Raw genomic sequence first — 47,205 nt, forward strand, 5'->3', positions numbered from 1 at the left:
GCCATCGTGCCGCCCAGCCACTGGCGTTGCTGCGGAGTGGGATGGGTGGCGATGTCTTGCGGGAGGTTTGGCGGGGTGGGGTGGGGCGGGGTGCTGGAGGCCGGGGGTTGGGGGATTTGGGGGAAGCAGAGATTTCTTCGGGGAGGATGTCGAGGAACCGGCCGCGGCTCCGATCCATGGGTGACGTGCGGCCGCCGAGGGCCGCCCCGACACCGCGTGCGGCCCCGACAAGCCGCACCAGAACGAGGAGACACCGTGAAGTACATGCTGCTGATCTTCAACCGGCCGGGGTTCGTCGAGGAGCTGACCGAGCAGGAGCGGCAGGAGCTGTTCGGCGAGGTCGACGAGATCATGAAGGAGATCACCGAGCGCGGCGAGCTGGTCGTGACCGAGGCGCTCGCCGACCCGTCGACCACCAAGGTCGTGCGGGAGAAGGACGGGCTGCCCGCGGTGACCGACGGCCCGTTCGTGGAGGCGAAGGAGCACCTCGCCGGGTACCTCACCGTCGACTGCGAGAGCCTGGAGCGGGCCGTGGAGATCGCTTCGCGCTGGCCGGACGTCCGGTTCGGCGGGCGGATGGAGGTCCGTCCCGTCATGCACCACGCGGGGAGCGAGATGTGACGGTGCCCGTCGCGGTCGAGGACCTGCTGCGCGAGCTCGCGCCGCAGGTCCTCGGGACCCTCGTCCGCCGGCACGGCGTGTTCGACCAGTGCGAGGACGCCGTCCAGGAGGCGCTGCTCGCCGCGGCCGTCCAGTGGCCGGACGAGGGCGTCCCGCAGAACCCGCGCGGCTGGCTGCTGACCGTCGCGACGCGCCGGCTCACCGACCAGTGGCGCAGCGAGCGCGCGCGCCGCGACCGGGAGGCCGCCGTGGCGCTGCGCGAGGTGCCGGCCGGCGAGGACGGCCCCGGCGAGGACCGGCCCGGCGACCGCGACGACACGCTCACCCTGCTGTTCCTCTGCTGCCATCCCGCGCTGACGCCGTCCTCGCAGGTCGCGCTCACCCTCCGCGCGGTCGGCGGGCTGACGACCGCGCAGATCGGGCGGGCGTTCCTGGTGCCGGAGGCGACGATGGCGCAGCGGATCAGCAGGGCCAAGCAGCGGATCAAGGCGACCGGCGCCCGGTTCGCGCCGCCGCCCCCGGCCGAGCGCGACGACCGCCTCCGCGCGGTCCTGCAGGTCCTGTACCTGATCTTCAACGAGGGGTACACCGCGTCCAGCGGCCCGGACCTGCAGCGCGCCGACCTGACCGCGGAGGCGATCCGGCTGGCGAGGGCCGTGCACCGGCTGCTGCCCGGCGACGGGGAGGTCACCGGCCTGCTCGCCCTGATGCTGCTGACCGACGCGCGCCGGCCCGCCCGCACCGGCGCCAACGGCCTGCTCGTCCCGCTGTCCGAGCAGGACAGGACGCGCTGGGACGCCGAGGCCATCGCCGAGGGCACCCGGCTGATCACCGACGCCCTCACCTGGTCGCCGCCCGGCCCGTACCAGGTGCAGGCCGCGATCGCCGCCGTCCACGCGGAGGCGGCGCGGCCCGAGGACACCGACTGGCCGCAGATCCTCGCCCTGTACCGGCTGCTGTCGCACCTGGCGCCGAACCCGATGGTCACGCTGAACGAGGCCGTCGCGCTCGCGATGGCGCACGGCCCGCGCGCCGGCCTGGACCTGCTGGCGACCCTGGACGGCGACGAGCGGCTGTCCGAGCACCACCGGCTCGCGGCCGTCCGCGCCCACCTGCTGGAGCAGGCGGGCGACGTCGACGCCGCCCGCGACGCCTACCGCGCCGCCGCCCGGGGGACCACCAGCCTCCCCGAGCAGCGCTATCTCGAAGCCCGCATCGCACGACTCGACGGAGAAGACCACGATGGAAACGACGACGCGAACCCTTGACGTCCCCGGCGCCTCCTTGCACTACGAGGTGCGCGGGTCCGGGCCCGTCCTGCTGCTGATCTGCGGCGGGATCTACGACGCGGCGGGCTACGCCGGCCTCGCCGGCCTGCTCGCCGACCGGTACACGGTCGTCACCTACGACCGGCGCGGCAACTCCCGCAGCCCGCTCACCGGCCCGCCCGAGCGCCAGGAGATCGCCGTCCACGCCGACGACGCGTCCCGGCTGCTCGGCGAGGTGGCGGACGGTCCCGCCTACGTGTTCGGCAACAGCTCCGGCGCGCAGATCGCGCTCGAACTGGCGGCGCGGCATCCGGAGCAGGTCCGCGCGCTCGTCGCCCACGAGCCGCCGCTGCTGAGGCTGCTGCCGGACGCCGACCACTGGGAGTCGGTCATCGCGGACGTCGAGCGCGCCTACGAGGACGGCGGCGTGGGCCCGGCGATGGGCGTCTTCGGCGCCGCCATGGGCATGTCCGGCGGCGACGAGCCCGAGAGCGCAGGCGAGCCCGGGAGCGCAGGTGAGTCCGGGAGCGCAGGCGAGTCCGGGAGCGAGGGAGAGCCCGGGGACGCGGGGGAGGCCGAGAGCGCCGGGGAGGCCGCGGGGTCCTCGGAGGCCGCCGAGGCGCCGGGCCCCGAGATGCTGGAGATGTTCGCGCGGTTCGAGAAGAACACCGACTTCTTCGCCGGCTACGAGGTGCCCGGCTTCGGGCGCCACGTCCTCGACGTCGCGGCGCTGCGCGAGTCCCCGGTCCGGATCACGGTCGCCGTCGGCGCGGAGTCCGCCGGCGAGCCGCCGCACCGGGCCGGCCTCGCCCTGGCCGAGCGCCTCGGGAAGCCCGCCGAGACCTACCCCGGCGACCACGGCGGCTTCGGCGCCGAGGCCCCCGCCTTCGCGGACCGCCTCGCCAAGGCCTTCACCTCCTGAATGCGGGAGAGCGCCCCCGGCCCCCTCCAGGCCGGTTCGGAGGGGGCCGGCAGTTCGGGGCGCGGGTGTGCGAGAGTCCGCGCGGGCCGGGGCGGATCCAATAGCCTGTGATTGTGAGTCTGCGCCTTTACGACACCGGTACCCGTAGCGTCCGCACGTTCGAGCCCCTGGAAGAGGGCCGCGTGGGGATGTACGTGTGTGGTGCGACGCCGCAGGCTTCTCCCCACATCGGTCATCTGCGGTCCGGCGTGATCTACGACGTGCTGCTGCGCTGGCTGCGCGCGTCCGGCTACGAGGTGACGTTCGCGCGCAACGTCACCGACGTCGACGACAAGATCATCGCGGTGGCGGCGGAGCGGGGCGTGCCGTGGTTCGCGGTCGCCGAGGGCAACCAGCGGGTCTTCACGCAGGGCTACGACCTGCTCGGCTGCCTGCCGCCGACGATCGAGCCGCGCGCCACCGGGCACGTCCCGGAGATGATCGTGCTGATCCGGCGGCTGATCGAGAAGGGGCACGCCTACACGGCGGCCGGCGACGTGTACTTCGACGTGAAGTCGTGGGCCGACCACTACGGCGAGCTGTCGAACCAGCGGCTGGAGAACATGCGGCCGACCGGCGACACCCCGAACGAGGACGCCAAGCGCGACCCCCGCGACTTCGCCCTGTGGAAGGGCGCGAAGCCCGGCGAGCCCGCCTGGGAGACGCCGTGGGGCGACGGGCGGCCCGGCTGGCACCTGGAATGCTCGGCGATGGCGACCAAGTACCTCGGGCCCGTCTTCGACATCCACGGCGGCGGCGTCGACCTGATCTTTCCGCACCACGAGAACGAGATCGCCCAGTCGCGCGCGGCGGGCGACGGGTTCGCGCGCTACTGGCTGCACAACGGGCTGCTGACGGTGGACGGCGAGAAGATGAGCAAGTCCGTCGGGAACGTGGTGCTGCTGCCCGACCTGCTCGGGAAGGCGCGTCCGGCGGAGATCCGCTACTACCTGGCCTCCGCGCACTACCGGTCGCTGATGGACTACACCGACGCCGCGCTGGCCGAGGCGGTGTCGGCCTACCAGCGCATCGAGGGGTTCGTGACGCGGGCGAGCGAGGTCGTCGGCGCGGGCGAGCCGGCGGGTTCGGTGCCGGAGGCGTTCGCGGCGGCGATGAACGACGACCTCGGCGTCCCGCAGGCGCTCGCGACGCTGCACGAGACCGTCCGCGAGGGCAACAGCGCGCTGGCGGCCGGGGACGAGGACGCGGTCCGCAGGGACCTGGCGTCCGTCCGGGCGATGGCCGGGGTGCTGGGCCTCGACCCGCTGTCGGAGCAGTGGACGCAGGGCGGCGGCGACGATCTGCGTCCCGTCGTGGACGCCCTGGTCGCGGTGGCCCTGGAGCAGCGGCAGGCGGCGCGGGCCCGCAAGGACTACGCGTCCGCCGACGCGATCCGCGACGGCCTCGCCGACGCCGGCATCGTCGTCGAGGACACCCCGCACGGCGCCCGCTGGGAGCTCAAGCGCGACTGACCGCGCCGAACCCCCGTGGGCGGGCGCTCATGGCGGGCGCCGGTTCGCTCCGGCGGGCGCCGCGCACTGGCCGCGGCGGATAAAATTGGACGTTCGCGGGCGTCCGCATGTGCGCGCCCCGGAGATCTCAGCCGCCCGACAAGCCGCGAGGGCGAGCACGCAATCGTCGCGAGGGGCGTACCGAACAATGGCCAAGCGCAAGGGCAAGGGTCCCACCCCCAAGGCCGAGGACCGGCACTGGCACGGCAAGCGCCAGAAGGCGCGGGCCGTCAAGAACGCCAAGCGGACCGGCACCCAGACCATGGGCCCGGGCGCGCGCGCGGCGCGGGCCGCTGAGGGCCGCCCGGCCGCGACGGGACGCCCCGCCGGGGCGCGCCGCGCGAACGGCGAGGTCCCCGAGCTGGTCACCGGCCGGAACCCGGTCGTGGAGGCGCTGCGCGCCGGGGTGCCCGGCAGCACGCTGTACGTGTCGTCGGGCACGGACGAGCGGGTCCGCGAGTCGATCCAGCTCGCCGCCGACCGCGGCATCCCGCTGCTGGAGACCGGCAAGAACGAGCTGGACCGGCTGACCGACGGGGCCGTCCACCAGGGCATCGCGCTACAGGTCAGGCCGTACCGGTACGCGCACCCGGACGACCTGCTCACCGGGACGGCGCCGCTGATCGTCGCGGTCGACGGGATCACCGACCCGCGCAACCTCGGCGCGATCGTCCGGTCCGCGGCGGCGTTCGGCGCCACCGGCGTGGTGGTGCCGGAGCGGCGCGCCGCGGGGGTGAACGCGGGCGCGTGGAAGTCGTCCGCGGGGACGCTCGCGACGATCCCGGTCGCGCAGGCGACGAACCTGGCGCGGCAGCTGAAGGCGTACCAGAAGGCCGGCTGCTTCGTCGCCGGGCTCGACGCGCGCGGCGGCGTGACCGTCGCCGACATGGAGATCGCGGCCGGGCCGTTCGTGCTGGTCGTGGGCTCGGAGGGCAAGGGGCTCGGGCGGCTCGTCGCCGACACCTGCGACATGCTCGTCACGATCCCGATGCCGGGCAAGGCCGAGTCGCTGAACGCCGGGGTGGCCGCCGGGATCGCCCTGTACGAGGTCAGCCGCCTGCGCTCCTGACGGCCGGCGGCCCCTGACGGGCCGCGTTCCTGACGGGCTGCGTTCCTGACGGGCTGCGTTCCTGACGGGCCCCGTTCCTGGGGCCCTGCGTTCCTGGGGCCCTGCGCTCAGCGGGGCGCGGTGGGTCGCGGCGGTCAGGGGGCGCTGTTGCCGGGGCGTTCCTTGAGCATGGCCGTGTACTGGGCGCGGTCGTTGCTGCGCGGTCGGGCGCCGGAGGCCCGCTAGGGACACGTTGCGTCCCCTACCGGCAGCGCAAGGTCACGGCCGCGGCATTGTGACGCGGATCGCTCTCTTTTCGTAAATAATCTCAACGTTCAGAGGATTGACGGTGAGGTAAGCCACGCGCCGCCCTCTCGACGTTGAGACAGACCAAGGAAGGGTGATCCCGATGACCGCCATCGCGGCCCCCCGATCCCTCCGCGACCGCTACGCCGCCGACCTCGGCCTCGCGGCGCTCGCGCCCGCGAGCTGGGGCACCACCTACGTCGTCACCACCACGCTGCTCCCCGACGGCCGACCGCTGCTCGCCGCCACGATGCGCGCCCTGCCCGCCGGGCTGGTGCTCCTCGCCGCCAACCGCCGCCTCCCGAAGGGGTCCTGGTGGTGGAAGTCCGCCGTCCTCGGCGTCCTCAACTTCGGCGCCTTCTTCCCGCTGATCTTCTTCGCCGCCTACCGGCTGCCCGGCGGCGTCGCCGCCACCATCGGATCCGTCCAGCCCCTGGTCGTCGCGGTGCTGTCGCTGCTCGTCCTGCACGCCCGCCCCGCCCGCGCCGTGCTGTACTCGGCGATCGCCGGCACCGGCGGCGTCGCGCTGCTCACCCTCACCGGCGACGCCCGCCTCGACCCGGTCGGCATCGGCGCCATGCTCACCGCCACCTCGCTGATGGCCACGGCGATCGTGCTCGCCAAGAAGTGGGGACGGCCCGAGTCCCCGATCGTCATGACGGGCTGGCAGCTCACCGTCGGCGGCCTCGTCCTCGCCCCGTTCACCCTCGCGTTCGAAGGCGTCCCCGCGTCGCTTACCGGCCAGAACGTCCTCGGCTTCCTCTACCTCGGCATCGTCGGGACCGCCGTCGCGTACGCCCTCTGGTTCCGTGGCATCGACCGGCTGCCGCCCACCTCGGTCTCCCTGCTCGGCCTCACCAACCCGATGGTCGCGACCCTCGCCGGGCTGCTGATCCTCGGCCAGACCCTCACCGCCTGGCAGATCGTCGGGTTCACCGTCGCGCTCGGCGCCCTCGTCGCCGGCCAGGCCCTCAACCGCCGGTCATGAACCGCCGCCCTGCAGCACGCCGAGGCGCCGCCGCTCCAGGAACGCGATCTCGACCTCGTCCTGTGTGCGCGCGAGCGCCTCACCGTAGGCCTTGGCGGCCTCCGCGTCCCGCCCCGACCGCCGCAGCAGATCCGCACGGATCGCATGGAACAGGTAGTAGCGGTCGAGGTCGAGGGCCTCGACCAGCGGAAGCGCCGCGTCCACCCCCTCCACCTCCGCCACCGCGACCGCCCGGTTCAACGCCACCACCGGACTCGGCGCCACCGCCATGAGCTGGTCGTACAGCGCGAGCACCTGCCGCCAGTCCGTCGGCGGACGGCTGTGCACCGCGTTGATCGCCGCCTGAACCTGGTACGGCCCCGGACGGTTCCGCCGCAGGCACCACCGCACCAGCTCCCGCCCCTCCTCCGCCATCGCCCCGTCCCAGAGCCCCGGATCCTGATCCGCGAGCAGCACCAGCTCACCGCCCCGCACCCGCGCCGCCCGCCGCGACTCCACCAGCAGCATCAACCCGAGCAGCCCCCGCACCTCCGGCTCGTCCGGCAGCAGCTCCAGCAGCACCCGGCCCAGCCGGATCGCCTCCGCCGCCGTCGCCTCCCGCCGGTACCCCTCGTTGAACACCAGGTAGACCACCGCGAGGACCCCCGCCAGCCGCCCCGGCAGCTCCTCCGCCTCCGGCACCCGGTACGGGACCCGCGCCTCCCGGATCCGCGCCTTCGCCCGCACCAGCCGCTGCGCCATCGTCCTCTCCGGCACCAGGAACGCCCGCGCGATCTCCGCCGTCGACAGCCCGCCCACCATCCGCAACGTCAACGCCACCCGCGCCGCCATCCCCAGCACCGGATGGCAGCACGTGAACAGCAGCCGCAACCGGTCGTCCCCGACGGCCGGCTCCGGTTTCGCCTCCGCCGGACCGCTCAGCAGCACCGCCTGCGCGTGCTTCCCCGCCCGCGCGCCCTCCCGCCGCAGCCGGTCGATCGCCCGGTTCCGCGCCGTCGTGATGATCCACCCCGCCGGGCTCGGCGGCGGCCCGTCCACCGGCCACCGCCGCACCGCCTCGGCGAACGCGTCCTGCACGGCCTCCTCCGCGACGTCCAGATCCCCGAACGCCCGGACCAGCACCGCCACCGCGCGGCCGTGCTCCTCCCGGAACGCCCGCTCGACGTCGTCAGCACTCACCCTGGAAGGGTCGCACCTCCACCGGCAGCCCCGTCACCCGCGAGTACCGCCCGGCCCACCACAGCGCCTCGTCCTGGGTCTCCATCTTGACGATCGTGAACCCGCCGACGTGCTCCTTGCTCTCGGTGTATGGCCCGTCCGTCGCGATCACGTCATCGCCCTCGACCCGCACCACCGCGCTGTCGCCCGGCTCGTGCAGCGGGCACCCGAACACCCACGCCTCCGACAGCTCCAGCTCCCGCCGGATCTCCCCGAGCTGCTCCATCACCTTCTCCAGCTCCTCCGGCGGCGGCTTCTCGCCCACGGGCTGGATGATGTTGAACACGTACCGCTTCATGCGTCCTCCTGTTTCCGATAGGTCGCGATGACGACCCCGGTCGTCGTCGTGACGGCGTCCACCAGCCGCAGGTTCTCCGAGAACCCCGCGAACAATCGCCGCCCCGTCCCCAGCACCACCGGATGGGTCTGCAGCAGGTACTCGTCCACCAGCCCCAGCCGCGCCAGCGACCCCACGAGCTCCCCGCTGCCGAGCACCGTCAGCCCCACCTCCCGCTCCTTGATCCCCGCCGCCGCGGCGACGTCGTCCACGAGCACCGAGTTCTGCCACGGCAGCGGCTCCCGCAGCGTCCGCGACACGACGTACTTGCGCGTCCGGTTCAGCACCTCGGTGTACGGGTTGTCCTTCCGCGCGGGCCACACGGCGCGGAAGTCCTCGTACGTCCGCCGGCCGAGCAGGATCGCCCCGTCCCCGCCCATCCGCTTGCCCATCTCGGACGCCATGACCTCGTCATTCCCGGGAATCCCCCAACCACCGTGCGGGAACCCGTCCCGTTCGTCCTCGTCCGCCCGCGCCGGCGCCTGCATCACCCCGTCGAGCGTCACGTGCTCCACTACGGTCAACTTCCCCACGAGCCGATCTCCTCACCTTCGGGCCGGCCCACCGCCGCCCCCTCGCCCCCTACACGAAGACCGTCCCCCCATATCGACACCGGCACCGCGGATTCTTCAGCCACCTCCACGCGCCCGCTGGACGAGCATCGGCACCAGCCGCTCCCTCCACGTAGGCAGATGGACGGACCCGCTGGACATCCCGCCGTGCGCGAACTCCTCCCGGTACACGTGCTCCTCACGCGCCGTCCTCAGATCCACGCCCACCACGACGCGAAAAGCATCGAGCAGCAAGCCCTCGACCTCGCTCGCCTCGGCCGGCACAGGCGTCCCCCGCAGACGTTCCTGAAGTGCCCGCCACACATACGGATCTCCCCGAAGCCCCCACCGCTCCGGCTGTACCTCGAACAACTCATCCATCATCACGCCCCCATACTCCCGCCGCGGGTGGTCCCGGTGGGCGGGGAGCGGAACTCATCCCGGTGGCATCGCTCGGGCTTCGTCGCGGGCTTGGACGTGGAGGAACGCCTCGGCGAGAGCGGTCACGTGGCGGCGCTTCCAGACGAGGACGTGCGGCCGGTGGACCACAAGCCGGGTCAGGCGGATCGTCGCGAGGAAGGCACCGGCGCGAGCGACGGCGGTCTCCGGGAGCAGCGCGATGCGCGGCTGTGACGGAGCAGGTCGGTGAGGGTGTTGAGGTCGTTGGTCTCCGCCTGGATCCGAGGCGTGAAGCCAACCTCGGCGCAGGCGGCCTCCAAGGCCGCGCGCAACTCGGTCCCCTGGGTGAGCGTGAGAAAAGGCATCAGCGAGTGCGGCGGGAGGAGATTGGGCGAGCGGATGGTCTGCGGCCACGGCCAGCACGAGCGGTTCGGCGGCAAGCGACCAGGAACCGATTAACCCCAGCACTGCACATCTGTAGACCCAAAGGCGAGAACGCCTCTGTGGCCGGATAAAGACAGATGTCCCGGCGGACGTGAACGGGCTGCGGATGGCGGGCGTCTCAGGTGCGCGTCACTCGAATTCTGCGCTGGGAGGCCTGAAGCGTGTATCCGCCACCGCCCCGGACGCCGGCCCCGCCGCCGCATCAGCCGCACCACATTCCCACTGGTGGTGTCATCGTGCTTGTCGCCCTGGCCTTGGTCGTCGGCATCGGAATCGGTGCGGGTGCCAAAGGATCGGGTGACGACCCGCCGGCGACTTCCGCCGCAGCGCCGATGCCGATCCCCTCCACGGTGACGGTGACGATCACCGAGTACGAGGACGCCGTTCTCCCCTCCAAGGCGCCCGCGAAAGCGAAGCCCCGACCGAAGCCGCACCCGACGAAAGAGGCGCCGGCCGCACCGAAGACCGACCCGCGTTTCGCAACCTGCGCAGCGGCGAAAGCGCACGGATACGGCCCGTACGTTGAGGGCGTGGACCCCGAGTACTCCTGGTACATCGACCGCGACGGCGACGGCACCGTCTGCGAATAGCGGGTCAGCGCCGCTTTCGCGGAAAACGGCCGCTCCGGCCGACCAGTGCGGTAATCGCGCGCGGCTCGATGCCGATTCGCCGCCCTCTACGGCCGGGTCAGGGTGGCCATCACGCGATCCGGTTCCCAGTGGGCGCGGAACGAGGTGATCAGGCCCTCCTCATCCACCGTGTAGACGGTCAGGCAGTCGATCGTCATGGTGGTCCCGCCGTCCAGCGTCACGGTGATGGTGACGACGTTGGCGCAGGCGGGGCCGTTGGCGAACGAGTCGCTCACCCGGAAGTGGTACTCGCGCACCCGGGCGATGTTCTCGTCCCAGAACCGCTCGATCCCGTCCGGCCCGCGGTGCCCCTTGCCCTCCGGATCGAGCATCGAGGGGCCGACGGGGTCCTCGATGACGGCGTCCGGGCCGAACAGGGCGAGCCACTCCTGCTTGCGCCCGGCGGCGGCCGCGTCCATCGCCGCGCGCACGGCCCGGCGTGCGGGGTGGTCGCCGTCCGGCGCGTCCCAGGTGACTGCGGTCATGGTGGAAACTGTAACGTGTTCTCGTTTCCGGTCAACGGCCTCCCCGTCCGGGGCGGCACCTTGATCCCCCTCCCGTGAGCGGAAGGGGGCTCTGAAAGTGGGAGCCGGCGAGGGGACTTGAACCCCTAACCTTCTGTTTACAAGACAGATGCTCTGCCAATTGAGCTACGCCGGCGGGCTCGTCCCGCATCGTAGTCGACCGCGGCGGGGGTTCGCGCGGGGGTTTCGGGGCGGCGGCGCAGGTGATTCGCGGTGGTGAGCGGGCACAGGGCGTACGTGAACATTACGGGGATCATCACCGCGATCGTCATCGGCGCGATCATCGGGGCGCTGGGGCGGTTGCTGCTGCCGGGACGGCAGCCCATCGGGATCGTGCTGACCGTGCTGATCGGGATCGTCGCGGCGATCGTGGGGACCGCGATCGCGCAGAAGGCCGGCGTCGCCACGACGTCCGGGATCGACTGGATCGAGCTGGTCTTCCAGGTCGGGCTGGCCGTGATCGGGGTCGCGGCCGTCGCGGCGTGGCGGCGGAACCGGCGGCGTACGAGATGAGCTAGCGGGAGCCCAGGGCCTTCGTGGTCTTGGGGGTGGGGGCGCCGCCGGGGCGGCGTTCCGGGGTGGGGCTGAGGAAGCCCTTCTTGCGGGCCAGGTGCACCCAGTTCGCGGCGGCGCGCCAGGGGGCGCCGCAGGCGTCGGCGAGCATGTGGACGGGGTTGGGGTAGCCGAGGTCGACGTAGGCGCAGTAGACGGCCGCGACGAGGGCGAAGAACTCGTCGGGGCGGCCCTTGCGGCCCGGACGGGGCGCCGCCTCGACCATGCGGCGGATCTCGCGGGCCTCGGCGACGGGGAGCGCGGTGGTGCGGGCGGCGTGCAGGACGTCGCTGGTCAGCTCCGGGAGCGGGACGGCCCGGAGGGTGCCGGTGGTGAGGCCGCGGGAGACGAGGCGGGGGTCCGCGTCGGGGTGCGGGCGGATCGTCATCTCGGTGGGGCCGCCGGTCGCCGGGGCGGGCCAGCGGAGGGTGATCTCCCAGGCGCCCACGCGGATGCGCCGCTCGACCGTCATGCCGACATACTGTCAAACATTCGCGCAATTGCGCAATTGTTGTGACGTGCGAGACTGGGGCGGTGAGCGGGAGCGGGGGAAGATGAGCGACGACCTGGCGCTGTCGCCGGCGCTGCTCCAGGAGGCGGCGGGCCGGTTCGGGATGCTGGCGGCCACGACGCGGCTGCACATCGTGTGGGTGCTGACGCACGGGGAGCGGGACGTCAGCTCGCTGGCCGACGAGGTGGACGGGACGGTGGCGGCGGTCAGCCAGCACCTGGCGAAGCTGAAGCTGGCCGGGCTGGTGCGGGCGCGCAGGGAGGGCCGGCACCAGTTCTACGTGGTCGACGATCCGCACGTGGCGGCGATCGTCCGGCAGATGGTCGCGCATCTGCGGGGTGACGCCGGACGCGCCCGTGGTCTGGGCGCCTGACCCGCCCGTCGCGGCGCCGCCCGGTCCGGACGGTGCGGCGACCGCCGGCGCGGAGGGGCTGCGGGAGTGCGCGGTGCAGCCGCCGCTGGCGGTGCTGCGGCGGTGGGAGACCTCGCCGAAGGGCCTGGACGAGGCGGAGGCGCAGGACCGGCTGCTGCGGTTCGAGGACGGGCCGCGGCGCCGGGCGCGGCGGCTGGGCGGGGCGGTCGCGGCGCCGTTCGCGGTGGTGCTGGCCTTCCTCGCGGTCGTGTCGGCGCTGACGGGGGACGTGCGGGGCGCGATCCTGATCTGCGCGCTGGCGGTGTTCAGCGGGGCGATGCGGTACCGGCAGGAGGCGCGGTCGGGGCGCGCGGCGGCGGCGCTGCGGACGATGGTGACGACGACGGCGACGGTGCTGCGGCGGGCGCGGCCGGGGGCGGAGCCGGTGGCCAGGGAGGTGCCGGTCGACCAGGTCGTGCCGGGCGACGTGGTGCTGCTGGGCCCGGGCGACGTGGTGCCGGCGGACCTGCGGCTGCTCAACTCGGTGGACCTGGAGATCAACCAGGCGATGCTGACCGGGGAGTCGCTGCCGGCGGGCAAGCACGCGGCGTGGACGGACGCGCCGGAGGGCCGTCCGGGCGACCTGTTCGACCATCCGCGGCTGTGCTTCATGGGGACCACGGTGGTCAGCGGCACCGGCACGGCGGTGGCGGTCGCGACCGGCGCGCGGACGTACTTCGGGGCGGCGAACCGGGAGCGGCCGGGGCGCGGGACGGAGACGGCGTTCGACCGGGGCGTGCGGGTGGTGTCGTGGACGCTGGTCGCGGCGATGCTGGCGGCGCTGCCCGCGGTTGTGGCGGTCGCGGGGGTGCTGCGCGGCGACTGGTACCACGCGCTGCTGCTGGCGATCGCGGTGGCGGTCGCGGCGACGCCGGAGATGCTGCCGCTGGTGGTGACGGCGCTCCTGGTGCGGGGCGCGAAGGGGCTGGCGGGCCGGCAGGTGATCGTCAAGCGGCTGCCGGCGGTGCACGACCTCGGCGCGATGGACACGCTGTGCGTGGACAAGACGGGCACGCTGACCGAGGAGCACGTGGCGCCGGCGTGCCATCTCGATCCGTTCGGCCGGACGGATCCGGAGGTGCTGCGGTGGGCGCGGGTGAACGCGCTGTGGTCGGTGGAGCTGGCGGGGCGGCTCGTCGGGGACGCGATCGACGAGGCGCTGCTGCAGGACGCGGGGAACCTGGGCGGGCCGTCCGGCGTGGCCGCGATCCCGTTCGACTACGCGCGTCGGCGCGCGACCGTCCTGCTCGAAGGCGGGCGGCTGGTGGTGAAGGGGGCGGTCGAGGACGTCCTGAACCTGTGCACGGCCGCCGGTGACCGGGTCCTGGACGCGGAGGAGCGCGCGCGGCTGCTGCGGCTGGACGACCGGTGGGCGGCGGACGGGGTGCGGCTGCTCGCGGTGGCGGTGGGGACGCGGACGCGCCGCGGCCCGCTGACCCCGGCGGACGAGCAGGACCTGACGCTGGCGGGGTTCGTCGGCTTCCGGGACCGGCTGGATCCGGCGGCGCCGGCGGCGGTGCGGGGGCTGCGGCGGCGCGGCGTCGCGCTGGTGATGATCACGGGCGACCATCCGCTGGTGGCGCGGCGGATCTGCCGGGACGCGGGGATCGCGGTGTCGGGGGTGGTGCTCGGCCGCGAGGCGGTCGACCTGGACGACGCGGAGCTGGCGCGGCTGGCCGGCGCGGGGACGCTGTTCGCGCGGGTGGGGCCGCCGCAGAAGGCGCGGATCGTGCGGGCGCTGCAGCAGGCGGGCCGGACGGTCGGGTATCTCGGCGACGGGGTGAACGACGCGCCGGCGCTGCGGGCGGCGGACGTCGGGATCACCGTGCGGGGCGCGGCGGACCTGGCCCGGGAGTCGGCGGACGTGGTCCTGGTCCGCCCGGATCTGGGCCTGCTGGAGCAGGCGATCGTGGCGGGCCGCCGGACGTTCGCGAACACGGTGAAGTACGTGAAGATCGCGCTGACGTCGAACGTGGGGAACGTGGTGTCGCTGCTGGCGGCGAGCGCGATGCTGCCGTTCCTGCCGATGCTGCCGCTGCAGGTGCTGGTGCAGAACGTCTGCTTCGACCTGTCGCAGCTGGCGCTGGTGCGCGACCGGGTGGACGAGGCGCAGATCCGGAGCCCGCGGACGTTCGACGTCCGGGACCTGGCGCGGTTCGTGGCGTGCCTCGGGCCGGTCGGGGCGCTGTTCGACCTGGCGGCGCTGGCGCTGTTCTGGTGGCTGCTGGACGCGCACGGCGGCGCGGCGGGGCGGGAGCTGCTGCGGTCCGGCTGGTTCGCGGAGAACCTGGTCGCGCAGGGCCTGGCGATGCTGCTGCTGCGCCGGCGGGGCCGGGACGGGCCGCGGGCGGGGCGGACGATCGTCGCGACCGCCGCGGCGCTCGGGCTGTCGGGGCTGCTGCTGCCGTTCACGCCGCTCGGCGGGGTGCTGCGGCTGGAGCCGCTGCCGTTCGAGGCGGTCCCGATCCTGGCGGGCGTGATGACCGGGTACGTCCTCGCGACGGTCGCGGCGCGGCACGTCTACCAGCGCGTTTTCGGTAAATGGCTCTGACGGCCTTGTAAGCGGCGGGTCCCTGCGGTCAGCTGGAACGCGGGAGGCGACGATGACCGAAGGGAAGGGCACGGCGGGGCCTTCGGGCCTGGAGGCGGCGCGCTGGTGGGCGCGGATGATGCGCGACCCGATGGACGCCTACGGGGCGCTGTTCCGCCGGTACGGGGACGCGGTGCGGCTCCCGCGCGACCGGCGGCGGGCGCTGTTCCTGCTGTCGCGGCCGGAGCACGCCGAGCACGTCCTCGTCGCGAAGCAGGACAACTACGTCAAGGCGTTCACGTACCGGCCGCTGCGGGTGTTCCTCGGCGACGGGCTGCTGACGAGCGAGGGCGAGACGTGGCGGCGGCACCGGCGGCTCGTGCAGCCGGTCTTCGCGCAGCGCCATCTCGCCGCGTTCGCGCCGGGGATGGCCGGGGTCGCGGCGCGGGCGGTCGTGCGGTGGCCGGACGGCGTGACGCTCGACGCCGCCGCGCACATGCGCCGGGTGACGCTGGACATCGTCGGGCGGGTGCTGTTCGGCAGCGACCTCGCGGCCGAGTCGGACGCGACCGGGCGGGCGCTCGCGGACCTGCAGCGCAGCGCCGTGATCGGCCTCGGCGCGACGTTCCTCGGCGACGCGGGGCTGCGGCGGGCGTTCCGGCTGGTGCCGGGCGCGCAGCGGGCGGGCGCGCAGCTCGACGGGATGGTCCTGCGGGTGATCGAGGAGCGCCGCGCGGCGGGTCCCGGCGGCGAGCCGGACCTGCTGGACCTGCTGATGCGGGACGGCGACCCGCCGCTGTCGGACGCGGAGCTGCGCGACGAGGTGCTGACGCTGCTGCTCGCCGGGCACGAGACGACCGCGGCGGCGCTGACCTGGACGCTGATCCTGCTGTCGCGGTATCCGGCGGCGCGCGACCGGCTGGAGGCGGAGGTCGACGACGTCCTCGGCGGCCGCGTTCCCAGCGCCGACGACCTGGACACTGCCGACCTGGACGCGGCCGACCTGGACGCGGCCGATCTGGACCGGTTGCCGTGGACGCGGGCCGTCCTGTCGGAGTCGATGCGGCTCTGCCCGCCCGCGTGGACGATCGAGCGGGACGCGGTCGCCGACGACGACGTCGCGGGCGCGGAGGTGACGGCGGGTTCGACGGTGGCGATCTCGCCCTACCTGCTGCACCGGAACCCGGACCTGTGGCCGGATCCGGAGGGGTTCCGGCCGGAGCGGTTCCTCGGCGAGCAGGACCGCCCGCGCCACGCGTACCTGCCGTTCGGCGGCGGCCGGCGGATCTGCGTCGGGGCGGGCTTCGCGATGATGGAGGCGGTGCTCGTGCTGGCCCTGATCAGCCGGTCCGTGCGGCTGGACCTGGCGCCGGGCGTCGCCGTCCCGTCGCGGGCGGAGGTGACGCTGCGGCCGGCGCGCCCCGTGCCGATGCGGGTGTCGCGGAGGTGACCCCTCGGGCACGCTAACTGGACGGTAAATCGAAAAGGGGTCTTGGCAAAAGGCGGCGGCGCCTCTACATTCCGGGAGCGGCGGTAAGCGGGTGCTTGCCGCGTCCACCCCGGGAGGCCCCTGTGAAGAGCCCGTTCACCCGACGTCCGGCGCGCGCGGCCCGGGGCGGCCTGGCCGCCGCCGCGCTCGCGTCGCTGCTCGGCACCGCCGCCGTCGCGGCGCCCGCCCAGGCCCAGGCCCAGGCCGCGGACAAGTACCCGGTCGGCGACGTCGGCACGTCCCTGGTGAACTTCTTCAACAGCCCCGGCGCGGTCGCCGGCGCCAACGACTGGAACTGCAAGCCGAGCGCCGAGCACCCGACCCCGGTCGTCCTCGTCCACGCCACGTTCGTGAACCTCGGCACCAACTGGAGCGTGCTGTCGCCGATGCTGGCGAACGAGGGCTACTGCGTCTTCGGCTTCAACTACGGCATGACGCAGCTGTCGTTCGACCGGATCGGCGGGCTCGGGGACATCGCCGAATCCGCGAAGACCCTCGACGCGTTCGTCGACAAGGTCCTCGCCGCGACCGGCGCGCAGAAGGTCGACCTCGTCGGGCACTCCCAGGGCGGCATGATGCCGAACTACTACATCAAGCGGCTCGGCGGCGCGGCCAAGGTCCGCACGTTCGTCGCGCTGGCGCCCAGCAACCACGGGACGACCATCGACGGCGTCCTCGACCTCGGCAAGGCGCTCAACCTGCTCGGCTTCGCCAACCAGACGCTCACCGAGGCGGGCGCGCCCGGGCTCGTCCAGCAGGAGCAGGGCTCGGACTTCCAGAACGCCCTGTTCGGCGACGGCGACACCGTCCCCGGGCCCCGGTACGTCGTCATCGAGACCAAGAACGACATCGTCGTCACCCCGTACACGAACGCGTGGCTGAAGGGGGACGGGGTCACGAACATCCTCGTCCAGGACCAGTGCCCGGACGACTATGTCGGCCATGTCGGGATGTTCAACGACAGCCCGGTCCTGCAGGACGTCCTCAACCAGCTCGGGGCGAACACCCCCGGCTTCAAGCCGGTGTGCGAGGGCTACGGCCTGCCGCTGTAGCCGGTCACTCCGGCTTCCGCGGCCTCGGCGCCGGGATGTGGAAAAGGTCGGCGAGCCTGCGGACCGCCGCGGTGTCCCCGGACACCGCGGCGCTGCCGTCCTCGATCGCCGCGCCCAGCGACGACCGGCCCGACGCCATCGCGATCAGCACGTCCTCGCTCATCGCGACGGACGCGTCGGGCCGCTGCGCCGGGCCGTGCACCATCTGGACCGACCCGTCGTCGACGGCCGCGTGGAACACCTCGTCCTCCACGCGGAACTCGTACACCAGGTGCAGCCCGGCCGACGCCTCCGGCACGAAGCACGCCTCCATGCCGAGCACCGCCCATCCCGGATGGAACGTCTCGCCCTCGCGCCGCTCGCCGAGCGCCCACCGCATGCCCCAGCGCGCCAGCGCCAGCACCGCCGGGCCCAGCTCCTCGCCCGCCTCGGTCAGCGCGTACGCGGAGGTCCGGGCGGGCGGCGGCAGCGTGACCTTCCGCGCGAGCCCCTCCCGTTCGAGGTGCTTCAGCCGCGCCGCGAGCAGCCCGGTGCCGAGCCCGCGCAGGCTCGCCTGCAGGTCGCCGAAGCGTTTCGGCCCGGTCAGCAGCTCGCGGATCAGCAGCAGCGTCCAGCGCTCGCCGACGAGGTCGAGGGTCCGCGCCGTCGCGCAGTACTGGTTGTAGGTCCGCTGCTCCACCGCATCACTCTAAGCGCCCGCCCCGAGGATCAGCCGGGCCAGGGCGCCGGGCCGGGTGAGCATCACGTCGTGCGGGCCGTCGATCGGGACCGCCGGGTATCCGATGGCCTTGGCGCACTGCTCGAACGGGTACGCGCTCGGCCGGCACAGGATCGCGGTGCCCGGGATCCGGTCGACGGCGCCGGTGAGGCGGGTCGGCTCCTCGAACGTGCGAGCCGGCTGCGGACGCAGCCGCTCGGCGAGCCACGCCGCGTCGTCGGGGTCGTCGATGCCGACGGCGGCGGGCGGCGGGGCCGCGATCAGCCCGTCCGACGTGCGGTCCCGCAGCGCCTGGACGAACGGGGCGGGCGCGAGGTCGTACAGGCTCGTCCCGTCGGCCCCGGCCCAGCCGTCGACCAGGACCAGGCGGCGGACGCGGTCCGGCCGGCGGTCGGCGGCCTCCCGGACGACCAGCCCCGCATAGCTGTGCCCGACCAGCACGACGTCGCCGTCCTCGACGCCGTCGAGCGCCGCGACGACCTGGTCCGCGTGGTCGTGGAGGCCGACGTCCCCCTCGCCAAGTGCCGGGGCGAGGGTGCGCGCACCGGCGTCGTGCAGGAACGGGACGACCCGGTCCCAGGCCCAGGGGCCGTGCCAGGCGCCGGCGACGAGGACGAACGTGGTCATGAGCGGACCTCCGCGGAAACGAGGGGACGGACGCGACCGGCGAACTCCTCCAGGGCGGCATCGTGGTCGCCGGTCGCGAAACGGACCACGATGTGGCGGGCGCCCGCCGCGACGTACGCGTTCAACCAGGCGGCGGCGTCCTCGGGCGTGCCGGCGAACATCGCCTGGATGGAGGCGATGAACTCCAGCGGCGCGTTGTAGTAGCGCTCGATGCTCGTACGGAGCCTCTCCCGCGCGCGCTCGGGGTCGTCGTCCAGGCAGAACGTCGCGTACAGGGCAGGGGTGACCGGGCGCTGAGCCGTCTCCCGGATCGTCGCGGCCTCCTTCGCGTAGACGCCGTGCTCGGGCGGGTACGGCAGCCAGCCGTCCGCGACGCGGGCGACCCGGCGCAGCGCGGGCCCGCCGCCGGCGAGCCAGACCGGCGGGCCTCCGGGACGGGCCGGCGGCGGCGCGATGCTCACGTCCTCGAACGCGAAGTGCTCGCCCTTGAACGAGACGGCCTCGCCGGTCCAGAGCAGCCGCATCGCCTCGATCGACTCCTCCAGCCTGCGGCCCCGGGTCGCGAAGTCGACGCCGAGCGCGGTGAACTGCGCGCGGGTGGCGTCGGTCGGGAAGCCCGCGCCCATCCCCGCGATCACCCGTCCGCCGCTGAGCCGGTCGAGGGTGCCGAGCTGGTGCGCGAGCAGGATCGGGTGCCGCAGTGCGGGCAGCAGCACCGCGGTGCCGAGCTCCACGCGGCGCGTGGCCTGCGCCACGGCCGCCAGGACGAGCAGCGGGTCCGCGCGCTGCCGGGTGATGGGGCTGTCGCCCGCCCAGACCGAGTCGTAGCCGAGCGTTTCGGCGCGCACCGCGTACTCGACGAGGCGGTGCGGCGCGTGCTCGCCCGACACCGTCTGGTCGCGCGTCGGCAGCAGGTAGCCGAACCGTGTCTCCGGCATGGATCACCTCCGGTGGTCGTTCCGGTGGTGATCTTACGATCAACGCTTCTTGTTTTTGAAGTAGTTGGTTCGAATTCAGGAAGTTCGATGGCTCCGGGCGCGCACCAGCGGGAGGAACAGGTCGTCCACGATCTCGGCCAGCACCTCGTCCGGCACCGGGCGGTCCGTGAGCAGCATCTCGTGCCGGACGAGGTCGGCCGGCATCTTCGCGAGCCGCGGGGTCACCGCGCCCGGCGCGACCTCGCCGCGGTCGGCGGCGCGGCGCAGGATGACCGACATCGCGTCCGGGATCACCTCGAACGTGTCCGGATCGAGCGCGTGCGCCTCCGCCATCAGGCCGTGGACCAGGTCGGGCCCGAACTCGCCGAACCGCCGCGCCATGTACCGCAGGACCGCCAGGACGTCCCCGCGCAGGCTCCCGGTGTCGGGCACGTCGTCCGCGATGGAGGAGTACCGGTACCGCAGCGCCGCCAGGACGAGGTCGGGCCGGCTGGCCCACCGGCGGTAGATGACCTGCTTGCCGGTCCGCGCGCGCGCCGCGACGTTCTCGATGGTCAGGCCCGCGTAGCCGGACGCGTCGAGCTCGTCCCAGGTCGCGTCCAGGATCGCCGTCTCCAGCGCCTCTCCGCGCCGCCGCGCCTTCGCCTCGCCGGTCACGCCCGCTCCTCCTGAGAGACCTTTAAGAGACCTTGCGTCTCTTGTTCTGGCCAGCCTACACTCCGGGCCGTTAGAGACGCACCGTCTCTTCATGGAGGCCCGCATGACCACCGGCACCCGCGCCGCGCCCGAACGGCTCGACCCCGCCCTGCTCAAGCTCGCCGGGATCCTCGTCACCGGCGCCCTCGCCCCGCTGCTCGACAGCACGATCGTCAACGTCGCGATCGGACGGCTCGGCCGCGACCTGCACGCGCCGGTCGCCGAGATCCAGTGGACGATCACCGCCTACCTGCTGGCCCTCGCCATGGCGATCCCGCTCACCGGCTGGGCCGAGGGCCGCTTCGGCGCCCGCCGCGTCTGGCTGCTCTCCCTCGGCCTGTTCCTGCTCGGCTCGGTGCTGTGCGGGCTCGCCTGGAACGTCGGCTCGTTGATCGCCTTCCGGGTCGTGCAGGGCGCTGGCGGCGGCCTGATGATGCCGGTCATGCAGACGCTGCTGATGCGCGCCGCCGGCGGCCGGCAGATCGGCCGGCTGATGGCCGCGATCAGCATGCCCGCGCTGGTCGGGCCCATCCTCGGCCCCGTCGTCGGCGGCCTCGTCGCCGGCCACGCCGGCTGGCGGTGGATCTTCTACGTCAACGTGCCGGTCTGCCTCGCCGCGCTCCTCCTCGCCTGGCGCGGCCTCCCGCGCACCCCGCCGCGCGGCGGCACCCGGCCCGACGTCACCGGCATGCTCCTCCTGTCGCCCGCGCTCGCCTTGGTCATCTACGGGCTCTCGCAGGCGAACCGCGGATTCGGGCGCCCGTCCGTGCTCGTTCCTCTCGGCGCCGGAGCCCTTCTGCTCGCCGCGTTCACCGTCCACGCCCTGCGCACGCCGTCCGAACCCGCGATCGACCTGCGGCTGTTCCGCCGCCGCAGGTTCGCCGCGTCCGCGGCCCTGCTGTTCCTCTCGGGTCTCTCGTTGTTCGGCGCGATGCTCCTGCTTCCGCTCTACTACCAGCAGGTCCGCGGGCACAGCGTGGTCGTCGCCGGCCTCCTGCTCGCCCCGCAGGGACTCGGCAGCCTGCTCGTCCGCACCCGCCTCGGCGCCCTCACCGACCGGATCGGGCCCCGCCCCATCGTCCTCACCGGCCTCGCCCTGACCGTCCTCGGCACGCTCGCCTACGCCGAGGCCGGGCCGCACACCGGCGAATGGCTGCTCGGCGCGTCCCTGGTCGTCCGCGGGGCCGGGCTCGGCGGCGTCACCCTCGCCGTCATGACCGCCGCCTACCAGGGCCTCGGCCCGGACGAGATCCCGCACGCCAGCAGCGCCACGCGCATCATCGTGCAGGTCGGAGGCTCGTTCGGCGCCGCCGTCCTCGCCGTCGTCCTGCAGCACCAGACGTCCGGCGGCGCCGCGCCGTCCACCGCGTACGCGCACGCCTTCTGGTGGTCCCTCGCCTTCACCGCCCTCGCGTTCCCGCCGGCCCTCCTGCTTGGCCGGACCGGGCCAGGACCCGTTTCTGGCTAAGTGGGCACTGTGGCGGGTGAATCTTTGATCTCATAGAGCAGCGAAATCAGTACATAGAGTCACGTCGGGTCTAGGGGGGACTATGGTCGGGGACTCGAAGGTGTCGCGGGACGGGATCGGAAGGCGGGGGAGGACCGGCCCTCCCGGCCGCTACGCGCCGCTCGCGGAAGACCCGGAATTCGTGCAGCTCAGGAAGAGGTTCCTGGTGGCCGCCGCGGGCGTCACGGCCGTCTTCTCCGGGTGGTACGGGGCGTACGTCGCGCTGTCGGCGTTCGCGCGGGGGTTCATGGCGCGGCCGGTCGCCGGGCACGTCAACGTGGCGCTGCTGCTCGGGCTGCTGCAGTTCGCGTCGACGTTCCTGCTGGCGTGGGCCTACGTCGCGTACGCGCGGCGGCGGCTGGACCCGCTCGCCGAGGACCTGCGGTCCCGGGACGCCGGAGACGGGGTGACCCGCTGATGCCCGCGCTCGACGGACGGGCCCTGACGTGCACGCTGTTCGTGGCCTTCGTCCTCATCACCCTCGGCATCACGGTGTGGGCGCGCGCCAACACCAGCGGCGCCGACGACTTCTACGCGGGCGGGCGGACGTTCAACGGCGCGCAGAACGGGATCGCGCTGGCCGGCGACTACATGTCGGCGGCGTCGTTCCTCGGCATCGCGGGCCTCATCGCCCTGTCCGGATACGACGGGTTCCTCTACTCGATCGGCTTCCTGGTGGCGTGGCTGCTGACCCTGCTGCTGGTCGAGCTGATGCGCAACGCCGGACGGTTCACCATGGCGGACGTGCTGGCGCACCGGGTGCGGCGGCAGCCGCCGGTGCGCCGCGCCGCGGTCGTGTCGACCGTGACCGTCTCGGTGTTCTACCTGCTCGCGCAGATGGTCGGGGCGGGCGCGCTGGTGTCGCTGCTGCTCGGCATCCACCGCGGCCGGGAGTTCCTCGGCATGTCCGCCGGCGCCGCCCGGACCGCCACGATCGTCGTGGTCGGCGCGCTGATGATCTGCTACGTGATGTTCGGCGGGATGAAGGCGACCACCTGGGTGCAGATCATCAAGGCGGTGCTGCTGATGGCGGGGGCGCTGGTGCTGACCGGGCTGGTGCTCGCCCGGTTCGGCTTCGACCTCGGCTCGATGCTCGGGTCCGCCGCGCACGCCAGCGGGAAGGGCGAGGCGTTCCTGCGCCCCGGCCTGCGGTACGGCAAGGACGTGCCCGGCGACGCCTACCAGACGATCGTCAACAAGCTCGACTTCATCAGCCTGGCGATCGCGCTGCTGCTCGGCACGGCCGGCCTGCCGCACATCGTCACCCGCTTCTTCGCCGTCCCCGACGCGAAGGCCGCGCGGACGTCGGTGTCCTGGGCGATCGGCCTCGTCGGCGTGTTCTACCTGATGACGCTGGCGCTCGGGTTCGGCGCGGCGGCGCTCGTCGGGCGGAACGCGATCGTCGCGCAGGACCCGTCCGGCAACACCGCCGCGCCGCAGCTCGCGCAGGAGCTCGGCCGCCACCTCGGCGGGCGGGTCGGCGGCGACATCCTCCTCGCGTTCATCGGCGCGGTGGCGTTCGCGACGATCCTCGCCGTGGTGTCCGGGCTGGTGCTGGCCTCGTCGACGTCGCTCGCGCACGACTACTTCGGGCAGGTGCTGATGCTCGGCCGGCCGCGCGAGTCGCAGGAGGTCGCGGTCGCGCGGTTCGCCTCGTTCCTGGTCGGCTCGCTGGCGATCGTGCTCGCGGTGGTCGCGCGGAACCTGAACGTGGCGTTCCTCGTGGCGCTGGCGTTCGCGATCGCGGCGGCGTCGAACCTCCCGGCGATCGTGCTGACGCTGTTCTGGCGGCGGTTCAACTCGGCCGGGGTGACCGCGGGGATCTACGGCGGGCTGATCAGCTCGCTGGTGCTGGTGTTCTTCTCGCCGGTCGTGTCGGGGAAGGTCGACCCGGTCACCGGCGAGAACCAGGCGCTGTTCCCCAAGGGCGTCGACTTCCACCTGTTCCCGCTGGAGAACCCCGGCATCGTGTCGATCCCGATCGGGTTCGCGTGCGCCGTCGCGGGGACGTTCCTCGGCCGGGAGAAGGCCGACCGGGCGCTGTACGACGACATGTCGGTGCGGGCGCTGACGGGTGCCGGCTCGCACTGAGCCGGGCGCCCGCCGCGCCCGCCGCCGAGGTGCCGGCGACGCGCCGGCGCGGGCGGGCTACCATTCCGTTCGGACCCCGGTTACCCGCCGGTAAGGGACGGCTGGTGGCGGCTCCGGGACGCGCGGTGACGCGCCGTCCCGGACCGTCCCCGAATGTGCCGCGCGCCCCGGCGCCCGGCACATCGCGTGGCAGAATGTCAGATCGCGCCGTGGACCACGGCGGACGGCCGAGGGGAGGTGCGGCGGCGTGTCCCATGCCGGTCGGCGCCGTGCCCCGCGCGACCGTCCGGCCGTGCGCCTGCGCTCCGCACTCCGCCCCGGCATCGCGGCCCTGCGCCCGCGCATCGCCCGGCTGCGCCCGACGGCGCGGGCCGGCGCCCGGACCACCGCGGCGCTCACCGTGCTCACCCTCGCCGCCGCGGTGGCCGTCCCCGCGGCGCTCGTCCGCGACGAGGCCGACAGCGCGCCGCGTTCCGTGCGCGGCGCCGCCGCCGGCGCGGCCATGCGCACCGCGACCGATCAGATCCGCGCCCGCGAATGGCACCTGACCGTGCTCCGCGCCCAGAAGGCCTGGCACTACTCCAAGGGCGCCAACGTCACGGTCGCCGTCCTCGACACCGGCGTCGACAAGGGCCACCCCGACCTCACCGGCCGCGTCGTCACCGGCCCCGACCTGACCAGCGGCGCGCGCAGTCCCGGCAGCCGCTACTGGGGCCTGCACGGGACGTCCATGGCCAGCATCATCGCCGGTCACGGCCACGGGCCCGGCCTCGCCCAGGGCATGCTCGGCGTCGCGCCGCAGAGCAGGATCCTGTCCGTCCGGGTGACGCTGGAGAACAACGACCCGCTGCGCAAGACCGACACCTCGGCCACCACCGGCGCCCGCGACGCCGTCGCGCAGGGCATCCGGTACGCGGTCGACCACGGCGCCGGCATCATCAACATGTCCCTCGGCGGCGGCCGCCAGTCCTACAACGGCAACCCCGCCCAGGAGAACGCGATCAAGTACGCGCTGAGCAAGGGCGTCGTGCTGATCGCGTCGGCCGGCAACGACGGCTCCGGCGCCGACCGCAAGAACTTCCCCGCCGCCTACCCCGGCGTGATCGCGGTCGGCGCGCTCGACCGCAAGCTGCACCTGTGGAAGGACAGCAACCGCAACTCGCACGCGAGCGTGTGCGCGCCCGGCGTCGACATCGTCAGCGCCGACGCCAGCAACGGCTACGTCGTCGGGACGGGCACCAGCGCCTCGTCCGCGATGGTCGCCGGGGTCGCCGCGCTGATCCGCTCCCGCTACCCCAAGCTCAGCCCGGACGAGGTCCGGCAGGCACTGATCAAGGGCTCGCCCGCCCGGCGCGGGCACCCGACCGGCTCGGCGACCTGCGCGGGGTCGGTCGACGCCGTCCGCGCGCTCGTCGCCGCGAACACGCTGAACAAGACGTCGAAGGGGCCGGTCGAGGCGGCGCCGGCGCCGTCCGCCACGCCGTCCCCCGCCGCCGACTCCCCGGCCGCGGACTCCGGCGTGCTGCTCCCGCTGGTGCTCGGCGGCGGCGGCGTGCTGGTGATCGTCGGGCTGGTCCTCGGCTGGCGGCAGCGGCGCCGCCCCGGCGACGAGGACGGCGCCCTGCCGATCGGCGACGAGCCGTTCGGCGACGGCGAGCCGGACGACGACGACCCGACGCCCGGCTACCGGCTGCCCGGCGCGCCGCCCGCCGAGCCCGCCGCGAGGCCGTCGCCGGGGGCCGTCCCGCCGGGCGCGCCGGGCGCGGTGCCGCCGATCGCCCCCGTCCACACCGCGCCGTTCCAGAGCTCGCATCCCTACACCGGTCCCGGCCTGCCGCCGCCCGCCGGTGACCCGGAGACCGTGGCGGGGCGGCCCGTCCCGGAACCGGTGGCCGAGGCCGAGCCGTACGTCCCGGAGCACGCGCTTCCCCCGGACCAGTGGGACGAGTCGCCCTGGGAGACCGGCGCGCCGCCGGAAGGTGGCACCCCGCCCGGGCCGCGGCAGCCTCCCGTCATGGCGAGCGAGCTGCGCCCGTTCGTGCCGGGCGAGTTCCCGGTCGGCGAGTTCCCCGTCGGCGGGCCGAACGGGGCGCTCCCAGGCCCCGTCGAGGGGTTCTCCCCGAACGGGCGGCACCTGCGCGAGGACCGTCCCGCGAACGGCCACGACCACGGCGCCGGACGCCACGCCGCCAACGGCCACAACGGGCACGACCCGCGCAACGGGCACGACTTCACGAACGGCCGGGACGCGATGAACGGCACCGGCGCGGGCGGCTCGGGCGGCTCGGGCGGCTCGGCGGCGAACGGGTCGGGCGCCGCCGCGCCCGACGACGACGCGCCCGGCCTCGACGACGAGGAATGGGAGCGGTTCCGGCGCAGCGCCCTCGAAGGATCCGGCCTGCCCGAACCCGAGTTCCCCGCCGCCCCGCAGGACCCCGCCCCGCAGGATCTCACCCCGCCCGATCCGCTGCCGCCCGCGGCGCCGCCGTCCTCCGCCGTACCTCCGGTGGACGCCGTACCTCCGGTGGACGACGCCGGCGGCTTCCCGGCGCCCCCGCCCGTCCCGCCGTCCCCGCCCGCACCGCCGGGACCGCCCGGCGGCCCGGCGGACGACGACGCCCGCGGCCACCAGGCGCGCCGCCCCTACTCCTCCAACGAGGACGACGACTACCGTCCGCCCTGGTGGTGACCAGCGCCCCGGGCAGGGCCGGGGCCGTACTCCGGCGGGCGTAGCGCAGGAGCCTCCCGCCGTCCGATTCGCACCCCCGAACCCGTCGCGCAGCATCGAACCATCCGCTCACAGGAAGGTCGATGACCATGTTGACGACGCTCGCGACGCACCCCGGCCCGTGGCACGACGGCGGCGGCGCCCCCGGCTACTGGCCCATCTTCCCGATCATGTTCGGGCTGTTCTGGCTCGCCGTGCTCGGCACCGGCTTCTACCTGGTCCGGCGCCGGATGTCGGCGGCGGGCGCGGCCGCCGCGGCCGCGTCCGACCCGATGGCGAAGGCGCAGGCGCTGCTCGCCGAGCGGTTCGCCCGCGGCGAGATCGACGAGGACGAGTACCTGATGCGCCAGTCCACGCTCCGCAACGGCGGCTGACCCGCCGTGAACACGCGGTCGCTCGCGGCGGGTCGCCGCCGTCCGGCCCGCCGGGACGGCGACTCGCCGCGAGCCGAGCCGGCGGAGCGCCGGGCTACTCCAGGCCGGCCTCTTCGAAGATCTTGTCGATGCCGTCCGGGTCCATCGGGTCGCGGGCGGCGGCGTCGGCGAAGCGGGTGAGCAGCCGGGCGAACTCGGCGCGCTCGGCGTCCGTCCAGTCGTTCATCAGCCCGTGGTAGTAGGCGCGGCGGTAGCGGTCGGCGACCTGCTTGACGCGGCGGCCGGCGTCGGTCAGCCCGAGGTTGGCGCGGCGCGCGTCGACGGGGGAGGGGCGCCGGGACACCAGGCCCGCGTCGATCGCGTGCCCGACGAGTCGGCTCGCGGTGGACGGGTCGATCTCCAGCCGGTCCGCGACGGCGCCGACGGTGATCTCGCAGCTCACCTCCGCGTCGCCGGGCGCGTCGCCGCAGCCCGCGTCCGGCCCGGCGCCGCGCTCGGCGGCGGGCTCGGCCGGCGGCTCGTCGGTGAGCGCGGCGACGGCGTTCACCACCATCAGGTTGGAGATCTGCAGCGGCCGCCCGCCGGACGGGCCGGCGGTCCGCGCGCGGATCCGCTTCATCATGTCGGGCTTGATCCAGACCCGGCGCAGGTGGAACAGCGCGGCGCCGATGGCGGCGAGGACGGGGTCCGGCCGGTCGCCGTTCACCGGGCGCCTCGGACCGTTGTCCAGCCTGCGGTCTCGTGGCGGGGCGTGTCCGTCGCCATGCAAGGGTCTCCCGTTCAATTTCCTGTCACCGCGGGACAGCGGACGGTGCGCCTTCAACTCTAACGGCTGTACGGTGCATATGTTCTTTATGCGCCCTTTATCCCAGCCGTTCGGGCCGAATCCGGGACTGCGGCGACCGATGTGCCCGCCGTGGGCGGTGGGACGCGGGACAATGGAGATCCCCAGGTGAACGGGGATGTGGTGCACCGGACGACCGGCGCGCGTTCCGCCGGAACCGCCGGACGATGTCGGCCCGGACGCGTAGCATGGCACCGGCCGAACCCGGACGACCCGGGATCAGTGACCACAGAGGGGACCTGATGCGAGCGGCGAACGCCCCCGGCGACGTCCCCGGCGACGTCCCTCCCCAGGACGGCGGCACGGACGACGGCTCAGCCCTGAAACGCGTGACCGACCAGCCCACCGACCCATCCGAGACCGGCGAGGACGGCGTCGAGGACGCCGCCGCCTTCCCGGCCGACCGGCTCTCCGAGCGCGACCGCCGCATCCTGTCCTTCGAGCGGCAGTGGTGGAAGTACGCCGGAGCCAAGGAGCAGGCCATCCGCGAGCACTTCGACATGTCGGCGACACGGTACTACCAGCTCCTGAACATCCTCATCGACCGGCCCGAGGCGCTGGAGTGCGACCCGATGCTGGTCAAGCGGCTGCGCCGGCTGCGGTCGCAGCGGCAGCGGCAGCGCGCCGCGCGGCGGCTCGGCATCCGGCCCTGAGTCGACCACCATAGGTCGGCGTGAACTCTCCCCGCTCTGTGACGGCCGTCGGCGCCGACGGCCTGGACGCGATCCGTACCGACCCCTCCCGGGCCGTGCTCGGCTTCGACTTCGACGGCACCCTCGCGCCGATCGTGGACGACCCCGCCGCGGCCCGGGCCCACCCGGGGGCCGCGCCGGCGCTGGCCCGGCTGGCCCCGCGGGTGGGCGCGCTCGCGATCATCACCGGCCGGCCCGCTCGCGTGGCCGTGGAGTACGGCGGCTTCGAGGGCGTCGACGGGCTCGTCGTGCTCGGCCAGTACGGGCTGGAACGCTGGGAGTCCGGCGTGCTCACCGAGCCGGACCCGCCGCCCGGCATCGCCGAGGCGCGCGCGAAGCTGCCCGGCGTGCTGGAGGCGGCGGGCGCGCCGCCCGGGACGTTCGTCGAGGACAAGGCGCACGCGCTCGTCGTGCACACGCGGCGCTGCGCCGAGCCGCAGGTCTCGCTCGACCGGCTGCGCAGCATCATCGCGGCGCTCGCCGAGCGCACCGGGCTCGCCGTCGAGCCCGGCCGGTACGTGCTGGAGCTGCGTCCACCGGGCGTGGACAAGGGGCGGGCGCTGCGCTCGCTCGCCGACGCGTTCGCCGAGAAGCGGGGCGGCCCCCCGTCCGCGGTGCTGTTCGCCGGCGACGACCTCGGCGACCTGGCGGCGTTCGACGCGGTGGACGCGCTGCGCGCGGAGGGCGTTCCGGGCGTCGCGGTGTGCAGCGGTTCCAACGAGGTGACCGAGCTCGCCGACCGCGCCGACCTGGTCGTGGACGGTCCCGACGGGGTCGTCGAGCTGCTCGGGACGCTGCTCGACGGCTGATTCCACGTCGGAGTGACAAGTGCCGTAACCAGATTTGTCGCATCTCGCGTGACTCTTGTGGCACCCGTGGACCAGGCGTCTAATTGCGCCAAAATATGGTGGATTGCGGTATGTGTGGTCATCGGGCGGCCACGCGAGGGACACGGGAGGTTGGGACGGTGGACACGGATCCGGGCATCCCGCGCCGTCCAGGCGACATCAGGAACACGCCCCCGCGCGGTTTCCCCTCCCCGGCGGCGACCCCGGCGCAGGGCACGCCGGTGCATCCGGGAGCCTCACCGGCGGGGCCCGGCGGCGCGCCGATCCCGCCCGGCGCCCCGGCGCGTCCGATCATGCACGCCCCGGCGCCCGCCGGGCCGCCGTACGCCGGCCCCGGCGGGGCGCCTGGTACCGGCACGCCGCCGCACGCGTGGGGCCCGGTCCCCGAGCCGCGCGCGCACACGGGCCCGCAGGCCGCCGTGCCCGGTTCGCACACCGGCCCCCAAGTCGCAGTGCCGCGCGCGCAGACCGGCCCCCAGGCGGCTGTGCCGCGCCACCAGACGGGTCCGCAGGCCGCGGTGCCTGGAGCGCACACCGGCCCCCAAACGGTGGTGCCGCGTGCGCAGACCGGGCCACAGGCTGCCGTGCCGCGCCATCAGACGGGCCCGCAGGCCGCCGTGCCCGGTTCGCACACCGGCCCCCAAGCCGCGGTGCCGCGCGCGCAGACCGGCCCGCAGGCGGCTGTGCCGCGCCAGCAGACCGGTCCGCAGGGCGCCGTGCCTGGGGCGCACACCGGACCGCAGGCAGCCGTGCCTCGCCACCAGACCGGCCCGCAGCACGCCGTTCCGGGTTCGCAGACGGGGCCGCAGGGCGCCGTGCCACATGTGCGGGGCGGGGCGCAGGGGCCGGGTCGGCAGCCTGTCGCGCAGGGCGACATGGCCTGGTCCGGGGTTCCGGCGGCGCAGGACGACTTCGCGGCGCGCGACGTCCCGAGGCGCGGCGAGCCGGCCGAGGACGCGTCCGCCGCCGGTCCGATGGGCTCGCGGGAGACGAGCGGCGTCCAGGTGCGGCTCGGGTCGCGGGCTCTCGACCGGCAGGAGCGCAACCGCAAGCGCGGCGGGCGCCGCGGCGGCCTCATCGCGGGCGGTGTGCTCGTGCTGGCGGCGGCGGTCGCGGCGGGGCTGGTGCTGTTGCCGCGCTCCGGCGACGACAAGGCCGGCGGCGGCGAGGGGCCGGCGCCCAACTCGGCCGAGCAGCGGCCGACCGGCGGCCAGGGGAAGATGCCGCGCACCGGGACGCCCATCGAGGTCGGCACGGCCGACGGGTCGAAGTACCGGCTCGCGGCGGTCGGCGGCGGCGTCAGCGACGACGGCGTGGTGACGACCTTCCAGTCGTCGCCGCCGTCCGGGACGTCGTTCGCCTACATCGAGTACGTGCTGACGAACCTGACCGACCACAAGGTGCTGCTGGACTTCCCGGGCGACATCTTCCTCAAGCGCGCGCTCGTCACGAAGGCGGCGCAGGGGCGGTGCATGCCGCAGGCGGGCGTCCCGGAGGACATGTGCACGCCGCCGACGCAGAGCCAGGTCGTGCGGCGGCTCGCGGGCGGCGACCTCATCCCCGGGGACGGCGGCGACAAGTACATGTCGCCGGGCGCGTCCTACCTGGTCCGCGCGACGGTGGACGTGCCGGTCGCGCGGCGGCTGACGAAGGCGGACATGGGCCTGTACGTGTGGAAGCAGCTGTACATGGCCGACCAGCTCGCCAAGCAGGTGCCGTTCCCCAGCGGCGGAAAGTAGCCGGAGCCGCAGACACGCGAACGCCGTGACCGTCCGGGCTGTCCGGACGGTCACGGCGTCGTCGGCCGATGGCTTGCCTGGGGGCGCGCGGCCGCGGGGTTAGAGCACCCTCGGGCGCGGACCCTTGAGGGTGGCTACTCGGCCTCGGGGTCATCGGCGAGGATCCCGTAGATGCGGCGGCGGGCGTCGTTGATGACGTCCAGCGCGCGCGCCTTCTGGGCGTCGCTGCCGACTGCCATGACCTGTTTCATGGCGCCGAGGAGCTGGCCGAACGCCTCCCGCTCGCGCAGGACGTTCGCGCCCGCGGCCTCGGTGACCTCGTCCCAGGGGGCGGTGGTCTGCGCCGCCGCCTGCTCGCGGCCGGTGTCGGTGAGGGAGAACAGCCGCTTGCCGCCCTCCTCCTGGCTGGTGACCAGGCCCTCGTCCTCGAGCATCTGCAGGGTCGGGTAGACCGAGCCGGGGCTCGGCCGCCAGACGCCGCCGGTGCGCTCGTCGAGTTCCTGGATCATCTCGTAGCCGTGCATCGCCCGCTCGGCGAGCAGGGCGAGCAGCGCGGCCCGTACGTTGCCGCGGCGGGTGCGCCGGCCGCGCCCGCGGCCGTGGTGGCCGGGACCGAAACCGGGGCCGCCCGGGCCGAATCCCGGGCCGCCGGGGCCCCACGGGCCGAACGGATCGCCGCGCCGCGCGCGCCCTTCGGGTCCGCCGGGGCCGCGCCTTCTCATCGTGTGTCCATGCATCGCTGTCTCCTTAGGGTTGAGCCGATCACACGGTTGTGATCGGTTGCGATGCATTAACGATATATCGGAATCGCTCGCGATGCAACACCCGGCTCCGGCGGCGGCCCTCAGCGCAGGCGGGGCAGGAGTTCGGCGACCTTCTCGAGCTGCTCGTCGATCGCTCCGAGACCGGTCGTGCCGAGCCGCAGCACGAGATGCCGGGCGCCCGCCGCCGTGTACTCCGCGAGCCGCGCCGCGACCTCGTCGGCGCCGCCCGCGGCCACGGCCTGGATCTTCCGCACCTCGTCCAGCGGCAGCCCGTAGTTGGACGTGGCGAACCGCTCCAGCGTCCGCTGCCGGGCGCCGGGGTCGTCCTCGATGAGCACGGACGCGAAGAGAGCCGGAGTCACGGCATCGGGCGCCCGCCCGTGCTCTTCCGCGGCGTGCTGGACGTCCGCCAAGGCGGCCTTGTAGTCCGCAGGGTCGGGTGGGTAGGGGAGCCACCCGTCGTACAGGCGTCCGGTACGGGACAGAGCGGTCGGCGTGATGCCGGCCAACCAGATCGGCGGGCCGTCCTTGCGGAACGGTGACGTCATGGTGGGCAGATCGTCGAAGTGGAGCAGTTCACCGTGGAACGCCTTGCTCTCGGGCTCGTGCCACAGCTGCCGCCATAGCGCGACCGTCTCGTCCAGCCGTGCGAAGCGCTTCTCCCAGGGGACCTGGGACGCGGCGTACATCGGCTTGCCGAAACGACCCGGGAAGCCCGCACCGACCGTCACCGTAAGGCGCCCTTGTGACAGCAGGTCGATGGACGCGAGCGTCTGGGCCACCTGTACGGGACGGCGGAGCACCGGCATAAGAGCCGCCGTCCCGAGCGTGACGCGCTCCGTCACGGACGCGGCGGCGGCCAGCATGCTCAGCGCCTCTATACGCGACTCGGTGATGCCGTCGTTGACCCACAGGGAATCGAACCCGAGACGTTCGGCACGCGCGGCGAAACCGATGAGGTCGCGCGGATCCGCCCCGCCCCACTGGGCCTTGCCTATGGGGATGAGGACGCCGATACGGATGTCGTTGCTGTTCATAGGCCGCATCCTGCGAAGCCCACCGAGCGGCGGCAATTCCCCGCAGGGAATGGCGCGGACGTCGATGCCGCGGCTACAACTGCTCCTGTGAGCTTCCCTCAGGCGCTACGCGAGCGCCGCCGCCACCGCCGTCTCAGCCAGCTCGAACTCGCCTTGCGCGCCGGGACGACGCAGCGGCACGTCAGCTTCCTGGAGAGCGGCCGCTCCGAACCGGGACGGGCCATGGTCGTCCGGCTGGCGGAATCGCTCGAACTCCCGCTGCGCGACCGCAACGACCTGCTCACCGCCGCCGGCTACGCGCCCGTCTACCCGCGGACGTCCCTGGACGACGCCGCCCTCGCCCCCATCCGCACGGCGATCGAGCACGTCCTCGCCGCGCACATGCCGTACCCGGCGATCGTCATCGACCGGCACGGCGACCTCGTCACCGCCAACGCCGCGTTCGGCGTGCTCACCGAGGGCATGGCGCCGGAGCTGCTCGAACCGCCCGTCAACGCGTACCGGATCGCCCTGCACCCGGACGGCCTCGCGCCGCGCGTCGCCAACTTCGCGGACTGGGCGCGGCACGTCCTGGACGGCCTGCGCAACGCGGTCGACCGCGACCCCGACGACCGCCTCGCCGCCCTGCACGGCGAACTGACCGGGTACGTCGGCCCGCGCACCGGCCCGCCCGGCGCGCTCGGCTTCGCCGTCCCGCTGGAGCTGCGGACCCCGGACGGCGAGCTGCGGCTCATGACGACGATGACCACGTTCGCGACCGCCACCGACGTCACCGTCGCCGAGCTGCGGCTGGAGGCGTTCCTCCCGGTGGACGAGGCGTCCGCGGCGATCCTGGCGAAGCGCGCCGCCCGCCGGCCCGGTGACGGTCCGCTCGCCGCCGGGCCTTTCGCGGTCAGGGGCCGGTGACCTTCAGGTTGTCCAGGATGTCCTTGGTCGCGTTGCGGTTGTCGGTCTCCTTGACCCGGATCCACAGCCCGAACTTGCCCGCCTTGTCCTTGAGGCCGACCTCGGTGACCGACGGCGTTCCGCTCTTGCAGGCGGTGAACCGCGTGATCGTCCCGGTCAGCGCCCCGTCCGGGCTGGTGTAGTTCTCCGGCGCGCCCTTGGTGCACTGCGGGTGCACGGACGCGGTCGGCGGCGGCAGGTGGCCCGGCTGCACGTCGGTGGTCAGGCCGATGAACACGCCCGGCCCCGTCCCGTTCCCGAGGAACTGCTGCAGGTTCGGCGTCGCGCGCAGCACCGGGCGCGGCCCGGCGTCGGTCAGGTGCACGGTCGTCGGCACCCAGGTCTGCTCCTGCTGCTTCGGCCAGGTCTTCGGCACCGCCGTCTTGATCTTGCCGGACGCGTCGGCGACCGCGACGAAGTCCTTCGGCACCTTCGCCGTCTTGTCCTTGCTCTTCTTCCCGCCGCCCCCGCCCCCGCCGCCGGACAGCATGCCGAGGGTCAGCCCGACGACCAGCGCGAGCGCGAGCACCACCGCGGTGATGATCAGCGGCGTGACGAGCTTGCGGGGCGCGCCGCCGCCTCCCGTCCCGCCGGGGCCCGCCGGACGTCCCGCGCCGCCACCGCCGCCCTTGAGCTTGCCGAGCAGGCCGCCGGACTTGCCCTGCTTCTGCCCCTGGCCTCCCGGACCGGGCGGCGGCTGGAAGCCGGTGGGCGGCGGGCCGAACTGCCCTTGCCCGGGCGGCCCCATCGGCGCGCCCTGAGGCGACCCTTGGGGTGGCCCCTGGATCGGGCCCTGCGGAGCCCCCTGCTGGGGCGGGGGCTGCGTCGGGAACACGGCCGTCTTGTTGTCGCCGCCCTGCGGCCCGGCCGGGACCGGCGGTGGCGGCTGCTGCGCCGACGGGTACGACGCGGGCCCGAACGCCCTCGTCCGGTCGTCGTCGGGCGAGGTCGGCTGCTCGGCGCGCCCGTGCGGGTCGCCGCGCCCGGCCGGCTCGTCCATGATCGTCTGCTCGCCGGCGCCCGGCACCGGCACCGGGCCCGCGCCCGGGGGCAGCTGCATCTCGGAGGTGCGGACGTCGTCGTCCTGCGGCTGGTCGAGCCGCGTCCGCAGCTCCTGCGGCGCGTTCGGCTGCGGGGACGGCCCCTGGCCCGCGGCCATCGTCTGGCCCGGCCCGGGCGGCTGCACGGGCGCGGGCGGACGGTCCTGCCGCGCGCCCTCGTGGTAGAAGTCCTGGACGGTCGCGTCCGGCTCGATGCGCGGCGCGGGCGGCGCGTACGACGCCGCAGCGCCCGCGCCCGCAGCGCCCGCCCCTGACGGACCCGCCGCGGACGAACTCGGCGCGGTCGTCGGCCGCAGCGTCGACAGCGCCTCGGCGAACGCCTCCGCCGTCGGCCACCGCTTCTCCCGCTCCACCTCCAGCGCCCGCAGCACGACCTGGTCGAACGCCGGCGACAGCCCCTCGCGCAGCTCGCTCGGCGGCGACTTCACCGGCGCCGGGCCCGGGGCCCGCCCGGTCAGCATGTGGTACGTCAGCGCGCCCAGCCCGTACACGTCGGCCCGCACGTCGAGGCCGCCGCCGAACCGCGCCTGCTCCGGCGACATGTAGCCGGGGGTGCCGACCGGCAGCGTGAACGCCCCCGACGCGTGCGCCAGCGCCTTCGCCAGCCCGAGGTCGGCGATCAGCAGCTTCTCGCCGCCGTCCGGCGTCGACTGGAACAGCACGTTCGACGGCTTCAGGTCGCGGTGGATCACGCCCAGCGTGTTGATCACCTCGACGCCGTAGGCGATCTCCTCGGCCATCGCGACCGCCTCGGTGACCGGAAGTGGCCGTTCGCGCATCCGGTCCGCGAGCGTTCCGCGGTCGGCGTACGACATCACGAAGTAGGGTCGTCCGTCCGGAAGCTCCCCGATGTCGTGCACGCGCACCAGCCGCTCGGAGTCGGCGCGGCGCAGGATGCGCGCCTCCTCGAGGAAGCGATTGCGCACGTCGAGGTCGTCCAGGAGGCTCCCGGACAGGACTTTTATGGCGACCTGGGAGGCCAGCGCGTCGTCGTGCCCGAGCCACACAGAGGCGAACGCCCCGGATCCGAGGACGCGATCGATTCGGTAACGGCCGACAGTAGGTGGGAAGGACACTCCCGTATCATGCCCAACAAACGGGGTGAGTGTGCGAACGAGCATTGAGGCACGGCATGGCATTCGATGAGCGGACCGAAGAGCTGGCAGTCAAGGCCGCCCAGGGTGATCAGGCTGCCCTCAACGAGCTGCTGCGCAAGATCGAACCGGACGTGCTGCGGCACGCCGCCCGGTTCCTGCCCTGCCGGCAGGACGCCGAGGAGGCCTGCCAGGACGCGTTGCTGCAGGTCGCGCGGAACATCCACCGGTTCGAGGGGCGGTCGCGGTTCAGCACGTGGCTGCACGTGGTGGTCGCGAACTCGGCCCGCTCCACCTACCGGTCGCTGAAGCGCCGGTCGGTCGAGCAGGCCGGCGAGCTGCCGCAGCAGCGCCCCGACCCGCGCCGCACCAGCGTCATCGCGGGCTCCCGCGTCGACATCCTCGACGCCATGGAGGACCTGGAGGCCCGCAAGCCGGACCTCATCCAGGCGCTCGTGCTCCGGGACGTCTCGCAGCTGGAGTACGCGGAGATCGCCGAGCAGCTGAAGCTGCCGCTCGGCACGGTGAAGTCGCGCATCCACGAGGCCCGCAAGCAGGTGCGGCAGACGCTCGGCGAGTCCTACACCTGACCGCCGGCGCGCGCCGGCCACGGCCCGCAACCGGCCGCCGGGGCGCTCGCCACGACCGCCCGGTCGCCTCGGCTTCCGCAGGTCGGCGCCGTCAAGCATCGGTAATCGGGCGGCAACCGTGCGTTCAGTCGCCGGGTCCCGCGGCCTCCGCTCCGCCACCATGCGGTGCATGTCATCCGGCCTCGAGTCCCCGTCCGAACGCCCGATCTTCGTGTTCGGCTGCCCGCGCTCCGGGACGACGCTGCTGCGGCTCATGCTGCACTCGCATCCCCGCATCGCGCTCCCGACCGAGACGCGGTTCGTGCTCCCGGCCTATGCGGCGCGGGCACAGTTCGGTGACCTCACGGACAGCCGGAACAGGCGCGCCCTCGCCGACTGGCTGACCGCCCGGCCGGCGACCCGGTTCGGCGACCTCGGCCTGGACGCCCGCGCGGTCGCCGAGGAGATCGTCGCGGGGCCGCCGACCCTCGGGTCCGCGATCGCCGTCGTCTTCCGCGCGTACGCCCGGCTGCACGGCAAGTCGAGGTGGGGCGACAAGCGGCCGAGCTACATCCGGCACGCCGGCGCGCTGCTGCGGATGTTCCCGGACGCGCAGTTCGTCCACCTCGTCCGCGACGGCCGGGACTGCGTCGCGTCCCTCAAGGAGATGCCCTGGTACGGCCAGGACCTCAACCACGCCATCTCCGTCTGGCGCGAGGCGATCGACACCGGCCACCGGCTCGCGGCCCGTCTCGGCCCGGACGCCTTCTACGAGCTGCAGTACGAGCGGCTCGTCGCCGACCCCGGCGACGAGCTGTCCCGGCTGTGCGAGTTCCTCGGCGAGGACTACCACCCGGCGATGACCGCGCCGCAGTCCCTCGCGCAGCGCATCGTCCCGCCGCAGAAGACGTGGCACGGCCTCACCCGCGACGCCGTCACGTCCACCCGCATCGGGTCGTGGGCGCAGCGGCTGGACGCCTGGGAGATCAGCCTCGCCGAGGCCGCGTTCGGCGACCGGCTCGCCGCGTACGGCTACGAGCCCAGCGGCCTGCCCAAGCCCCCCGCCGCCCGGCTCGCCCGCTTCGCCCGGACCGCCGCGCACCGCCGCATGGCGCACAGCAAGGCCGACCTCCGCGAACGCTGGCAGCGCCGGCACGAGCCGAGCCCCGTCGACTGCCGCCTCGCGCCCATCGACGACCCCGTGGCGCGCTAGGCGGGGCGCTGCGGCCGGGCGCTGCGGCTTAGGCACTGGCGCGGGGCGCTGCGGCGGGGCGCTGCGGCGGGGCGCTGCGGCGGGGCGCTGCGGCGGGGCGCTGCAGCGCTGGGTGAGAGGTTGAGCGGGAGCGCTAGTCGAGGGCTGCGAGCTGGTCGGCGAACCAGCGCTGGGGCGGGAGCGCCGTCGCGGCGGACACGAGCCGCGCGCAGCGCTCGGCCCGCTGGTCGCGGGGCATCAGTAGACCCTGGTGCAGCGCCTCCGCGGTCTGCGAGACGTCGTACGGGTTCACCACGAGCGCGTCGTCCGACAACTCCGCCGCGGCGCCCGCCTCGCGCGACAGCACGAGCGCGCAGCCCCGCTCGGACAGGACGGGCCCCTCCTTCGCGACGAGGTTCATCCCGTCCCGGATCGGGTTCACCAGCAGCACGTCCGCGAGCCCGTACGCGGCGAGCGACCGCGGATAGTCGTCGTTGACCTGCAGGATCAGTGGCTCCCATGTCGCGGTGCCGAACTCCTCGGCGATCTGCTTGGCCATCCGCTGCACGGCAGCCGTGTACTCCCGGTACTCCGGCAGGTCGTAGCGCGATGGGTACGCGAACGCGAGGTGCACCACGCGCCCGTGCCACTCCGGATGGTTGGCGAGCATCTCCCGGTACGCGGCGAGCCCCCGCACGATGTTCTTCGACAGCTCCGTCCGGTCGATGCGGACGATGAGCTGGCGGTCGCCCACCTGCTCGCGCAGCGCGCGCGCCCGCTCCGCCACGTCTTGCTGTGCGGCGCGCTCCCGCAGCGCCGTCCCGTCGACGCCGAGGCCGTGGACGCCCACATGCGTCGTTCGCCCACCGCACGTGACGGTGCGGGCCGCGCGGTCGACGCGCGCGCCGAGCACCACTTCGCAGCAGTCGAGGAACGCCGAAGCCCAGCGTTCGGTGAGGAACCCCGCGTGGTCCGCGCCGAGGATGCCCGATAGGACCTGCGCACCGATGTCGTCCGGGAGCAGCCGGAAGTACTCCGGCGGCGCCCACGGCGTGTGCGAGAAATGCACGATCCTGAGGTCGGGACGTCGCTCCCGCAGCATCCGCGGCGCCAGCGACAGGTGGTAGTCCTGGATCGCCGCCTTCGCGCCCGGCGCCGCGTCCCGCGCCAGCGCGTCGGCGAACGCCGCGTTGTACGCCTCGTACGACTGCCAGTCGCGCCGCGCGCGCGCATCGAAGTGCGGGCTGCGCGGGGTGTCGTACAGCAGGTGGTGGACGAACCACAGCGTCGAGTTCGCGACCGCGTTGTACGCCCGGTGGAACGTCGCCGCCGGGATGTCCAGCATCCGGACCGCCGCACCGCCGGTGTCGTGCCCGGCGAGGTCGATCCGCCCGTCCGGGGCGCGCCGCGCCGCCGTCCGGTCGGCCTCGCCGAGGCTCGCGCACACCCACAGCACGTCCTGCCCGGACGCCACGCCGGCGAGGCCCGACACGAGGCCGCCGCCTCCCCGCCGCATCTCCAGCGCGCCGTCGTCGGACAGCGAGAACGACACGGGCCCGCGGTTCGACGCCACCACCACTTGGCTCATACGGGAAGGGTCTCAGTTGTGACGGGGGTGCTTCAAAGTGGCCCAGGGGGAATACTTCGGCACCGCCCGGCGGGTAGGCATCCGTACCTAAAGCGCCGTGGTTAGGGGGATTCGCGACGGGTACCCGGACGGAATGAGCCGGGCCGAGACGACCAAGACCGTCCTCGTCGCCGGGGCGGCGAACCTCATCCTCGCCATCGCCAAGCTGATCGCCGGGATGCTCGCCGGATCGAGCGCGATGCTCGCCGAGGGCGCCCACTCCGTCGCCGACACCCTCAACCAGGGCTTCCTGTTCACCTCGCTGCGCCGCAGCGCCCGCCCGCCCGACCGGCGCCACCCCTTCGGCTACGGCAACGAGCGCTACTTCTGGTCGCTGCTCGCCGCGTTCGGCATCTTCGTCGCCGGCGGCGGCTTCTCCATCTTCGAGGGCATCCTCACGATGACCGGGCACGGCGGCTCCGAAGGCGACGTGTGGCTCGCCTACGGCGTCCTCGCCCTCGGCGCGCTGCTGGAGGGCACGTCCTGGGTCCGCGCGTTCACGCAGGCGCGCCGCGAGACCCGCGAGAACGGCCGCGACATCGTCGACCACGTCCGCCGGTCGCCCGACGTCACCTTCAAGGCCGCGCTGTTCGAGGACACCGCCGCGATGATCGGCCTCGCGTTCGCCGCCGCCGGGCTCGTGCTGCGGCAGCTCACCGGCTCGCAGTTCTGGGACGGCCTCGCGTCCGTGCTGATCGGGCTGCTGCTCGTCGTCGTCGCGTTCGTGCTCGGCCGCGACAGCAAGGGCCTGATCATCGGCCGCGCCGCCGACCCCGCCGCGCAGGCCGAGATCCGCGCCGAGATCGCCGGGGCGCCCGGCGTGACCGGCGTCGACGACCTGCTCACCATGCACTTCGGCCCGGACGAGCTGCTCGTCGCCGCCCGCGTCAACTTCTCCGACGCCATCAGCGCCGACCAGGCCGAGGACGTCGCCGGCGAGATCGACCGGCGGCTCAAGGAGCGCGTCCCGATCGTCCGGCACGTCTTCCTCGACCCCACCCAGCGCGCCCCCGCCCGGCCCGCCGCCGACGAGCCCGCGTGATCAAGACCACGCCCGGGTAACGTCTCACAGGGCGGACCCACCTGTCTGCCATCCGGTCACGTCATGTAAAGTTCGCATACGAGTTCAAAGCGCTCGTTCTCTACAGCGTGCGACCTCGACAACTGAATACCGCTCATCCAGAGGGGTGGAGGGACCGGCCCTGCGAAGCCCCGGCAACCACCCGGCTATGGCGCGCTCGCGATCCTGCGAGGCCGGCCGGGAGATGGTGCCAACTCCGGCCTGCGACCAAGGTGGCGCAGGGAAGATGGGGAGAAAGGCCTCGCCCTCATGGCATTCACGCCTGCCACGGACCTCGGACCCGCTACCGCCCTCGTCTGCCGCGAATGCGGCTCCAAGCGCGATCTCGGCCCCTTCTACGCGTGCGAGGAGTGTTTCGGCCCGCTGGAGATCGCCTACGACTTCGGCGGGATCACCCGGGCCGACATCGAGTCCGGTCCGCGCAACATCTGGCGCTACCGCGGGCTGCTGCCCGTCCCGTCGACCGTCGCCGACACCCCCAACACCGAGCCCGGCCTGACCCGGCTCGTCCGCGCCGACAACCTCGCCGAGAGCCTCGGCCTGCAGCGGCTGTGGGTGAAGGACGACAGCGGCAACCCGACCCACTCGTTCAAGGACCGCGTCGTCGCGGTCGCGCTCGCCGCCGCCCGCGAACTCGGCTTCAAGGTGCTGGCCTGCCCGTCCACCGGCAACCTCGCCAACGCGGTCGCCGCCGCGGCGGCCCGCGCCGGGATCCGCAGCGCCGTGTTCGTCCCGTCGAACCTCGAGTCCCAGAAGATCATCACGACGGCCGTGTACGGCGGGACGTTCGTCACCGTCGACGGCAACTACGACGACGTGAACCGGCTCGCGTCCGAGATCGCCGGCGAGCAGGACGACTGGGCGTTCGTCAACGTCAACGTCCGCCCGTACTACGCCGAGGGCTCCAAGACGCTCGGCTACGAGATCGCCGAGCAGCTCGGCTGGCGGCTGCCCGACCAGATCGTGGTGCCGGTCGCGTCCGGCTCCCAGCTCACCAAGATCGACAAGGCGTTCCAGGAGCTGATCAAGCTCGGCCTCGTCGAGGACAAGCCGTACCGGGTGTTCGGCGCGCAGGCCGCCGGCTGCGACCCCGTCTCCGCCGCGTTCAAGGCGGGCCACGACGTCGTCCGGCCGGTCAAGCCCGACACCATCGCCAAGTCCCTGGCGATCGGCAACCCCGCCGACGGCCCCTACGTCCTCGACGTGACGCGCCGCACCGGCGGCGCCGTCGAGGACGTCACCGACGAGCAGGTCGTCGACGGCATCCGGCTGCTCGCCCGCACCGAGGGCATCTTCGGCGAGACCGCCGGCGGCGTCACCGTCGGCTGCCTGCGCAAGCTCGTCGAGGCGGGCACCCTCGACCCGTCCGCCGAGACCGTGATCATCAACTCCGGTGACGGGCTGAAGACCCTCGACGCCGTCGCGCCCGTCGCCAAGCCCAGTGCGAACATCGCGCCGACGCTGGAGGCGTTCCGCGCCGCCGGCCTCGCCTGAGAACAAGAAGGAGCCAGCAGATGAGCAGCGTGTCCGTCCGCATCCCGACGATCCTGCGGACCTACACCGGCGGCGAGGCCGAAGTGAAGGCCGAGGGCGACACCCTGCGCGCCGTGGTCGCCGACCTGGAGGCCAGCTACACCGGCATCGCGGCCCGCATCCTCGACGACGCCGGCAAGATCCGCCGGTTCGTGAACGTCTACGTCGGCGACGAGGACGTCCGGTTCGCCGAGGGCCTGGACACCGCGACCCCCGCGGGCACCCAGATCTCGATCATCCCCGCCGTCGCCGGCGGCTGACCGCCACCGGCCATCCCGCCCCCGCCCCCGGGGCACCGCCGTACCCGCCGGGTAGGGTCGACTCCGATCATGCCGAGTCGACCCCGCCGCGGCCCAGCGCCGTGACGACGCGGCTGGTCCGGGTTCCCGCGGTGGCAGGGGCGGGGGCCGGGCACGCTCGGACGGCGGGGCTGGGAATGGCGCAGGGCACGGTCAAGTGGTTCAACGCCGACAAGGGGTACGGCTTCATCGCGGTCGACGGGGGCCGTGACGTCTTCGTCCACCATTCGGCGATCCAGATGGACGGCTATCGCACCCTCGAGCAGGGCCAGCGCGTCGAGTTCGAGATCACCCAGAGCGACCGCGGCCCCCAGGCCGACGCCGTCCGCCCGCTCTGACCCGTCCCCGCCTGTTCGCGCCGGGGGCACGGGGATACGATCAAGGTCCGGCTTTCGGTACCCGGACCGCTGTCCCGCCCCAGTGATCCATGACGCAGGGGTGAGGCTCATGGAACAGTCGATGACGTGGCAGGGCGGACCCGGTGTTCCGTCCACGACCTGGCGCGGCGGGGCCAACGTCCCGTCCATGGCGTTCGGGCGGTTGAACGCCACCTGGCCATTGGCCTCGCTGAGGCTGAGCCATTCCGGAATCGTCCTGGCCGCCGTTCGCAATCGGTTCCACCTGACCCCGGCCGACGTGGTGGCCGCCTTTTCCCTGCTCGGCCTCGCTGCTCAGCAGAGGGATCGGCATCGAAACCCGCGACGGTCAGGTCCTGGTCTTCTGGACCTCCGAGGCCTCCGCCATCCTTCCCGCGCTGCAGGCCGCGGGCTTCCCGGTCTCGCCCGCACCGCGCAACGCCTTCCGGGAGATCCGCGCCGCTCGCCGACGCCTCGCCCCGACCGCCTCGGCGAGAAGCCAATTCGCCTTGCGCGGGGTCCTCGTCCTGGCCGGGCTCCTGTGCCTCGTGCTCCTGAAGCCGATCCTGCTGCCGGACTACCCCTGGCCCATGCTCGCTATCGCCCTGCTGTCCTTCGCGGCCCTCAACGGTCTGCTCTACCTGCGACGGAAGTGACCCCACCCTCCCCTCTACAACGCACTTCACCCAAGGCCGAGCTTTTCGTGAACAGTGGGGCACGGACCGGCACAGCACGGCGCAACACCACATGTCCGACAGATCGCCCGAGTATCGCGCCGCAGGTCAGAGCCGCTCCGGGCGTCCCGGCGCAGACGAGTGCCGCGAGGCTGTGCGGCGCTTGCACTCGGCAGGGTAGAGTGCTAAAAAACGGTTGGCACTCTACTGTGGAGAGTGACAGCTTCACAGTCTGGGTCGGGGCGACGAGGCCCCAGTCCGGTGGCGGAATGGCAGCCGCCGGGCGCGGGGCCGTCCGTCGCGGGCGTCGGCTCGATCCTTTAAGCCACCTTGTTCCGGGAGGACTAGGAGCCTATGGCTGCAAAGATGATCGCGTTCGACGAGGAGGCCCGGCGCGGCCTCGAGCGCGGCATGAACCAGCTCGCCGACGCCGTGAAGGTGACCCTCGGTCCCAAGGGCCGCAACGTCGTGCTGGAGAAGAAGTGGGGCGCCCCCACGATCACCAACGACGGTGTGTCGATCGCCAAGGAGATCGAGCTCGAGGACGCCTGGGAGAAGATCGGCGCCGAGCTCGTCAAGGAAGTGGCGAAGAAGACCGACGACGTAGCCGGTGACGGCACGACGACGGCGACCGTCCTGGCCCAGGCGCTGGTCCGCGAGGGCCTGCGCAACGTGGCCGCCGGCGCCAACCCGATGTCGCTGAAGCGCGGCATCGAGGCCGCGGTCGAGCGGGTCAGCGAGGAGCTGTCCAAGCTGGCCAAGGACGTGGAGACCAAGGAGCAGATCGCCTCCACGGCGTCCATCTCCGCGGGCGACCCGCAGATCGGCGAGATGATCGCCGAGGCGATGGACAAGGTCGGCAAGGAAGGCGTCATCACGGTCGAGGAGAGCCAGACCTTCGGTCTGGAGCTCGAGCTGACCGAGGGCATGCGCTTCGACAAGGGCTACATCTCGCACTACTTCGTGACCGACCCCGAGCGGATGGAGGCGGTCCTCGAGGACCCGTACATCCTGATCGTTCAGGGCAAGGCGTCGGCCAACAAGGACCTGCTGCCCGTCCTCGAGGGCGTCATGCAGTCCGGCAAGCCGCTGCTGATCATCGCGGAGGACGTCGAGGGCGAGGCCCTGGCGACCCTGGTCGTCAACAAGATCCGCGGCATCTTCAAGTCCGTGGCCGTGAAGGCCCCGGGCTTCGGCGACCGCCGCAAGGCCATGCTCGGCGACATCGCCACGCTGACCGGCGGCCAGGTCATCAGCGAGGACGTGGGTCTCAAGCTGGAGAACACCACGACCGACATGCTGGGCCGCGCCCGCAAGGTCGTCATCACCAAGGACGAGACCACCATCGTGGACGGCGCCGGTGACGCCAACGAGATCGCGGGCCGGGTCAACCAGATCCGCACCGAGATCGACAACACCGACTCCGACTACGACCGCGAGAAGCTCCAGGAGCGCCTGGCCAAGCTCGCGGGCGGTGTCGCGGTCATCAAGGCCGGCGCCGCGACGGAGGTCGAGCTCAAGGAGCGCAAGCACCGCATCGAGGACGCCGTCCGCAACGCGAAGGCCGCGGTCGAGGAGGGCATCGTCCCCGGCGGTGGCGTCGCGCTGCTGCAGGCCGGCACCAAGGCGTTCGACAAGCTGGAGCTCGCGGGCGACGAGGCCACCGGTGCCAACATCGTCAAGCGCGCTCTGGAGGAGCCGCTGAAGCAGATCGCCGTGAACGCCGGCCTCGAGGGCGGCGTCGTGGTGGAGCGGGTCCGCAACCTGACCCCGGGTGAGGGCCTGAACGCCGCGAGCGGCGAGTACGTCAACATGTTCGAGTCGGGCATCCTCGACCCGGCCAAGGTGACCCGGTCCGCGCTGCAGAACGCCTCGTCGATCGCCGCGCTGTTCCTGACCACCGAGGCCGTCATCGCCGAGAAGCCCGAGAAGAACCCGGCCCCGGCGGGCGGCATGCCCGACGCCGGCGGCATGGACTTCTGATCGAGCCCATGACCCGGACGATCGGGTCCGGCCGGCCGTGACGGCGGCCTCCGATCGTGTGGTGACGCGAGGGGCGGTTCCTTCGGGAACCGCCCCTTTGGCGTGTCCGGGGGTGTGCGCGTGGACGCGGCCCGTCCGGGAACGCGGGCGCCGGCGCGGCCGTTCGAACAGCGGGGGCGCGGTCTCCCGATCGCCAGGAGATGCTTTCCGCGCGGAGCCGATCGGAGGACGGGCGTGCAGGTGAGCGGCGACGCCGGCGATGCCCGCCCGCGCGGCCGGTCCGGAACGGCTTCCCCTCGGCGGCCGGTGTTGGCAGGATCGCCGCTTGGACGGCGCGTCCCGCGCGCCGGCCGACGGACTCGGCGGACGGCCCGCGTGAGCGGCCGATGAGGCAGGAGAACGCGTGAGCGAAGTGTTCAGCTCCCCGGTGCTCAAGGTGGAACAGCCGCGCAGAGGCCCGTTCGCCAAGTCGAGGTACCGGGTCCTCGACGGCGACGGCACCGTCCTGGCCGTCGCCGGCGAGACGGGCGAGAAGGGACGCGCGGAGACGCTGCGGACGCTCTTCCCCGGCAAGTCCAATCTCGACGCCCACGTGGTGCTGCTCACCACGCCCGGCGGCGAACCGCTCTACGTCGTGGACAAGCGGCGGGGACGGGAGCTGACGGAGGTGCACGACTCCAAGGGCGAGCTCTTCGGCTCGTTCGTCACCGAGCGCGTCGGCCGCCGGTACGTCCTCAGGGACGCGGAGGGCGGGAGGCTCGGCACGATCGCCGTGGACCTGCCCCGCAACAACTTCGAGGTGATGGACACCGACGGCGGCAAGGTCGCGCACGTCCGCAAGAAATGGGCGGGCCTCGCCACCCACCTGCTGACCACGGCGGACAAGTACGACGTCGAGATCTTCGACCCGGTCCGGGAGCCGCTGCGCACCATGGCGGTGATGACGGCGATCGTCATGGACCTGAACCTGCACGAGTCGAAGGACATCACCTGACCGCTGCCGCCGGTCCCGCTCTCGCGCGCGGAGACGTGGCGGCGGCGGTTCTGGGCCAGGCCGGCCTCATCGCCGGCGGCTGGCCCCTGCGAGATCGGCGGACGATCCCGGCCCGTCGAAGCCATCTCGCAGGACGTCGGCAAAGAAATTTTCGGCCGGACGGAAGATGTGGAATGCCCCTTTCGAAGCGGGCCTTCCGGGACAAACCTCAAGGTCAGAGCGGCGCGGTCGAGGGCGCCCGCGCCGGAGACGTCCGAACCGTCCGCAGCGGAGGCCGCGAGCCGGTTTGACGACGGCGTCCGGTGGGCATACTGTTCACTTCGCCCCACAGGGGAGCGGGACGCCGGAAGGCGGCCGGCCCGATGGGGAAACCACCACTCAGCAGCCGACGCGGCTTCGCCGTGTCAGCCGTGCCGTGATGGCGTCGGTAAGGCCCGATTTTGCAAAACGGGCCGGATCTGATGAAATGGCAACACCGCCCGGAAGGGACGCGCAAGCGGACCGGAAAGGCAATCGGAAAAGCCCGGAAATTGACACTCCGAGCGGATCTGATAAAGTAAGAACAGTCGCCCCGGGGCGGGAAACGCGAAAGCGGATCCAGCACGGTGGGTGTCCGTTTCTTGAGAACTCAACAGCGTGTTAAAAGCCAGTGCCTTTATCGACTCGGCCGGTTTCGGTCGGGTCGCCCCGTGGCCATCTCTTCGGAGGTGGTGGGGATTTCTTTGAGGCAAAGCGATCTTTGATCGCGTTGCTGGGATTTTCTTCTGAGGTTTGGCTGCTTCGGGGTTCGCCCCCTGGGGTGGTCGTTTGGACCTTGATGGAGAGTTTGATCCTGGCTCAGGA

General features: G+C 73.3%; 46 protein-coding genes, 1 tRNA gene and 1 riboswitch. Of the genes, 31 read left to right on the top strand and 16 right to left on the bottom strand.

Annotated features, from left to right (window positions below; genetic code table 11):
* Positions 1-264: 264 nt before the first annotated feature.
* The 6 genes from AB0C78_RS03045 (at position 265) to AB0C78_RS03070 (ending at position 6,703) form a co-directional block, all read left to right on the top strand.
* Positions 265-621: a YciI family protein gene (locus AB0C78_RS03045; RefSeq protein ID WP_360741105.1), complete on the top strand. Its 357-nt coding sequence runs from the start codon at positions 265-267 to the stop codon at positions 619-621.
* Positions 622-623: 2 nt separating this feature from the next.
* A complete protein-coding gene (locus AB0C78_RS03050) occupies positions 624-1,889 on the top strand; it encodes a DUF6596 domain-containing protein (protein ID WP_360741107.1) in 1,266 nt (421 codons plus the stop codon).
* Entirely contained in the window at positions 1,864-2,811 is a 948-nt protein-coding gene (locus AB0C78_RS03055) for an alpha/beta fold hydrolase (protein WP_360741024.1), read from the top strand. The genes AB0C78_RS03050 and AB0C78_RS03055 overlap by 26 nt, the downstream gene beginning before the upstream one ends.
* 113 nt (positions 2,812-2,924) lie before the next feature.
* Entirely contained in the window at positions 2,925-4,322 is a 1,398-nt protein-coding gene (gene cysS / locus AB0C78_RS03060) for a cysteine--tRNA ligase (protein WP_151539073.1), read from the top strand.
* Between the two features lie 187 nt (positions 4,323-4,509).
* A complete protein-coding gene (rlmB, locus tag AB0C78_RS03065) occupies positions 4,510-5,430 on the top strand; it encodes a 23S rRNA (guanosine(2251)-2'-O)-methyltransferase RlmB (protein ID WP_360741026.1) in 921 nt (306 codons plus the stop codon).
* Positions 5,431-5,818: 388 nt separating this feature from the next.
* The gene (locus AB0C78_RS03070) at positions 5,819-6,703 is read left to right on the top strand and encodes an EamA family transporter (RefSeq protein WP_360741028.1); all 885 of its coding nucleotides are present in this window, start codon (positions 5,819-5,821) and stop codon (positions 6,701-6,703) included.
* Here the strand turns inward: AB0C78_RS03070 and AB0C78_RS03075 are convergent.
* The 4 genes from AB0C78_RS03075 to AB0C78_RS03090 form a co-directional block, all read right to left on the bottom strand.
* The gene (locus tag AB0C78_RS03075) at positions 6,698-7,882 is read right to left on the bottom strand and encodes a sigma-70 family RNA polymerase sigma factor (protein WP_360741030.1); all 1,185 of its coding nucleotides are present in this window, start codon (positions 7,880-7,882) and stop codon (positions 6,698-6,700) included. The two genes, AB0C78_RS03070 and AB0C78_RS03075, sit on opposite strands and share 6 nt — an antisense overlap.
* Positions 7,872-8,219 carry a YciI family protein gene (locus AB0C78_RS03080; protein WP_360741032.1) on the bottom strand — a complete coding sequence of 116 codons (348 nt, stop codon included), beginning with the start codon at positions 8,217-8,219 and terminating at the stop codon, positions 7,872-7,874. The genes AB0C78_RS03075 and AB0C78_RS03080 overlap by 11 nt, the downstream gene beginning before the upstream one ends.
* Positions 8,216-8,791: a dihydrofolate reductase family protein gene (locus AB0C78_RS03085; RefSeq protein WP_360741034.1), complete on the bottom strand. Its 576-nt coding sequence runs from the start codon at positions 8,789-8,791 to the stop codon at positions 8,216-8,218. Before AB0C78_RS03085 ends, AB0C78_RS03080 begins: the two co-directional genes overlap by 4 nt.
* 96 nt (positions 8,792-8,887) lie before the next feature.
* The gene (locus tag AB0C78_RS03090) at positions 8,888-9,196 is read right to left on the bottom strand and encodes a hypothetical protein (RefSeq protein WP_360741036.1); all 309 of its coding nucleotides are present in this window, start codon (positions 9,194-9,196) and stop codon (positions 8,888-8,890) included.
* Between the two features lie 84 nt (positions 9,197-9,280).
* On the opposite strand from AB0C78_RS03090, the gene AB0C78_RS03095 reads away from it, so the two are divergent.
* Both AB0C78_RS03095 and AB0C78_RS03100 read left to right on the top strand, forming a co-directional pair.
* Positions 9,281-9,442 (top strand): hypothetical protein, encoded by a 162-nt coding sequence (locus AB0C78_RS03095; protein ID WP_360741038.1) that lies wholly within the window; start codon positions 9,281-9,283, stop codon positions 9,440-9,442.
* Positions 9,443-9,888: 446 nt separating this feature from the next.
* The gene (locus AB0C78_RS03100) at positions 9,889-10,242 is read left to right on the top strand and encodes an excalibur calcium-binding domain-containing protein (RefSeq protein WP_360741040.1); all 354 of its coding nucleotides are present in this window, start codon (positions 9,889-9,891) and stop codon (positions 10,240-10,242) included.
* Between the two features lie 86 nt (positions 10,243-10,328).
* Here the strand turns inward: AB0C78_RS03100 and AB0C78_RS03105 are convergent, their stop codons facing one another.
* Together AB0C78_RS03105 and AB0C78_RS03110 are read right to left on the bottom strand one after the other, a co-directional pair.
* A complete protein-coding gene (locus AB0C78_RS03105; RefSeq protein ID WP_360741042.1) occupies positions 10,329-10,766 on the bottom strand; it encodes a nuclear transport factor 2 family protein in 438 nt (145 codons plus the stop codon).
* Between the two features lie 102 nt (positions 10,767-10,868).
* Positions 10,869-10,941 (bottom strand) — tRNA-Thr (locus tag AB0C78_RS03110).
* Between the two features lie 101 nt (positions 10,942-11,042).
* On the opposite strand from AB0C78_RS03110, the gene AB0C78_RS03115 reads away from it, so the two are divergent.
* Positions 11,043-11,318, top strand: coding sequence for a GlsB/YeaQ/YmgE family stress response membrane protein (locus AB0C78_RS03115; protein WP_151539083.1), 276 nt, complete (start codon positions 11,043-11,045; stop codon positions 11,316-11,318).
* 1 nt (position 11,319) lies between these two features.
* Here AB0C78_RS03115 and AB0C78_RS03120 read toward each other — a convergent pair whose 3' ends face one another.
* Complete coding sequence (locus tag AB0C78_RS03120; protein ID WP_360741044.1) at positions 11,320-11,829, bottom strand: hypothetical protein; 510 nt, start codon at positions 11,827-11,829, stop codon at positions 11,320-11,322.
* Between the two features lie 82 nt (positions 11,830-11,911).
* Between AB0C78_RS03120 and AB0C78_RS03125 the strand changes: the two genes are divergently transcribed.
* The 4 genes from AB0C78_RS03125 to AB0C78_RS03140 all read left to right on the top strand — a co-directional run bounded on the left by AB0C78_RS03125 (position 11,912) and on the right by AB0C78_RS03140 (position 17,351).
* A complete protein-coding gene (locus tag AB0C78_RS03125; protein ID WP_151539085.1) occupies positions 11,912-12,241 on the top strand; it encodes a metalloregulator ArsR/SmtB family transcription factor in 330 nt (109 codons plus the stop codon).
* Positions 12,225-14,831 (top strand): magnesium-translocating P-type ATPase, encoded by a 2,607-nt coding sequence (mgtA, locus tag AB0C78_RS03130; RefSeq protein ID WP_360741047.1) that lies wholly within the window; start codon positions 12,225-12,227, stop codon positions 14,829-14,831. Before AB0C78_RS03125 ends, mgtA begins: the two co-directional genes overlap by 17 nt.
* Before the next feature lie 52 nt (positions 14,832-14,883).
* Entirely contained in the window at positions 14,884-16,260 is a 1,377-nt protein-coding gene (locus tag AB0C78_RS03135; protein ID WP_360741049.1) for a cytochrome P450, read from the top strand.
* A 122-nt stretch (positions 16,261-16,382) separates the two neighbouring features.
* On the top strand, positions 16,383-17,351 hold the full coding sequence (locus AB0C78_RS03140; RefSeq protein WP_360741051.1) for an alpha/beta fold hydrolase: 969 nt from the start codon (positions 16,383-16,385) through the stop codon (positions 17,349-17,351).
* Positions 17,352-17,355: 4 nt separating this feature from the next.
* Here AB0C78_RS03140 and AB0C78_RS03145 read toward each other — a convergent pair whose 3' ends face one another.
* From AB0C78_RS03145 to AB0C78_RS03160, 4 genes are all read right to left on the bottom strand, one after another.
* Positions 17,356-18,030, bottom strand: a complete 675-nt coding sequence (locus AB0C78_RS03145) for a winged helix-turn-helix transcriptional regulator (RefSeq protein ID WP_360741053.1) — start codon at positions 18,028-18,030, stop codon at positions 17,356-17,358.
* A gap of 9 nt (positions 18,031-18,039) precedes the next feature.
* Complete coding sequence (locus AB0C78_RS03150; RefSeq protein ID WP_360741055.1) at positions 18,040-18,696, bottom strand: alpha/beta fold hydrolase; 657 nt, start codon at positions 18,694-18,696, stop codon at positions 18,040-18,042.
* Positions 18,693-19,634, bottom strand: coding sequence for an LLM class flavin-dependent oxidoreductase (locus tag AB0C78_RS03155; RefSeq protein ID WP_360741057.1), 942 nt, complete (start codon positions 19,632-19,634; stop codon positions 18,693-18,695). The genes AB0C78_RS03150 and AB0C78_RS03155 overlap by 4 nt, the downstream gene beginning before the upstream one ends.
* Before the next feature lie 75 nt (positions 19,635-19,709).
* On the bottom strand, positions 19,710-20,291 hold the full coding sequence (locus AB0C78_RS03160; protein ID WP_360741059.1) for a TetR/AcrR family transcriptional regulator: 582 nt from the start codon (positions 20,289-20,291) through the stop codon (positions 19,710-19,712).
* Positions 20,292-20,394: 103 nt separating this feature from the next.
* On the opposite strand from AB0C78_RS03160, the gene AB0C78_RS03165 reads away from it, so the two are divergent.
* The 5 genes from AB0C78_RS03165 (at position 20,395) to AB0C78_RS03185 (ending at position 27,030) form a co-directional block, all read left to right on the top strand.
* Positions 20,395-21,798 (top strand): MDR family MFS transporter, encoded by a 1,404-nt coding sequence (locus AB0C78_RS03165; RefSeq protein ID WP_360741062.1) that lies wholly within the window; start codon positions 20,395-20,397, stop codon positions 21,796-21,798.
* Between the two features lie 82 nt (positions 21,799-21,880).
* Positions 21,881-22,255 carry a DUF485 domain-containing protein gene (locus AB0C78_RS03170; protein ID WP_360741064.1) on the top strand — a complete coding sequence of 125 codons (375 nt, stop codon included), beginning with the start codon at positions 21,881-21,883 and terminating at the stop codon, positions 22,253-22,255.
* Positions 22,255-23,928, top strand: a complete 1,674-nt coding sequence (locus tag AB0C78_RS03175) for a cation acetate symporter (protein WP_360741066.1) — start codon at positions 22,255-22,257, stop codon at positions 23,926-23,928. Before AB0C78_RS03170 ends, AB0C78_RS03175 begins: the two co-directional genes overlap by 1 nt.
* Before the next feature lie 292 nt (positions 23,929-24,220).
* The gene (locus AB0C78_RS03180) at positions 24,221-26,617 is read left to right on the top strand and encodes a S8 family serine peptidase (RefSeq protein ID WP_360741068.1); all 2,397 of its coding nucleotides are present in this window, start codon (positions 24,221-24,223) and stop codon (positions 26,615-26,617) included.
* Positions 26,618-26,739: 122 nt separating this feature from the next.
* A complete protein-coding gene (locus AB0C78_RS03185) occupies positions 26,740-27,030 on the top strand; it encodes a hypothetical protein (protein ID WP_360741070.1) in 291 nt (96 codons plus the stop codon).
* Positions 27,031-27,124: 94 nt separating this feature from the next.
* Here the strand turns inward: AB0C78_RS03185 and AB0C78_RS03190 are convergent, their stop codons facing one another.
* Complete coding sequence (locus AB0C78_RS03190) at positions 27,125-27,736, bottom strand: MarR family transcriptional regulator (RefSeq protein WP_360741072.1); 612 nt, start codon at positions 27,734-27,736, stop codon at positions 27,125-27,127.
* 467 nt (positions 27,737-28,203) lie between these two features.
* Between AB0C78_RS03190 and AB0C78_RS03195 the strand changes: the two genes are divergently transcribed.
* From AB0C78_RS03195 to AB0C78_RS03205, 3 genes are all read left to right on the top strand, one after another.
* Entirely contained in the window at positions 28,204-28,527 is a 324-nt protein-coding gene (locus AB0C78_RS03195; RefSeq protein ID WP_360741109.1) for a DUF3263 domain-containing protein, read from the top strand.
* Between the two features lie 20 nt (positions 28,528-28,547).
* Positions 28,548-29,375, top strand: coding sequence for a trehalose-phosphatase (otsB, locus tag AB0C78_RS03200; RefSeq protein WP_360741074.1), 828 nt, complete (start codon positions 28,548-28,550; stop codon positions 29,373-29,375).
* 914 nt (positions 29,376-30,289) lie between these two features.
* Complete coding sequence (locus AB0C78_RS03205; protein WP_360741076.1) at positions 30,290-31,153, top strand: hypothetical protein; 864 nt, start codon at positions 30,290-30,292, stop codon at positions 31,151-31,153.
* A 134-nt stretch (positions 31,154-31,287) separates the two neighbouring features.
* Here AB0C78_RS03205 and AB0C78_RS03210 read toward each other — a convergent pair whose 3' ends face one another.
* The gene (locus tag AB0C78_RS03210; RefSeq protein ID WP_151545329.1) at positions 31,288-31,890 is read right to left on the bottom strand and encodes a PadR family transcriptional regulator; all 603 of its coding nucleotides are present in this window, start codon (positions 31,888-31,890) and stop codon (positions 31,288-31,290) included.
* Positions 31,891-31,997: 107 nt separating this feature from the next.
* Positions 31,998-32,954, bottom strand: a complete 957-nt coding sequence (locus AB0C78_RS03215; protein ID WP_360741078.1) for an LLM class flavin-dependent oxidoreductase — start codon at positions 32,952-32,954, stop codon at positions 31,998-32,000.
* An 87-nt stretch (positions 32,955-33,041) separates the two neighbouring features.
* Between AB0C78_RS03215 and AB0C78_RS03220 the strand changes: the two genes are divergently transcribed.
* Complete coding sequence (locus AB0C78_RS03220; RefSeq protein ID WP_360741080.1) at positions 33,042-33,860, top strand: helix-turn-helix transcriptional regulator; 819 nt, start codon at positions 33,042-33,044, stop codon at positions 33,858-33,860.
* Here AB0C78_RS03220 and AB0C78_RS03225 read toward each other — a convergent pair.
* The gene (locus AB0C78_RS03225) at positions 33,847-36,081 is read right to left on the bottom strand and encodes a serine/threonine-protein kinase (RefSeq protein ID WP_360741082.1); all 2,235 of its coding nucleotides are present in this window, start codon (positions 36,079-36,081) and stop codon (positions 33,847-33,849) included. The genes AB0C78_RS03220 and AB0C78_RS03225 overlap by 14 nt on opposite strands.
* 11 nt (positions 36,082-36,092) lie before the next feature.
* Here AB0C78_RS03225 and AB0C78_RS03230 point away from each other — a divergent pair, with 11 nt between their 5' ends.
* Both AB0C78_RS03230 and AB0C78_RS03235 read left to right on the top strand, forming a co-directional pair.
* Entirely contained in the window at positions 36,093-36,644 is a 552-nt protein-coding gene (locus tag AB0C78_RS03230; RefSeq protein WP_151545333.1) for an RNA polymerase sigma factor, read from the top strand.
* Positions 36,645-36,813: 169 nt separating this feature from the next.
* Complete coding sequence (locus AB0C78_RS03235; protein WP_360741085.1) at positions 36,814-37,836, top strand: sulfotransferase; 1,023 nt, start codon at positions 36,814-36,816, stop codon at positions 37,834-37,836.
* Positions 37,837-37,969: 133 nt separating this feature from the next.
* On the opposite strand, the gene AB0C78_RS03240 is transcribed toward AB0C78_RS03235, so the two are convergent.
* Positions 37,970-39,403 carry a trehalose-6-phosphate synthase gene (locus AB0C78_RS03240; protein ID WP_360741087.1) on the bottom strand — a complete coding sequence of 478 codons (1,434 nt, stop codon included), beginning with the start codon at positions 39,401-39,403 and terminating at the stop codon, positions 37,970-37,972.
* 133 nt (positions 39,404-39,536) lie between these two features.
* On the opposite strand from AB0C78_RS03240, the gene AB0C78_RS03245 reads away from it, so the two are divergent.
* The 7 genes from AB0C78_RS03245 to AB0C78_RS03275 all read left to right on the top strand — a co-directional run bounded on the left by AB0C78_RS03245 (position 39,537) and on the right by AB0C78_RS03275 (position 46,362).
* Positions 39,537-40,484 (top strand): cation diffusion facilitator family transporter, encoded by a 948-nt coding sequence (locus tag AB0C78_RS03245; RefSeq protein WP_360741089.1) that lies wholly within the window; start codon positions 39,537-39,539, stop codon positions 40,482-40,484.
* Between the two features lie 130 nt (positions 40,485-40,614).
* Positions 40,615-40,756: riboswitch (SAM riboswitch) on the top strand.
* 16 nt (positions 40,757-40,772) lie between these two features.
* Positions 40,773-42,017, top strand: coding sequence for a threonine synthase (gene thrC, locus AB0C78_RS03250; RefSeq protein ID WP_360741091.1), 1,245 nt, complete (start codon positions 40,773-40,775; stop codon positions 42,015-42,017).
* A 20-nt stretch (positions 42,018-42,037) separates the two neighbouring features.
* Positions 42,038-42,316: a MoaD/ThiS family protein gene (locus AB0C78_RS03255; RefSeq protein WP_151545338.1), complete on the top strand. Its 279-nt coding sequence runs from the start codon at positions 42,038-42,040 to the stop codon at positions 42,314-42,316.
* 176 nt (positions 42,317-42,492) lie between these two features.
* On the top strand, positions 42,493-42,693 hold the full coding sequence (locus tag AB0C78_RS03260) for a cold-shock protein (protein ID WP_151545339.1): 201 nt from the start codon (positions 42,493-42,495) through the stop codon (positions 42,691-42,693).
* Between the two features lie 527 nt (positions 42,694-43,220).
* Positions 43,221-43,367, top strand: a complete 147-nt coding sequence (locus AB0C78_RS03265; RefSeq protein WP_360741094.1) for a hypothetical protein — start codon at positions 43,221-43,223, stop codon at positions 43,365-43,367.
* Positions 43,368-43,739: 372 nt separating this feature from the next.
* Positions 43,740-45,368 carry a chaperonin GroEL gene (groL, locus tag AB0C78_RS03270; RefSeq protein WP_151545341.1) on the top strand — a complete coding sequence of 543 codons (1,629 nt, stop codon included), beginning with the start codon at positions 43,740-43,742 and terminating at the stop codon, positions 45,366-45,368.
* 403 nt (positions 45,369-45,771) lie between these two features.
* On the top strand, positions 45,772-46,362 hold the full coding sequence (locus tag AB0C78_RS03275) for a phospholipid scramblase-related protein (RefSeq protein ID WP_360741097.1): 591 nt from the start codon (positions 45,772-45,774) through the stop codon (positions 46,360-46,362).
* The last annotated feature ends 843 nt before the right edge of the window (positions 46,363-47,205 follow it).

The organism is Actinomadura sp. NPDC048394 (genome assembly GCF_040651755.1).
GTDB classification, from domain to species: domain Bacteria; phylum Actinomycetota; class Actinomycetes; order Streptosporangiales; family Streptosporangiaceae; genus Spirillospora; species Spirillospora montaniterrae.

What these genes read in the sequence shown, in the direction of transcription:
- AB0C78_RS03045 (WP_360741105.1), top strand. Translation starts at nt 265, where the DNA reads ATGCTGCTGATCTTCAACCGGCCGGGGTTCGTCGAGGAGCTGACCGAG.
- AB0C78_RS03055 (WP_360741024.1), top strand. Translation starts at nt 1,864, where the DNA reads ATGGAAACGACGACGCGAACCCTTGACGTCCCCGGCGCCTCCTTGCAC.
- rlmB (WP_360741026.1), top strand. Translation starts at nt 4,510, where the DNA reads ATGGCCAAGCGCAAGGGCAAGGGTCCCACCCCCAAGGCCGAGGACCGG.
- AB0C78_RS03070 (WP_360741028.1), top strand. Translation starts at nt 5,819, where the DNA reads ATGACCGCCATCGCGGCCCCCCGATCCCTCCGCGACCGCTACGCCGCC.
- AB0C78_RS03080 (WP_360741032.1), bottom strand. Translation starts at nt 8,219, where the DNA reads ATGAAGCGGTACGTGTTCAACATCATCCAGCCCGTGGGCGAGAAGCCG.
- AB0C78_RS03105 (WP_360741042.1), bottom strand. Translation starts at nt 10,766, where the DNA reads ATGACCGCAGTCACCTGGGACGCGCCGGACGGCGACCACCCCGCACGC.
- AB0C78_RS03120 (WP_360741044.1), bottom strand. Translation starts at nt 11,829, where the DNA reads ATGACGGTCGAGCGGCGCATCCGCGTGGGCGCCTGGGAGATCACCCTC.
- AB0C78_RS03125 (WP_151539085.1), top strand. Translation starts at nt 11,912, where the DNA reads ATGAGCGACGACCTGGCGCTGTCGCCGGCGCTGCTCCAGGAGGCGGCG.
- AB0C78_RS03135 (WP_360741049.1), top strand. Translation starts at nt 14,884, where the DNA reads ATGACCGAAGGGAAGGGCACGGCGGGGCCTTCGGGCCTGGAGGCGGCG.
- AB0C78_RS03150 (WP_360741055.1), bottom strand. Translation starts at nt 18,696, where the DNA reads ATGACCACGTTCGTCCTCGTCGCCGGCGCCTGGCACGGCCCCTGGGCC.
- AB0C78_RS03155 (WP_360741057.1), bottom strand. Translation starts at nt 19,634, where the DNA reads ATGCCGGAGACACGGTTCGGCTACCTGCTGCCGACGCGCGACCAGACG.
- AB0C78_RS03165 (WP_360741062.1), top strand. Translation starts at nt 20,395, where the DNA reads ATGACCACCGGCACCCGCGCCGCGCCCGAACGGCTCGACCCCGCCCTG.
- AB0C78_RS03170 (WP_360741064.1), top strand. Translation starts at nt 21,881, where the DNA reads ATGGTCGGGGACTCGAAGGTGTCGCGGGACGGGATCGGAAGGCGGGGG.
- AB0C78_RS03175 (WP_360741066.1), top strand. Translation starts at nt 22,255, where the DNA reads ATGCCCGCGCTCGACGGACGGGCCCTGACGTGCACGCTGTTCGTGGCC.
- AB0C78_RS03185 (WP_360741070.1), top strand. Translation starts at nt 26,740, where the DNA reads ATGACCATGTTGACGACGCTCGCGACGCACCCCGGCCCGTGGCACGAC.
- AB0C78_RS03205 (WP_360741076.1), top strand. Translation starts at nt 30,290, where the DNA reads ATGGCCTGGTCCGGGGTTCCGGCGGCGCAGGACGACTTCGCGGCGCGC.
- AB0C78_RS03210 (WP_151545329.1), bottom strand. Translation starts at nt 31,890, where the DNA reads ATGCATGGACACACGATGAGAAGGCGCGGCCCCGGCGGACCCGAAGGG.
- AB0C78_RS03215 (WP_360741078.1), bottom strand. Translation starts at nt 32,954, where the DNA reads ATGAACAGCAACGACATCCGTATCGGCGTCCTCATCCCCATAGGCAAG.
- AB0C78_RS03225 (WP_360741082.1), bottom strand. Translation starts at nt 36,081, where the DNA reads ATGCTCGTTCGCACACTCACCCCGTTTGTTGGGCATGATACGGGAGTG.
- AB0C78_RS03230 (WP_151545333.1), top strand. Translation starts at nt 36,093, where the DNA reads ATGGCATTCGATGAGCGGACCGAAGAGCTGGCAGTCAAGGCCGCCCAG.
- AB0C78_RS03235 (WP_360741085.1), top strand. Translation starts at nt 36,814, where the DNA reads ATGTCATCCGGCCTCGAGTCCCCGTCCGAACGCCCGATCTTCGTGTTC.
- AB0C78_RS03240 (WP_360741087.1), bottom strand. Translation starts at nt 39,403, where the DNA reads ATGAGCCAAGTGGTGGTGGCGTCGAACCGCGGGCCCGTGTCGTTCTCG.
- AB0C78_RS03245 (WP_360741089.1), top strand. Translation starts at nt 39,537, where the DNA reads ATGAGCCGGGCCGAGACGACCAAGACCGTCCTCGTCGCCGGGGCGGCG.
- thrC (WP_360741091.1), top strand. Translation starts at nt 40,773, where the DNA reads ATGGCATTCACGCCTGCCACGGACCTCGGACCCGCTACCGCCCTCGTC.
- AB0C78_RS03255 (WP_151545338.1), top strand. Translation starts at nt 42,038, where the DNA reads ATGAGCAGCGTGTCCGTCCGCATCCCGACGATCCTGCGGACCTACACC.
- AB0C78_RS03260 (WP_151545339.1), top strand. Translation starts at nt 42,493, where the DNA reads ATGGCGCAGGGCACGGTCAAGTGGTTCAACGCCGACAAGGGGTACGGC.
- groL (WP_151545341.1), top strand. Translation starts at nt 43,740, where the DNA reads ATGGCTGCAAAGATGATCGCGTTCGACGAGGAGGCCCGGCGCGGCCTC.